The organism is Rhodospirillaceae bacterium (assembly GCA_040219235.1).
Lineage (GTDB): Bacteria > Pseudomonadota > Alphaproteobacteria > Rhodospirillales > Rhodospirillaceae > WLXB01.
The window spans coordinates 57,300-114,970 of the sequence record JAVJSV010000008.1 but is presented as its reverse complement, the minus strand read 5'-3'; the positions used below and the strand labels follow the sequence as shown (position 1 = coordinate 114,970).

Annotated in this window: 43 protein-coding genes (1 of these 43 only partly in view); 26 read left to right on the top strand and 17 right to left on the bottom strand. The window is 54.4% G+C overall.

Annotated features, from left to right (window positions below; genetic code table 11):
- Both RIC29_03680 and RIC29_03675 read left to right on the top strand, forming a co-directional pair.
- Positions 1–1,384, top strand: the 3' portion of a protein-coding gene (locus tag RIC29_03680) for a molybdopterin-dependent oxidoreductase (protein MEQ8733999.1). The gene continues 908 nt to the left of window position 1, outside the view; 1,384 of the gene's 2,292 nt are visible here — the last part of the coding sequence; the start codon falls outside the window, past its left edge; it ends in the stop codon at positions 1,382–1,384.
- Positions 1,384–2,169, top strand: coding sequence for a helix-turn-helix domain-containing protein (locus tag RIC29_03675; protein MEQ8733998.1), 786 nt, complete (start codon positions 1,384–1,386; stop codon positions 2,167–2,169). The genes RIC29_03680 and RIC29_03675 overlap by 1 nt, the downstream gene beginning before the upstream one ends.
- Before the next feature lie 10 nt (positions 2,170–2,179).
- Here the strand turns inward: RIC29_03675 and RIC29_03670 are convergent, their stop codons facing one another.
- Entirely contained in the window at positions 2,180–2,521 is a 342-nt protein-coding gene (locus RIC29_03670; GenBank protein ID MEQ8733997.1) for a hypothetical protein, read from the bottom strand.
- Between the two features lie 9 nt (positions 2,522–2,530).
- Positions 2,531–3,712, bottom strand: coding sequence for a methyltransferase domain-containing protein (locus RIC29_03665; protein ID MEQ8733996.1), 1,182 nt, complete (start codon positions 3,710–3,712; stop codon positions 2,531–2,533).
- Positions 3,713–3,978: 266 nt separating this feature from the next.
- Here RIC29_03665 and RIC29_03660 point away from each other — a divergent pair, with 266 nt between their 5' ends.
- The 4 genes from RIC29_03660 (at position 3,979) to RIC29_03645 (ending at position 12,198) form a co-directional block, all read left to right on the top strand.
- Entirely contained in the window at positions 3,979–7,317 is a 3,339-nt protein-coding gene (locus RIC29_03660) for a transglutaminase family protein (GenBank protein ID MEQ8733995.1), read from the top strand.
- Positions 7,318–7,344: 27 nt separating this feature from the next.
- Positions 7,345–9,957, top strand: a complete 2,613-nt coding sequence (locus RIC29_03655; GenBank protein MEQ8733994.1) for a circularly permuted type 2 ATP-grasp protein — start codon at positions 7,345–7,347, stop codon at positions 9,955–9,957.
- Positions 9,954–10,835 (top strand): transglutaminase family protein, encoded by an 882-nt coding sequence (locus RIC29_03650; GenBank protein ID MEQ8733993.1) that lies wholly within the window; start codon positions 9,954–9,956, stop codon positions 10,833–10,835. The genes RIC29_03655 and RIC29_03650 overlap by 4 nt, the downstream gene beginning before the upstream one ends.
- Positions 10,836–11,010: 175 nt before the next feature.
- Entirely contained in the window at positions 11,011–12,198 is a 1,188-nt protein-coding gene (locus RIC29_03645) for an FAD-dependent monooxygenase (GenBank protein ID MEQ8733992.1), read from the top strand.
- 71 nt (positions 12,199–12,269) lie between these two features.
- Here the strand turns inward: RIC29_03645 and RIC29_03640 are convergent, their stop codons facing one another.
- From RIC29_03640 to RIC29_03620, 5 genes are all read right to left on the bottom strand, one after another.
- Positions 12,270–12,737, bottom strand: coding sequence for a hypothetical protein (locus RIC29_03640; protein ID MEQ8733991.1), 468 nt, complete (start codon positions 12,735–12,737; stop codon positions 12,270–12,272).
- 42 nt (positions 12,738–12,779) lie between these two features.
- Positions 12,780–14,087: a serine hydrolase domain-containing protein gene (locus RIC29_03635; protein ID MEQ8733990.1), complete on the bottom strand. Its 1,308-nt coding sequence runs from the start codon at positions 14,085–14,087 to the stop codon at positions 12,780–12,782.
- Between the two features lie 93 nt (positions 14,088–14,180).
- Entirely contained in the window at positions 14,181–15,044 is an 864-nt protein-coding gene (locus RIC29_03630) for a phytanoyl-CoA dioxygenase family protein (protein ID MEQ8733989.1), read from the bottom strand.
- Between the two features lie 29 nt (positions 15,045–15,073).
- Positions 15,074–15,928 carry a phytanoyl-CoA dioxygenase family protein gene (locus RIC29_03625; GenBank protein MEQ8733988.1) on the bottom strand — a complete coding sequence of 285 codons (855 nt, stop codon included), beginning with the start codon at positions 15,926–15,928 and terminating at the stop codon, positions 15,074–15,076.
- On the bottom strand, positions 15,925–16,764 hold the full coding sequence (locus RIC29_03620) for a hypothetical protein (protein ID MEQ8733987.1): 840 nt from the start codon (positions 16,762–16,764) through the stop codon (positions 15,925–15,927). The genes RIC29_03625 and RIC29_03620 overlap by 4 nt, the downstream gene beginning before the upstream one ends.
- 129 nt (positions 16,765–16,893) lie before the next feature.
- On the opposite strand from RIC29_03620, the gene RIC29_03615 reads away from it, so the two are divergent.
- Positions 16,894–17,844 carry a LysR family transcriptional regulator gene (locus RIC29_03615; GenBank protein ID MEQ8733986.1) on the top strand — a complete coding sequence of 317 codons (951 nt, stop codon included), beginning with the start codon at positions 16,894–16,896 and terminating at the stop codon, positions 17,842–17,844.
- 58 nt (positions 17,845–17,902) lie between these two features.
- On the opposite strand, the gene RIC29_03610 is transcribed toward RIC29_03615, so the two are convergent.
- Together RIC29_03610 and RIC29_03605 are read right to left on the bottom strand one after the other, a co-directional pair.
- Positions 17,903–20,311, bottom strand: coding sequence for a TonB-dependent receptor (locus RIC29_03610; GenBank protein MEQ8733985.1), 2,409 nt, complete (start codon positions 20,309–20,311; stop codon positions 17,903–17,905).
- Between the two features lie 48 nt (positions 20,312–20,359).
- Positions 20,360–21,232, bottom strand: a complete 873-nt coding sequence (locus tag RIC29_03605; protein MEQ8733984.1) for an alpha/beta fold hydrolase — start codon at positions 21,230–21,232, stop codon at positions 20,360–20,362.
- Positions 21,233–21,525: 293 nt separating this feature from the next.
- On the opposite strand from RIC29_03605, the gene RIC29_03600 reads away from it, so the two are divergent.
- The 5 genes from RIC29_03600 (at position 21,526) to RIC29_03580 (ending at position 26,955) form a co-directional block, all read left to right on the top strand.
- On the top strand, positions 21,526–22,122 hold the full coding sequence (locus RIC29_03600; GenBank protein ID MEQ8733983.1) for a hypothetical protein: 597 nt from the start codon (positions 21,526–21,528) through the stop codon (positions 22,120–22,122).
- Positions 22,123–22,286: 164 nt separating this feature from the next.
- On the top strand, positions 22,287–23,585 hold the full coding sequence (locus RIC29_03595) for a M24 family metallopeptidase (GenBank protein ID MEQ8733982.1): 1,299 nt from the start codon (positions 22,287–22,289) through the stop codon (positions 23,583–23,585).
- Positions 23,586–23,634: 49 nt separating this feature from the next.
- Complete coding sequence (locus RIC29_03590) at positions 23,635–24,165, top strand: hypothetical protein (protein ID MEQ8733981.1); 531 nt, start codon at positions 23,635–23,637, stop codon at positions 24,163–24,165.
- Positions 24,166–24,234: 69 nt separating this feature from the next.
- Positions 24,235–25,440 carry an MFS transporter gene (locus RIC29_03585; GenBank protein ID MEQ8733980.1) on the top strand — a complete coding sequence of 402 codons (1,206 nt, stop codon included), beginning with the start codon at positions 24,235–24,237 and terminating at the stop codon, positions 25,438–25,440.
- 81 nt (positions 25,441–25,521) lie between these two features.
- Complete coding sequence (locus RIC29_03580) at positions 25,522–26,955, top strand: NAD(P)/FAD-dependent oxidoreductase (protein ID MEQ8733979.1); 1,434 nt, start codon at positions 25,522–25,524, stop codon at positions 26,953–26,955.
- A gap of 98 nt (positions 26,956–27,053) precedes the next feature.
- On the opposite strand, the gene RIC29_03575 is transcribed toward RIC29_03580, so the two are convergent.
- Positions 27,054–28,499: an FAD-binding oxidoreductase gene (locus RIC29_03575; GenBank protein ID MEQ8733978.1), complete on the bottom strand. Its 1,446-nt coding sequence runs from the start codon at positions 28,497–28,499 to the stop codon at positions 27,054–27,056.
- Between the two features lie 271 nt (positions 28,500–28,770).
- Between RIC29_03575 and RIC29_03570 the strand changes: the two genes are divergently transcribed.
- Positions 28,771–30,108, top strand: coding sequence for an amidohydrolase family protein (locus RIC29_03570; protein MEQ8733977.1), 1,338 nt, complete (start codon positions 28,771–28,773; stop codon positions 30,106–30,108).
- On the opposite strand, the gene RIC29_03565 is transcribed toward RIC29_03570, so the two are convergent.
- Complete coding sequence (locus RIC29_03565) at positions 30,105–30,923, bottom strand: alpha/beta fold hydrolase (protein MEQ8733976.1); 819 nt, start codon at positions 30,921–30,923, stop codon at positions 30,105–30,107. The genes RIC29_03570 and RIC29_03565 overlap by 4 nt on opposite strands.
- Positions 30,924–31,022: 99 nt before the next feature.
- On the opposite strand from RIC29_03565, the gene RIC29_03560 reads away from it, so the two are divergent.
- The 4 genes from RIC29_03560 to RIC29_03545 all read left to right on the top strand — a co-directional run bounded on the left by RIC29_03560 (position 31,023) and on the right by RIC29_03545 (position 36,969).
- The gene (locus tag RIC29_03560; protein MEQ8733975.1) at positions 31,023–32,777 is read left to right on the top strand and encodes a thiamine pyrophosphate-binding protein; all 1,755 of its coding nucleotides are present in this window, start codon (positions 31,023–31,025) and stop codon (positions 32,775–32,777) included.
- Positions 32,778–34,295 carry an ABC transporter substrate-binding protein gene (locus RIC29_03555; GenBank protein MEQ8733974.1) on the top strand — a complete coding sequence of 506 codons (1,518 nt, stop codon included), beginning with the start codon at positions 32,778–32,780 and terminating at the stop codon, positions 34,293–34,295.
- A gap of 2 nt (positions 34,296–34,297) precedes the next feature.
- The gene (locus tag RIC29_03550; protein MEQ8733973.1) at positions 34,298–35,377 is read left to right on the top strand and encodes a hypothetical protein; all 1,080 of its coding nucleotides are present in this window, start codon (positions 34,298–34,300) and stop codon (positions 35,375–35,377) included.
- Between the two features lie 470 nt (positions 35,378–35,847).
- Complete coding sequence (locus RIC29_03545) at positions 35,848–36,969, top strand: class I SAM-dependent methyltransferase (GenBank protein MEQ8733972.1); 1,122 nt, start codon at positions 35,848–35,850, stop codon at positions 36,967–36,969.
- Here RIC29_03545 and RIC29_03540 read toward each other — a convergent pair.
- Complete coding sequence (locus RIC29_03540) at positions 36,966–38,132, bottom strand: alpha-hydroxy acid oxidase (GenBank protein MEQ8733971.1); 1,167 nt, start codon at positions 38,130–38,132, stop codon at positions 36,966–36,968. The genes RIC29_03545 and RIC29_03540 overlap by 4 nt on opposite strands.
- Before the next feature lie 227 nt (positions 38,133–38,359).
- On the opposite strand from RIC29_03540, the gene RIC29_03535 reads away from it, so the two are divergent.
- Together RIC29_03535 and RIC29_03530 are read left to right on the top strand one after the other, a co-directional pair.
- The gene (locus tag RIC29_03535; GenBank protein MEQ8733970.1) at positions 38,360–39,817 is read left to right on the top strand and encodes an NAD(P)/FAD-dependent oxidoreductase; all 1,458 of its coding nucleotides are present in this window, start codon (positions 38,360–38,362) and stop codon (positions 39,815–39,817) included.
- 6 nt (positions 39,818–39,823) lie between these two features.
- Positions 39,824–41,263: an NAD(P)/FAD-dependent oxidoreductase gene (locus tag RIC29_03530; protein MEQ8733969.1), complete on the top strand. Its 1,440-nt coding sequence runs from the start codon at positions 39,824–39,826 to the stop codon at positions 41,261–41,263.
- A gap of 12 nt (positions 41,264–41,275) precedes the next feature.
- On the opposite strand, the gene RIC29_03525 is transcribed toward RIC29_03530, so the two are convergent.
- The gene (locus RIC29_03525) at positions 41,276–41,890 is read right to left on the bottom strand and encodes a hypothetical protein (protein MEQ8733968.1); all 615 of its coding nucleotides are present in this window, start codon (positions 41,888–41,890) and stop codon (positions 41,276–41,278) included.
- A 210-nt stretch (positions 41,891–42,100) separates the two neighbouring features.
- On the opposite strand from RIC29_03525, the gene RIC29_03520 reads away from it, so the two are divergent.
- Both RIC29_03520 and RIC29_03515 read left to right on the top strand, forming a co-directional pair.
- A complete protein-coding gene (locus RIC29_03520) occupies positions 42,101–43,909 on the top strand; it encodes an autotransporter domain-containing protein (protein MEQ8733967.1) in 1,809 nt (602 codons plus the stop codon).
- 81 nt (positions 43,910–43,990) lie between these two features.
- Entirely contained in the window at positions 43,991–44,965 is a 975-nt protein-coding gene (locus RIC29_03515; GenBank protein ID MEQ8733966.1) for an alpha/beta hydrolase, read from the top strand.
- A gap of 17 nt (positions 44,966–44,982) precedes the next feature.
- Here the strand turns inward: RIC29_03515 and RIC29_03510 are convergent, their stop codons facing one another.
- Positions 44,983–45,510, bottom strand: coding sequence for a VOC family protein (locus RIC29_03510; GenBank protein ID MEQ8733965.1), 528 nt, complete (start codon positions 45,508–45,510; stop codon positions 44,983–44,985).
- Positions 45,511–45,752: 242 nt separating this feature from the next.
- On the opposite strand from RIC29_03510, the gene RIC29_03505 reads away from it, so the two are divergent.
- The 5 genes from RIC29_03505 to RIC29_03485 all read left to right on the top strand — a co-directional run bounded on the left by RIC29_03505 (position 45,753) and on the right by RIC29_03485 (position 54,677).
- Positions 45,753–46,958: a class I SAM-dependent methyltransferase gene (locus RIC29_03505; protein ID MEQ8733964.1), complete on the top strand. Its 1,206-nt coding sequence runs from the start codon at positions 45,753–45,755 to the stop codon at positions 46,956–46,958.
- 116 nt (positions 46,959–47,074) lie between these two features.
- The gene (locus tag RIC29_03500; protein ID MEQ8733963.1) at positions 47,075–49,195 is read left to right on the top strand and encodes a TonB-dependent receptor; all 2,121 of its coding nucleotides are present in this window, start codon (positions 47,075–47,077) and stop codon (positions 49,193–49,195) included.
- Between the two features lie 8 nt (positions 49,196–49,203).
- Positions 49,204–49,668: a hypothetical protein gene (locus RIC29_03495; GenBank protein MEQ8733962.1), complete on the top strand. Its 465-nt coding sequence runs from the start codon at positions 49,204–49,206 to the stop codon at positions 49,666–49,668.
- A 110-nt stretch (positions 49,669–49,778) separates the two neighbouring features.
- Positions 49,779–52,316 (top strand): ATP-binding protein, encoded by a 2,538-nt coding sequence (locus RIC29_03490; GenBank protein ID MEQ8733961.1) that lies wholly within the window; start codon positions 49,779–49,781, stop codon positions 52,314–52,316.
- A gap of 132 nt (positions 52,317–52,448) precedes the next feature.
- Positions 52,449–54,677, top strand: a complete 2,229-nt coding sequence (locus tag RIC29_03485; GenBank protein MEQ8733960.1) for an acyl-CoA dehydrogenase — start codon at positions 52,449–52,451, stop codon at positions 54,675–54,677.
- A gap of 404 nt (positions 54,678–55,081) precedes the next feature.
- Here the strand turns inward: RIC29_03485 and RIC29_03480 are convergent, their stop codons facing one another.
- From RIC29_03480 to RIC29_03470, 3 genes are all read right to left on the bottom strand, one after another.
- Positions 55,082–55,732, bottom strand: coding sequence for an FMN-binding negative transcriptional regulator (locus RIC29_03480; protein ID MEQ8733959.1), 651 nt, complete (start codon positions 55,730–55,732; stop codon positions 55,082–55,084).
- 26 nt (positions 55,733–55,758) lie between these two features.
- On the bottom strand, positions 55,759–56,616 hold the full coding sequence (locus RIC29_03475; protein ID MEQ8733958.1) for a DMT family transporter: 858 nt from the start codon (positions 56,614–56,616) through the stop codon (positions 55,759–55,761).
- 78 nt (positions 56,617–56,694) lie between these two features.
- Positions 56,695–57,648 carry a calcium/sodium antiporter gene (locus RIC29_03470; GenBank protein MEQ8733957.1) on the bottom strand — a complete coding sequence of 318 codons (954 nt, stop codon included), beginning with the start codon at positions 57,646–57,648 and terminating at the stop codon, positions 56,695–56,697.
- Between the last annotated feature and the right edge of the window lie 23 nt (positions 57,649–57,671).

The window sequence follows — 57,671 nt, the reverse complement described above, 5'->3', positions numbered from 1 at the left end:
TATCGCCACCTCCACCTGGGCGGGGCTGAAAGCCAAAGGCGCTCTGGAGGTCGAGTGGGATGAAACCAACGCGGCCAAAGACAGCTGGTCGGCCTCATTAAAACAGGCGAAAACCCTCGCTGGCACCAAGGGCGCCAACGAAATCATCACTAAGGGCGATGTCGATGGCGCGATGAAAAATGCCGCCGCCACGGTCGAAGCCTTTTACAGCTATCCGTTTTTGGCGCATGCGCCCATGGAGCCGCAAACCACAACCGCCTGGCATCGTGGCGATGAAGTTGAAGTCTGGGCACCGACCCAGACCCCAGAGCGGGCCTTAAGCACGGTTGCTGAGGTTTTCAATCTGCCCACTGAAAAAGTCACCATCCATCAAATTCGCGCGGGCGGCGGCTTTGGCCGTCGGATTTACAATGATGTTGTCGCCGAGGCCGTGGCCATCTCGCAAAAAGTCGGGGCGCCTGTGAAGTTGCAGTGGACCCGTGAAGACGACACCCGCCACGACTTCTATCGCGCCGGCGGTTTCCATCATATTTCCGGGTCAGTCGATGCCGATGGCAAAATCTCGTCGATCCGCGACCATATGGTGAGTTTCACCACCAATGGCGAGCGTGCGGTCACCGGTGGCGGGCTTCGTGATGATGAGTTTCCAGTGCCGCTGATCGAAAACGCTGAATTGAGCCAGACATTGTTGCCGTGGAAAACGCCGTGCGGGGCGTGGCGCGCGCCTGGCTCCAACGTGTTTGGTTTTGTCTACCAGTCGTTTCTGAATGAACTCGCCGTCGCTGCAAACCGCGATCATGTAGAGTTTTTGCTTGATATGTTGGGTGAACCCCGTTGGCTTGATCCTGGCAATACGCGCACCCTTGATACGGGTCGGACCGCCGATGTGATCAAACTCGCGGCGGAAAAAGCAGGTTGGGGCAAACCACTGCCCGCTGGTCATCATCTGGGGCTGGGCTTCTACTTCAGCCATGCCGGTCACTTTGCTGAGGTGGCAGAGGTCAGCGTTGATGCTTCAAATTCCGTGAAGATTCACAAAGTCACTGTGGCCGGGGATGTTGGTCCGATCGTCAATATGAGTGGGGCGAAGGCCCAGTGTGAAGGCTCCGTTATTGATGGCATCAGCGCCATGATGGGCCAGCAGTTGGCGATTGAGAACGGTCGCATCAGAGAGGGGAACTTCGATGCGTATCCCATTCTCAAAATGGCTGATGCCCCGGATGTTGAGGTTCATTTTATTCAGTCGGAACATGCCCCAAGTGGTCTGGGTGAGCCTGCGTTGCCGCCACTGGCCCCTGCGGTTTGCAACGCCATTTTCGCGGCGACCGGCAAGCGCATCCGGACCTTACCCCTGAGTGATGAAGGGTTCTCCGTCTCAGCTTAATGCCAGACACGCACGACCGGACTGAGGACTCTTCTGGCGGGACCAAGACCCTCCAGACGGTGACCCGGGCCATGGCCATCCTCGAGCTGATCAGCCGGGAGGGTCCGCTCAACGTGACGACGATCGCAAAGGCCATCGGTATTTCCCGCTCGGCGTGCTTGCGCATTTTAAAAACGCTGATGGCCAGTGGTCATATGGCCAAGCCTTCCGGTGGCCGCACCTATTTTCTGACCGAGCGTATTCTAACGTTGTCGTCGGGCTATACGCGCAATAATATCCTCGCCAATGTGGCCGAGCCGATTATCAGGGCGGCGGCCGAGCAAGTGCTCTGGCCCTTGGTTCTGACGGTTCCCGCAGGCTCGGAAATTTTGGTGCTGGTGACCACGGAGCCGGAGAGCCCACTGGCCTTGCAACGCATGACCGCCGGCTATCGCATCGCCCTGACCGATACCGCCTCGGCACGCATCGTCTTGGCAAAATCTCCTGATGAAGTGTGCCGGGAATACCTCAACACGGTCAGATCGTCCGAGATTATGGCCCCTGTCGCGGGCGCATTTGCTGAGGACGTAAAGCGTGCGCAGAAAGACGGCTTTGCCTTTCATCAAGTGCCCGGCTCGCGTGAGAAGTCTTTGGCAGTGGCCATTCGTATTGATGGCGCAGCGGTCGCAGGATTAACAGCGCGGTTTATTGCCTCGGCGCTGTCGGACACCCAGGCCAAAGCTGAGCTCCTGCCGGTGCTGCAAGATACGGCAGGTCTCATCAGCAAAGCTCTTGCAGCGCATTAACTCGGGCCGATTAGATATCGTCGCCTGGCTCGTCTTCCGGAATGGCTTTCTCGGCTCGCTCCGCTTGTTGCAGCAGCAGATAAAACACGCGGTCGCTAATGTCCTGCCGCAAAACTTCCCGCTGGTTTGCGGCTTCTTCATCGGGAGAGTAGGTGTGAACCTCTTCTTGCTTCAGGATACCTTTCGCCTCCAGCAGACGTTCAACCGCATCCAGGCGGTGCCGCGTGACCAGCAGTTCGTTCAAGAGGGAGACATTCATCGATAATAGAATATCGTTGGCCTCGTCCTCGAACATCATCGGACGTGGACCTTTAGCAACGCGCGGCAGCCGCACTTTTTCGTCTGTGCCCATGATTTGGTCCTATTCCTTGATGCCGATGATGTACGCCATCCCCAGCGGCGATCCCGCCGGTGCGCCGTATCCCACGGCCCGCGAGGTTTCAATCGCGGCGTCAATTTTGGCCTGGTCTTTGCCACCCTTCACCTGAGAAAAATCGCGGATCACGTTTTCAGACAGGAACCCCGCATCCGTTGCGACTTTCTTCAAGTCGAGTGTACGGTACTTGGTCCAAAACGGCTCGTTATTGTAATGCGTTTCGTTGGTGTAGATGAACTGCCGATAGGGGTCGATTTCGTTCAGTTGCGGCAGATCCGCATGGATCATCACGCCACCCGGCTTCAACAACCGATGACATTCTTTGATGATCGCGGGCCAGGCTTTGGTCGAGGTTTCATGGGCTAGAATGTTCGACGTGATCAGATCAAAGCTGGCATCCTCAAATTTGGTGTGTTCGGCGGATTGCTGTGAGAAATGAATTTTGAGGCCCAATGCTTCCGCGCGGGCATGGCCGTAGCGCAGCAGGGCGGGTCCAACATCAATCGCATGCACCTCAGCGTCTGGCCAGCGCTTCACATAGGCGGCTGTGCTGTGCCCGATGGTGCAGCCCATATCGAGAACCTTTTGGGGGTTCAAATCGGGGAACACTTCATCCAGGTAGCCACAGACCATGCGGCCGGCCATGTCGGTCATGCCGCTGCTGCCGCTATTATAAATATGTATTGAGCGGTCGTAGATTGCACCTGCCGAGATATCATCGTCACAATTTTCAGCAGCGAACCCGCCCGGCTGGCAATGAATATCCACAGCGGTGATGTAGCGGGGCAATTCCAGCGTGGGGTCCAATTCCAAAGAACCCAGATTCTGGTTCATCTCTTTCGACTTTTCAATCAGATCCGGTAATTGTTTTTCCAAGGACGGGATCAGAGATTCGTACATCAGTTCCTGAACCACCCGATGGAAGCCCATTTGGAACTTCATATAATTGTCTTTAAGCATTTCTTTGCGAATCTGACGGTAATCATTCAACGGTTCGCCGGTCTTCTTCTCATAAGTCGGCTTAATCTCGCGATAGAACATTTCCCGGCTGCCCGCCGCAAACTTACGCAACAAGGATTGCCTTAGGGTCCGGACATTGTTTTGCCGCTCAGCCTCATCGTGGCTGCGGTTGGTCATCATCGCGTGTTCGTGTTGGACTTCGGCCATTTTCGCCTCGTTTCGTTAGAGTGTTAATGTCTTTAACAGATTTAAGCTTTGAACGTCTGTCTTCACCGGATAACTCCATTAAACCAGCAGTTCTGGGCAACTGTTGAGCTGTTCACTACGTTGCCCGTGAAGTGAGCATGTTTCATACCCTTCATACGTGATCTTCAGGAAAACGGTTCTTTATTCTGGCGCGTCAACGCTGCTTACCAAAGCATATTAGTCGAGACCTGTAGCGCTGCACTGCTGGAAGGTGTAGGACTCACCATATGTCCATACATGCCGCTTTAAACCACCAAACCCATTATGTTTATGACCGCCGGGTCGAAATGGGACCGCAAACCATTCGCCTGCGCCCTGCGCCACACAGCCGCACGCCGGTTTTGAGCTATAGCCTCAAAATTGAGCCTGAAGGCTATTTCATTAATTGGCAGCAGGACCCCTTTGGCAACTATCTGGCCCGAATCGTCTATCCCGACCCCGTGACTGCGTTTCATGTGGAAGTTGATCTGGTCGCCGATATGGCGGTTTATGATCCCTTTGATTTTTTCCTTGAGCCAGAGGCGGACACTTATCCGTTCAAATACGAAGACACTCTGCATGACGACCTAGAGCCCTACATGGACCTGGATAAGCCGGGTCCGCTGTTTAAAGAGTGGCTGTCTAATCTGGATATTCCCGACCCGTCTGATGAGAAGAAGACGATCGACTTTATTGTTGGTCTCAATCAGAAACTTCAGTCGAATATTGATTACGTCGTGCGGATGGAGCCAGGTGTTCAAACACCTGATGAAACCCTGGGGACCGGAAAAGGCTCCTGCCGGGATACCGGATGGATGCTGGTACAGGCGTTTCGTCATCTTGGCATTGCCAGCCGGTTTGTCTCTGGTTATCTGATTCAGCTTAAGCCAGACGTCAAATCCATCGACGGTCCGTCGGGGACTGATGTTGATTTTACCGACCTGCACGCGTGGGCTGAGGTGTATTTACCTGGGGCAGGGTGGATTGGTCTTGATCCCACTTCTGGATTGTTGACGGGGGAAGGGCACATTCCGTTGGCCTGTACGCCACGACCCTCCAGCGCTGCGCCGATCAGTGGTGCGGTTGGGGAAGCCAACACCAAGTTTGATTTCGAAATGTCGGTTACGCGTATTCAACAATCCGCACGCGTCACGTTGCCTTATACGGAAGAGCAATGGCAGTCCATCAATGCTCTGGGTCATCAGATTGACGCAGACTTAAAAAAGAACGACGTCCGGCTGACCATTGGCGGTGAACCAACCTTTGTGTCTCTTGAAGATCCGGATGCAGCGGAGTGGAACACGGCGGCTGTCGGACCACGTAAGCGCGAGCTTGGGGCGAAACTGATTAAGCGATTGCGCAAGAAGTTTGCCCCCAACGGTCTGCTGCATTACGGCCAAGGTAAATGGTATCCGGGCGAGCAATTGCCACGCTGGGCCTTTGCGTTGTATTGGCGCGCTGATGGCAAACCCATTTGGTCCAATGAAGCCTTAGTTGCCGATGAAACCGTGGATCATGAGCCGACGGTTGAGGATGCCCAGGCTTTTCTGACAGGCATCTCTAAGCGCCTTGACGTTGAGCCAGAGGCTATCCTTCCGGCGTATGAAGACCCCTGGCATTTCATGGGCCAAGAGCGGAAACTGCCGGAAAACCTGGATCCTAAAACCAATAAGCTCGATGATCCGTTGGCGCGTGATCGCTTGGCCGAAGTTTTTGAACGCGGCTTAGAAACCCCGCGTGGATTCGTGCTGCCCATCCAACGCTGGAACGCCAAGGGCGGCAAGCGCGCCTGGTACAGTGAGAAGTGGTCAACCCGTACAAAGAGTATATTCTTGATCCCTGGGGATTCCCCGGTGGGTTATCGCTTGCCTTTGCCATCGCTGCCGCACATTGAGCCAAGCGAATATCCCTATGTCATTCCGGCGGATCCTTTTGCAGAACGTGATGAATTGGCGGACCCTGATGAGCGCAGCCAGAGATTTCTGCGTAACAAGACTGGGGAAGCCGAGAGACCAGGCGAGCAGCAGGTTCTGACCAGCCAAGTTGGCAAAGCGGGCGGTAATCGTTTCGTGCGCGCCGCCATGACCATCGAGCCGCGCGATGGCCGTCTCACCATCTTTATGCCGCCTGTTGAATCTCTGGATGACTATCTTGATCTGGTTGCGGCGGTGGAAGACTGCTCGGCCGAAATGGATGTGCCGTTTCATTTGGCTGGCTATACGCCGCCAAAAGACCCCCGGTTGAACGAGATCAAGGTAACGCCAGATCCGGGCGTGCTTGAGGTTAACATCCAACCGGCGTCCAGTTGGGATGAGATGGTGGCGATCACCACCACAATTTACGATGAGGCGCGCCAACTGAAGCTCGGCACAGAAAAGTTCATGCTCGATGGCCGCCATACCGGCACGGGCGGCGGCAACCATTTTGTTTTGGGTGGCGCGGAACCGGCGGCCAGTCCGTTCTTGCGGCGGCCTGATCTGCTGCAGAGTTTGGTGACCTATTGGCAACATCATCCGGCGTTGTCGTATCTGTTCTCTGGACTGTTCATCGGGCCAACCAGCCAGGCACCGCGCATTGATGAAGCGCGCAATGACTCTCTGTATGAAATGGAACTGGCGTTTACCCAAGTCCCCCGGCCAGGTACCGATAAACCTATTGCGCCATGGCTCGTGGACCGCATTTTTCGTAATTTGCTGATTGATGTCAGTGGGAATACGCATCGCTCAGAGATTTGCATTGATAAACTGTATTCGCCTGACGGCCCGACGGGTCGCCTTGGCCTGGTTGAATTTCGTGCCTTTGAAATGCCGCCTCATGAACGTATGAGCCTGGCGCAACAACTTCTACTGCTCGGCCTTGTCTCGCGCTTCTGGTCGAAACCCTATGAGGGCAAGCTGGTGCGCTGGGGCACCCAACTCGCCGATAAGTTTATGTTGCCTTATTACGTCTGGCAGGACTTCAAAGACGTAATTGAAGATATGGAATTGGCCGGCTACCCGTTTGATCTGGCCTGGTTTGAAGCGCACTTTGAATTCCGATTCCCGCGTTATGGATCTATCCAACACGAAGGTATTGAATTGGAAGTGCGCCAAGCGCTGGAACCCTGGCATGTGATGGGCGAAGAAGGCGCCGTCGGCGGCACCGTGCGTTATGTGGACTCCTCGGTCGAACGCCTCCAAGTGAAACTGAACGGTGCAACGGACTCTCGTTATGTTGTGGGCTGCAATGGCAAACGTGTCCCGCTCGCACCGACCGGAAAGAACGGCGAGAGCGTCGGCGGGATTCGTTTCCGGGCCTGGCACCCGTCCTCTAGTCTACATCCGACTATTGGCGTCGATGCACCGCTGACCATTGATCTCTATGACACCTGGACGGGGCGCGCCGTTGCCGGTTGTACCTATCATGTGGCGCATCCTGGCGGACGTAACTTTGAGCACTTCCCGGTGAACTCCTACGAGGCTGAAAGCCGGCGTCTCTCGCGCTTTGAACAGCACGGTCATTCGCCTGGCCCCTCGGCACCGCCTGAAGATATTTCTAGGCCAGAATTTCCCTGCACTTTGGACCTAAGATGGTCTAAAGCGGTATAATAGGCTCATAACTTTGCAGATTTTATCATGTCGTCTAGGTCAATGAACGAACTCCAAACCCCTACCAATGGTGACGGACAGTTTCCCGAAAGCCGGGACATTCTCAACGCGTATTCAACGGCATCCACTGTCTATGATGAATTGCGTGCACCCGATGGTAAAGTGCGTCCGCATTGGCAGTCATTGGTCAAGCAAGTTCAGGGGTATGCCGTCCAAGACCGTATTGCGGTTCATGATATTGCTGCGCGCAAGCTGGCTGAGAATGGGGTCACGTTTGTCAGCCAAGACAGCACAGATGGCAGTCATGCACCGTGGCGCTTGGATTTGCTGCCGCTCCTGATTTCGCAAGAGGAATGGAACTTCCTTGAGCGTGGCTTAGAGCAGCGGGCAAATCTTCTGAACAGCATATTGAAAGATGTTTACGGCGAACAAAAGCTGTTGCTAAACGGCCAAGTCCCACCGGCACTGATGTTTGGCAATCCACAGTTTCTCAGACCTTGCCAAGGTCTGCCAGTCCCAGAAGATTCTTATTTAGACCTGATCGCTTTCGATCTGGCGCGTTCGCCCGATGGCAAGTGGTGGGTATTGAATGATCGCACGCAAGCCCCAACCGGTTTAGGGTTTGCGCTCGAAAACAGGTTGATCACATCTCACAGCATGCCGGAAATTTTCGGCTCTCATCATGTCCGGCGTTTGGCCTCATTCTTTGAGAGTTATAACGACAATCTTTTGCGACTAACCCGGAAAGACCAGCCTGTGATTGGTGTGTTGTCATCGGGCCCGACAATGGAAACCTATTTTGAGCACGCCTATTTGGCGCGCTACCTCGGATATTCGGTGGTTGAAGGTGGAGATCTGACCGTTCGCGATGACCGTGTGTATTTGAAAACGGTTGAGGGTCTTAAGCAGGTCGATCTTCTGCTGCGCAGAATTGACTCCGAGTATTGTGATCCTATTGAGTTGCGCACGGACTCTTCGACCGGTGTTCCGAGTCTGGTGAAGGCCGCGCGTTCAGGCAACGTCATCATCAGTAATTCTCTCGGCAGTGGCGTTCTGGAAAATGATGGCCTGAACAGTTTCATGCCGGCCTTGTGCAGACACATTCTAGGAGAAGATGAACTGCTGCCTGATGTGGCGACCTGGTGGTGCGGGCAACCCAAAGAACGGAACTATGTGCTGGATCGTTTAGATCAACTGGTAATCCGCAGTGCGTTTAAACCGACCTCAATTTTGAATCCGTCAGAGAATAGCTATTTTGGTCCTGCGATGTCGTCCAAAGAGAAAGACGACCTGCGTCAGAATATTATGAAGTACGGGCATAATTATGTGGGGCAGGAAGTTGTATCTTTGTCTACAGCTCCAGCTTGGACTGACGCGCACACCATTAAGCCGGCACCTTTGACCTTGCGTGTTTTTGCGGCTCGGACTGAGGATGGGTATAAACTGATGCCCGGGGGATTGGCGCGTGTCTCGGATACGACGCACGACACTGCGCCAGCCATGCACCGCGGGGACTATAGCAAGGACACCTGGATCATTAGCGATAGTCCGGTCGATACGTTCAGTCTTCTTGATAAACAGCGCGCCGAAATCTCAGTCCAACGCAGTGGTAAGGATTTGCCAAGTCGAACAGCCGATAATCTGTTTTGGCTGGGCCGATACAGCGAGCGCGCCGAAGGGGCCGTAAGGCTTTACAGAAGCCTACTCAACCGCATGGCTGGTAATTTCGGAATGGCGGAAGAGCCAGATGTTCACCGCTTGCTGATAAATCTGTTGGTTAGTCAAAAGCATCTTTCTAAGGAGCGCGCGAAAAAAGCGTTGGCTGCCGGTGTCGAAAACATCGAGAAAGAGCTTTGGAAAATTTTATTTGATGCGGCCTCACCGGATGGTCTGTCTTTGATCCTCTCGAACGTCCAACGTACAGCTGAGATGGTTCGTGAGCGACTTTCCCTTGATACGTGGCGCATTATCAAGCGTTTAAGTGCACTGGCTCTGCGTCCCACGTTCCGGCGCGGACAAGAGCTTTCTGATGCGCTTACTATGCTGGATGACATGGTCCAACAGTTGTCTGCGTTTAACGGCATGGTGATGGAAAACATGACCCGCGGGTATGGCTGGCGTTTCTTGGATATGGGACGTCGGGCAGAGCGTGCCTACCGGGGTGTTGGCCTCTTGTCTCACTTAGCGGTTTCCGGTAATCCGGCCCACTCTGATTGGCTAGATATTCTTCTTGATCTCGCTGATAGCACGATGACCTATCGGACCAGATACAAAGACACGCCGATGACGCCACTTGTGCTTGATCTTCTGTTATCAGATGACAGCAACCCGAGGTCTGCGATCTATCAGTTTGCGGCTTTGGCGGATCATATTGATGCGTTGCCGGACCCAAGCGAAACACAGGGCCTCACTTCCACGCAGAAACTCACGGTCGGTTTGCGTACACCTCTGATGCTCGCTGACGTTGATGAACTGAGTATGATTAATGCCAAAACGGGTAAAAGAGACGCTCTAGAGGCGCTTCTGACTCAGTTGCATGATGGACTTGAAGCGCTGTCCGATTCCGTTGGCCGGATGTATTTTATTCATGCAGAAACGCAGCATTTGTCTGGGCCAAGGTGGTCCGAGGCTGGGCTGTGAAGTACAAAATTCATCACCGTACGGTCTACAAGTACACTCAGACGGTCTCCATCTCTCATCATCTCCTGCATATGACGCCGCGCAGTCATGGCCGGCAAGTATGTAGCAGGGCCTTTGTGCAGGTTACACCGCTCCCAGCCGTGCGCTCGGAAACCTTAGATTATTTTCAAAACACGGTGACCTACGCCACCATTCAAGAACCCCACAGCACATTGGAAATTGAGGCGTTGTCAGAGGTCGAGGTTAAAGCCCCTCCACCGCTACAATTGGCGGTCACGCCACCGTGGGAAGATGTGAACGCCCTATTTCAAAGCATCTCTGATCAAGCCACGCTTGATGCCTATCAGTTTGCGTTTGCCTCGCCTTATGTAACTGGTATTGACGGTGCGCGTGAGCTTGCAGAGGCCTCATTCACGCCAGGACGCCCGATTCTTGAGGCAGCAATGGACCTGACCACGCGCATTTACAGCGATTTCAAATACGAGGGCGGGGTCACAGATGTCTCGACGCCTGTTGCAGAAGTTATCGCAGAGCGACGCGGGGTGTGTCAGGATTTTGCCCATGTTCAGTTGGCCTGTTTGCGCAGTCTTGGTCTGCCTGCACGATATGTGAGTGGTTACCTCCTAACACACCCTCCAGCGGGACAGACCAAGATGGTCGGTGCGGATGAGTCTCATGCCTGGATTGCCGTGTGGTGTCCTGGTTTAGGTTGGGTTGATTTTGACGCGACAAACAATCTCATACCGAGGGATGAACACATCACCCTCGGGTGGGGACGGGACTATGGTGATGTCAGCCCGATCAATGGGTTCATGATCGGCGGCGGTCAGCACACAGTTAAAGTCTCGGTTGATGTGCAACCTTTGCCAGCGACTTAGCACGCTGCAAAATTGACCACGCAATGGTCCAAAAACAGCACCGTTGTTTCTAATGATCTCCTCTCCTGAGACACTCCCCAATAATAGAATTGATATGCATTTGGGTGCGCCAGCTATAACAAAAACTGCCGCACAATAAACTGCACGATCAATCACCGTGTGTAGTGAGAGTGTTGTGAAAGATTTGAAAGTTATTTTGGTTGGTGCAGGCATCGGTGGATTAACCGCAGCCATAGCTTTGCAACGGGCTGGTTTCAAAGTGTCTGTGCATGAACAAGCCGAAGAGTTAGGTGAGGTTGGTGCCGGGTTGACCCTCGCGAAAAATGCGAATAAGGCGATGCGGTCTTTGGGCCTTGCGGACAAATTGATTGAGATCGGGTTTCGCCCTGAAAGTGGCGGCGGCAAGGATTTGATGACCGGCGAGATCCACACCAATTCCTCTGCGCCGGGTGACGTGCGTCAGGCAAAAGGGGAAACCGACCCTGATCCAGATGCTCGCTTTCGTATGTTCCACCGGGCAGATATTCACGGCCTTTTGGCTGATACCGTGAGGGCGCATGATCCAGATGCCATTCATCTCGGCCATTGCTTCAAGTCTCTCAAGCAAGATGAGTCCGGTGTAGAGGTTACCTTTACAAACGGCGATACCGTGAAGGGCGATTTGGCCATCGGGTGTGATGGCAACCGCTCGGCCGTGCGTCAGTCTTTGTTTGGTGACGATAAAGTTGAGTTTCTCGGTTACGTCGCCTGGCGTGGTTTGATTCCTATAGAGTCTTTACCCCCGGGGACCATTAACACCGATACATCCGTATTCAACGGCAAACACCGCAGCGTCGTTCGCTATAAAATACGGGGCGGTAAAACCGTCAACTTCGCCGCCTACGCTCAAAAGAAAGATTGGGTTGACGAGGGATGGTCCGTGCCCGCCCGTAAGGATGAATTGCTGGCAGAATTTGCGGATACCTGTGAAGAAGTTCAGCAAATGATTAAGCATATCCCAGCGGAAACCTGCTTCCGATGGGGCATGTTTGGCCGTGAGCCGATGAAGCAATGGACAGTTGGGCGTGTTTCCCTGCTTGGTGATGCGGCCCATCCTATGTTGCCTTTTTTGGGGCAGGGCGCTGGCATGTCCATTGAAGATGGCGTGGTGCTAGCGCGGTGTCTCGAAGCATCCGATAGCATCGAAGAAAGTTTACAGCGTTACGAGGATGCGCGCCGTGAGCGTACCACCCTCGTGACGATTGGCGCTCGATATAACGGGCTTAGAATGCACGGTACCATCGAAAAAGCATTGGAGGAGCGGGCCAAGGAATATGACCCGATCACCATCCACGATTATAATCCAGCGACCGTTCCGATCTAACAGTCCGATCTAACAGTCCGATTTAATTTCTCGGCTAAGATCAGAGGCCGTGCGGGATTTACGGTCGAGCTTTATTGAACCTGGCGGGCCATCGCGCCCATCAGTTTCCAATCATTGTCTGTATCTTTCACCCAGACATGAATGGTGTGATAGCGCTGATCCACTTCTGTGCCATCGGGTAGCATGGTGCGGTGGGTGTTATAGTAAATCACGCCGGTATCCCCATGCATGGCGAAATCATCATAAAACAGCTCAAGCTTTTCTTGGTTTGGAAATTTGAACAAACCGCTTTCTTGATTTTCTTTGAGTTGAGAAATTGGCGACGGTTTTGGCGTTCCTGGGGGCCAGCCCACGTAATTCGGCGAGGAATTGGCGATATAGTAATCAAGGCCCGTTTTTGAGCGCGCTTCATAGATCGCTTTTTCTTTAGCCCACACAATATCACGGGCTTCTTCATATTCTTTGGCTGATTGTGCGTTTGCCATAGCCATTGGTTCCAGTGTCATGAAAGCAAAAGCGAGTACTGCAAGGCGGATCATGCTCGGTCTCCTTTTAATCTTATTACGTATGAATTTGATGATTTAGGACTGTGGTTGGGGTGGTGTTTCACCTGGGGCACGGATAATGCCGCGCATGATGGTATTGGGAACAAAGGTGTTGTCCCAACGATTATCGCGGGGCGGAGCATTGCCAACACGTAGGATCACCAGATCTTCAGACGGGATGATGTACACCACTTGGTTGGCGTTGCCATCATATAGATAAAGATCAGCCGCCAAATAGCGTTCCGCATGGGTGGTCACTTGCATGTTGGCGATGTCGGGGTTTGCGGCCCCACGGGTTTCAACATACTCACCCGCCACGTAAAGGCCCATTCCGGCCCATAGGTTTTGCGGTGTTGCGATACGGGTCTCGGCCACATAGCCTTCGGGCAGAAGTTGTACGCCATCCCAGACCCCGTCAAAATAACTCAGCATGCCGAGACGGAAGAAGGTGCGTGCGGGGAGCATGATGCAGCAGCCTGAATGCGCTGTGCCGCCTGGGCGGTTCAGCCAGACTTCGCCCCCCTTAGCCCCGATGGGTTTGAGGATTTGTTCAGACACCCATTCGCCATACCTTACACCGGTGGCGCGCTCTATGAGCGGGGCGACCATTTCCGATGTGGCGTTGGAATAATCGTAACGCTCGCCCGGTTTGTGAGTCAGCGGGTATTCATTGATGATCACATCATCGTGGTAGGGGTGCAGGTAGGCTCTATTGAGAATACTTTCTGGCCCACGCTCCATGCCCTGGCGCAAGAACCCGGTCCGCATGTCTAACAAGTGCCGGATCAGCATGGACTCCCGGTCCGTACCTTTCCACTCGGTAATGAAATCACTCACGGGTTGGTCCAAGGATTCGATGTAGCCTTCCTTAATGGCGCGACCGACCGCGATCACCGTAACCGGCTTTGCTAGCGACCGTCCGACGATCAAGGTGTCGGCCTCCGCACCATTAAAATAAGCTTCCCGCTCCAGCTTGCCTTTGCGCCACACGATGAAGGCTTGGGAGTTACGCTCAGCGGCGTAGGCTTCTGTTATGTCCAGAGCTTCTTTGGAGATAGTGCTGGGTTTGCTTTGATCTGTTGCGGGCAACGGCGTGTACTCTTCAGCACCAGGAATCACTTCCAGCGGGTCATATTGCAAACCGCCATTGGCACCACCGGAGCCACCAAACATGGCCTCAAGGCGCGACAGGTAAAGGTCGTAGGCTTCGGGCGGATACATGGAGTCTACATCGATCGGAGACTTGCTCGCTTGAGCGGCAACCTCAATAGAACCGAGGCCATATCCGACAAAGGCCACGGCTGAAATACTGGCGGCAAGGGCGAACCGGTAAACCTGTTTCATGAGCGCTCTCCAAGGCAGAAGGTAAAAGAGGTGAGCAACACTATAACCCACATCCATGATCAGATAAGCCCAAGCCTACTGTCTTCAAGGCGGCTATGCGGTGCCAACATGTGTATTTCGCCGCCAGATGACCGGAATAATGCTCTCCGGCAGGGGTTCCCCTTCTTTGATGTCCGGATGCTCCTGGAAAGGGGACCGCTTTGCTGTCGGGTTATATTCATACCGGATATCACTGCCGATCCAGCGCAGGGAAAACCCAACCCGCCGTCCGTCTTGTCCAGCAGTGCGCGGCAGGGATGCGTGTATGGTTTTGGGATGTATGATCAACATATCACCGGCCTTGGCCTCCCAAACACGAATGTCCGCATCCGGTGCCTTTACCCGCTCTAACAGTTCATCCCAGGGATGGAAGTTGGGCGGAGCCTCCGCGCCTTCCAAGGCCCACGAACTCACATAGCGGTGAGGGTCCTTATTAGACCCGGCCAAAGTTTGCAAAGGCGCATTGGTCATGTCCACATCGGTCAGGGCAATCCACATGGACGGGCTGTGATGTCCGCGCAGGGGAAATAGGCACTCGTCATTATGCCAGGGCGTCGCGGTTGCTCCGTCCTTACCTTCTTTGATGAAGGTGCCATCGGTCCAGGGCTGCATGGAGTTTGAGCCAATCACGTCGGCGACGATATGGGCGCAGTCTGACTCTTCAACCAATGTGCGCATCTCTGGCAGCCGGCAGTAGAAATTCACCATACGAACGTAGCCATCATGGTCTTCAAACTGAATGTCCGGCTGTCCTTCTAACGGGCCGAACTCATTGGTACCGTCTCGTTTGCTCGTCAGGGCATCGTCAAGCACTTTGGTCATATCGTTGACCCACTTTTGCGGCATGGCCCCCGGAACCTGGCCAACGCCAATATCGTTGTAGGTGTCAATGATGGCTTGAGTCACTTTCGGGTGCATATTTTTTCTCTCTCAGTACGCTTAATGTATTAGGCCGTGCGGGGCCACAGAACAGGAATAATGTCATCGGGCGGTGGCGCGTTGAAGGTCATGGCAGGGTGGGTGTTTAACCGCTCGGTCATCGGCTCGGTCAGCGGATCTGGCTTCCAAATCACGTCATCGCCTAGCCAACGGGTGCTGTAGGCCAAACGCGGCGATCCGGTTTTTGCCGATCTTGGTTTTGATCCATGAATGGTCGTGGGGTGCATGAATAGGCAGTCGCCTTTCTTCATCGTCCAGGTTTGTATTTCTGCGTCTGGTGCTTCCGCCTGCGCCATCAACTGGTCCCAAGGTTTATACCCAGGCGGCGGTGTTTGATCTGCGGGGAAGAAAGTAGAGTAGTAGCGACCATCTTCTTGATGGCTCCCGCGTACAGTCGTCAGCGGACCATTATCTTCATCCACATCGGTTAATGCGATCCAGAGGATCGTCATTTGCCTGCCCCAGAACGGCCAGGTGCAGGTGTCATTGTGCCAGGGTGTGCCTTCTGAGGCGGCATTCTCTTCCTTAAGAAATGTCGCATCGACCCAAAACCGCACCCGTTCGCTTTGCATAACGGCTGCTGCCATTTCCGCAGCGGGCGAGTTCTTAAGCCAGTCAGAGAAGCCGGTGTGATAGGGCACGATGTTCAGTGCCATTGCACCACCGCCAAAATTCTCAACAATTTTCATCGGATTTTGAAAGACGCACGTCGCGTCGTCCGGCGCAATGCGCCCTGCGCGCTGCCCATCAATCACTGCCATTACAGTTTCACTCAGCGGTTCCACCCAATCCTTAAACGCACCTGGAATGAGAACGGTACCATCACGTTCATAGGTCGCGATGTGATCTTTGGTGACGGTCATTGTGATGCCTCTAGAAAAGTCGCAATTGCATCTGCATATTCCCCGCGTCGCGTCGGGCTATGCAACGGGTGGCTGCCAGAAAGTATGATCGCTTGGGTGGCCGAAGCGACCAAAGCGTCGAGGGTAGGTTGTTGCGCTGATCGCAGTGGATCTGTTTCTGCTGTGAGTACGCAACTTGGTACAGTCACTTTACCAAGTTTTTCAACCATATCGAACGGCGTGAAGGTCCCGAAATCTTTGGGAACGCCAGTGGACGTATAATCCATCACGAACCTGTAAATCAGCGATAAAGTTTCTTCCGTGACTTCAAAATTAGGATCAAAAATGGAATAGGCATTGACCGCTTGGTCCCACAGAAACGTCCGGTGCGATCCATCTTTGTGCAAGCCTGGCCCAGATGTTTGCGCAACCTTGACCCCGATCGCTTTGCCCGCGTCTTCGGGAAGTAAATGCGCGCACCCATCCAACAGAAGCGCTGTGACTGTGGCATTGGAGGCGACCGTCAATTCAACGGCAATCGGTGCTGAGAAGTGTGCTCCCAAAACTGCGAAGGTGGTGATACCCGCGTTGTGGAGACCCTCAGCCACGATCTGTGCATGCTTTTCAAACTGCCAGATTTCACCAGGCTTCGCAGATCGGCCGAACCCCATGAGGTCGATGCCGATGGCCCTAAAGCCACGCTCGGCCAGGCGCGGAAGTTCATGTTCGTACATTCGCGCGGACAATGGTGTCCAATGCATCAATACCACCGCAGGTCCGTGACCTGCCGAGGTCAGATGAAGTTGGCCTTCGGACGTATCAACATACCTGTATGTCGTTGTCGTTGCGGCACCCATGCTTGCGAAATTCCTTAACGGGTCTGCTCAAGACCGTTGCAGTTTGCAATTCTCTCTTCATGCAGGCCAATATAATAAACAATAATATGCATATCTTTTAGGTATGATGGTTACAAAGGTCGTTTAAGTATGGAAATGCAGCAACTGCGCCATTTTGTGGCTGCCGCCCGCCACGGCAATATCGGCCGCGCCGCCCAGGAACTCAATATTACGCAACCTGCGCTCAGCCGGAGCATCAAAAACCTTGAGGCGTTTTTAGGCGTTGAACTGCTCGAGCGCGGTCCGAAAGGCGTTCAGACCACCGTTTTCGGGGCCAGCATGCTGGATCATGCTTTGATTATCCTCAGTGAATCTGAACGGGCTGTATCTGAAGTCCATGCCATTAAGGGCCTGAGTCAGGGGCAGTTTACCATTGGCATTGCGCCCGCATTTTCATCCTTCATCGTCCCCGAGGCCATTGGGCGTCTCAATCGGGAGCGTCCCGGTGTGAATATATCAGTCGCCAGCGCGTTTTATGACGAATTGCTTTCCAATCTTAGGCGTGCAGATTTTGATTTGGTTTTTTCGATGTTTCCCCCTGACAACAGGGACGCTCACCTTGAGTTTGAAGCGCTGTATGTCAGTCGGTCTGGGGTTCATGCTAGAGCTGATCACCCGCTGGCCAAAAAGGCGTCGGTTGCAATGGCGGAGCTTGCCGAATACGGGTGGGTGGTGCCTAATCAACTCGCCGTGAACAGGGTGTTCAGAACGTTTTTCACAGACAACGGCTTGCCGGTGCCGCGCCAGGTTATTCGCACCACCTCGTTGACTTATCTAAAGCAGGCGATGTTGCACAGCCCGCTCCTCTCAATCCTCCCGGAGCACCTGGTGGCGGATGAGGTTGCGGCTGGGGATATTGTTCAAATCAATAATACAGACTGCGCCGTAGAATCTCTTTGCGGCGTTATCACGCGGCAAAATCGCAGCCGCCCGCCTGCGGTGGCGGCGTGCATTGAGTCTTTGCGGGTGGTCTGCAAAGAAAAAATTGCGGCCCAAGGTGGAAAAGGCGACCCGTCTTTGCCTTATGTCACGCTCACGTAAAGAAAAAGCCCGCCACAGATGACCGTGACGGGCTTTAACTCAAGAAATTTTGGCTGGATTACATCGTAAAGCTGGCACGAATACCAACAGTCAGAGGCTGTGGGCGATAGCCGAAGCCAGATGGCGCGAACCCGTTGAAGAAGTCAACGTAGAGGTTGCCATCGATTACAGTGTCATCGTCCAGCAGATTTTCCGCATAGAGCGCGGCCCGGATTTGGTCGTTGTTTGCACCGATCTGTGCGTCGACACGCCAGTAAGATGGTTGTGTCGCCACGTTGGCCGTGGAGAGGAACCGCTTCGAAGTGTGACGTGCGCTGGCATCAATGAACCAGTCCCAAGTGTCCGTCAGCTGTGCCGTATAGTTGGCGTTCAAGTTCAACTGATGTGTGGGCAAATCTGCTGGTTTGTTTCCATCTTTAACCAACAAACAGGCTGGTGGTGTGCTTGGGATTAATTCTGCACAACCGGATTCCCCAATGCGCGATCCGCTGGTGGAGATTACCCTGAAGGTATCGAACTCAGCATTGGTGTACACGTAAGACCCGGTCAAGGTCAGGTTCTCAGTGGCTTTCCAGTTGGCATCAAATTCCAAGCCCCAGATCGTTGACTTGCCAGCGTTCTCAATCACCGGCTGAAGAAGCCCGGACGTTGCGTTCAGGACTTGAGAAGAGACCTGTTGATCCGAATAGTCCTGATAGAAGGCTGCCGTGTTAAAGGCGAGCGAGCCATCCAGAAGGAGTGTTTTTGCACCAACTTCATAAGACCATAGCGTTTCGCGATCGTAAGGAATGTCGAGGGCGAAAATAGCACCCGATTGGAATCCGGACGGTTTCACGCCTTTGCCAACGGAGGCATAGATATTCAACTCATCCGAGGGGCGGTAGCTCAATGCAAAGCGAGGAATTGTGTAGGTTTCTTTGATCCGTTCGAAATCTGTACCGCTGACAAATCCGAAAGAAGACAGAATGGGCGGAGCTGCCCCACCAAGCGATATGACACCGAAGAAGAAATCAAACTGTGGTTCGAAGTCCAAAGAGTAATCGATGGTTTCTTCGGTGTAACGCACTTCAGCCGAGCCAAACAGCGTATCGGTAAAGGCATACTCCGCCCAGGCGAAAGCAGACTTATGATAGGTATCACGGGCGACGCCACGACCTTCACCATCCCGTGCCAAGTAAAACGCTTCGACATCGGAATCCAAGATTGGACCCAAAGCCAGCCCGGTATCATTACTGCCGAACTGGTCAACTTCTTCTTCCCAGTACAGAGCACCGGCCAACCATTGCAAGTCACCTTCACCCTGCGAGAAGACACGAAGTTCCTGGCTAAACTGATGAGTGTCGTTAATCCGTTCCGTTTCTTGGAAGGCCCCTGTTACAACGCCGTTTACGGAACCAGACACGAAGTCATTATCTTGGAAGATGTTATCGTTGGCATCGACCCAACCCGTCAGGGAGGTGATGCCGACGCTGTCCAAATCCCAGTCCGCGATGAGGGTCGCGCGGAAGTTCTCAACGTCGATCCCTTTGTAGTCCTTGCCGGTGCGGGGGTCGATGTCGAAACGGATGGGGCTGTCGATCAAAGGACCGGTAAAAATCCGTGTTGTCGTTGTGCCGAGTACGGTCTGAGAATTTGCGTCAAGGGCAACGTCTGTATTTCCGTTGATCACAAAGGCAGCTTGCGGATCATAGCTTTCGTCGGAGTATTCCATCCGGCCATAGACCGACAGATTTTCCGTCACTTGGGCCTGGAAGGCACCAGAAACACCAACACCGTCGCCACCGCCCACATAGTCGTCTGAGACCGTATTTTTGTACGACCCGCGCTCATCAAAATAGTAGGCGTTAAAGCGCACACCGAACTTATCTTCAACAATAGGGGCCCCGCCAGAGGCTTTGACTTCAAAGCCGGACTCTGAATGGGCGTCAAAGGTTCCTCTGGCGTCAGCCTCGGTTAAACTTGGGCGCTTGGTGATGTAGTTCACTGCCCCACCAAAAGCAGACCGTCCGTAAAGGGCTGCTTGTGGGCCTTTAACGACTTCGATGCGTTCTACGTCAACCAAACGCAAGCGGGCGAGAGAACCGCCACCGGCAACTTGCAGGTTTTCCGATGTGATATCGATATCATCAATCAACAGGCCAACACTGGTACGGCCTTGTTCTGCTTGCAGGCCACGGATCGCAGGGCGGTAATCGTTCTGCGAGACCGAGCGGTCGAACGTTAGGCCGGGCACGATTTTAGCAATGTCTTCCAAGTTCGACAGGCCGTAGTTGTCCAATTGCTCGGCCGATATAGCGACGATGGATACGGGAATGTCGAGAAGGTTTTCTTCACGCTTACGGGTGGTGACGATAATCTCTTCCAGCGCGATGCCTTGAGCATGGGCTGGGGCGGGGTTAAATGACAGCGGAAGTGCTGCGGCCATTGCGGCGGATAACAGCAGGCTCCCTTTTAGTGTTCTACTCATCGTTCTCTCCTACTTTGAGTGTCGTGACGGACCATCCGTCGGGTGAGGTTAAGCGTAGCTCTTCGCTTGTGGTTCTTTGTATGTGTGTGTTGTTTCAAATTGGTCTGTGTTGCCTTCGATAAACTTATGCAGCACGACGATATAATCATCGGCCTTTTCTGGATGGTGGTGGGGGTGTCCCCCTTTAAATGTGTGACCGACAGCGTTCTTCACCAGTGCCAAAACTTTGCCGTGGCAATTGTTCAGAGGATCGGTCTCGGCGGTCAGGGCCAAGGTTGGCACGCTCACCTGTTTCAAAGCGGCTTCCATGTCATAATTTTTGAGGGCGTCGGCAGAATCGTCACTTTGTTGCGCCAGCAGACTGTCAATCACGGCATTGCGCAAAAGCGCGGCTCCCTCATCATCAAGGACGAAGCCAGAATCCCACATGCGCTGCAGCCACAGCGAACGCTGCCACACCCAGGCAATATGAGCACCGTCCTCCGACCAATCCGGTGTCGGTTGACGGGCTGTCGCCAGGACCTCTTCACGAAATTCACGATCCCAGACCGGGCTGCCGTCTAGGACCAAGTGTGTGACGCGGTGCGGATATTGCAATGAAAACTCAACAGCGATTTCTGATGAGAAATGCCCCCCAACGATGATCGCTTTCTCTAAGTTTAAGCCGTCCATGACGACTGAAATGTTCTGGGCATAGTCTGCGACAGCCCACGGTTCAGGGCGCGGATCAGAAAGGCCGTAGCCCATATGATCCGGTGCATAAGCGCCATAACCAAGATTACTCAAGCCGCTCAGAAGAGGGATATACTGTCGGCTTGACGCTGGCGTCCAATGCAACAACAAAACGGCGATGCCGTCCCCTTCAGAACGCACATGCACAAAGCCAGACGGCGTTTCGATCATTGCGCGTTGACTGCCCAAAAGGACCTCTTTTGTTGAGTATTCCTGAGTATGAGAAGGAAACTGGCAGTGTAACTTCATGACTTCCAATTCTATTGTGTCATACATCCATAACGTTTCCTTATGCTAATCCTCATAAGGCGGTCATGCTGTTCGCTGTCGCGACGGAAGTCCCGCAGCAGTCCACATTCTGCGGCTTTAAGGCACTGAAATCCGTTTATGTGTCTAAGGATAAGGTGTTAAATTTTCACGGAACCTAGGCTGCGGGTTTTGTGTTAGTGTGTCCAAATGGCAACGTTTTTTGGAGTTTTTCTGTGAACACAGCACTTAAAACCAGCGCAACGCTTTTCGTCTTAGGTCTCATTCTGTCCGCCTGTGCTTCAAAAGTGCCAGAGCCTGAGTATGCCAAGCCAACATTTGATCACTTGTTTCCAATTCCGGTCGATGCCGAGCGTGTGCAAATCGATGACCGGTTTGATCCGGCAAGAAGATCGCCTTTCGTTGGGCATCTTTCTCCGCTGACCTTTGAAAATGCGATTCAAACCTGGTCCGCACAACGTTTTAGACCCAACGGCACCAGCACTGACCGGCTCGTGATTGTTATCACTGAGAGCTCAATTCAGGAAAAAGACTTAACCCTGGATACCGGCATTTCTGCCGTCTTTAAGAAACAGCAGGCCTTTGAATACACGGCGGTATTGGATCTCACGATTCAATTGATCGGTCCGGATGACCGTGTGAAGTCAGAGGCAAATGTGCGCACCCGGCAGACAAGAACAGCTGGAGAAGATGCAACGGTGTCCGAAAAGAAAGCGATTTGGTCAGAGATGATTGCGCGGCTGGTGAACCAGATGGACGAAGAGCTCCGGCCAAAACTGCGCCAGTATTTTTCAGGATCGATGCGGCTCTGACTTCTAAATTCCGCCTGCAAAACCTTGATCTGAGACACCCCAAGATAAGTTCGCCATCCGGGCAGTCCCAATATGATGCGCCAGACTCCCTGTCCCGCATCAAGGCAATCGCCTATGAATGACACCATCATTAGAAACGTCCTAATTTCATAGAGAGTTTTGTCGTGCCCAAAGACAGTGTGCCCTCCATAGATCATATTCAATCAGCCAAGCGGCTGATGAATGTCGACCGTGCCCGCGCCATTATGGACAAGTACGATCTGGATGGTCTGGTCGCGACGACGCCCATCAACATCTATTACCTGTCCAGTCATGGCGGAATTATGCAGTGGATGGGACGCCCGTTCTCAACCTTTGCCTTTTTCCCGCGCAAGGAAGATGCGCCGCCTGCAATTATTCTGTCGGCAGTAATGCTCTACCATTTGGATTATCGTCCAACATGGATGCCCTCTATCCAGCCTTTCACGATGCCGCTGCGGGGAGAGGATGGTGCAATAAAACTGGATGAACAGGGCCAGCCTTTTGCTAACCCTAAAACCAGCTTTTGGCCTGTGGGCGACGGCGAAAAAAGCGAACGCGACAAACTTCAGTTGGCTTTGTTTGCCGCGTACGAGGGAAAATGCAGCGCGACTCCTTTGGCGGCATTGGTGAAAGCCATTCATGAGGGTGGCGCGGCCAAGGGCAAAATCGGGTTTGACGATCCGCGAATCGCCCCTTGGCTGAGAGAGCAGGGCGCGCCGGACATTACAGAGGTTGATGCCCTGAACATCTTTAAAGAAATTCGCATGGTCAAAACCGAGAATGAAATTGATCTTTTGCGCGAGGCCGCCCAACGCAATGAGATCGCCCTCGACTACGCTATTGATCAAATCGTTCCGGGGTTGCCCTTGGAAGAAATCGAGTTGGCCCACGCCCGCAAATGGGGTGAGTTAGAAGGTCGCGGCAAGTGGATGATTGCCAACATTGATGGCTTGAATTCCGGCGTGGTGTCCAAAGGCGACTTTATGAAGCTCGACAGTGTCGGTGTGTACAAAGGCTATCATGGTGATGTCGGTCGCACGGTTATGGTCGGCGACCCCCCTGACAGTCTGGTGAAGCGTATTGAGGCAGATACCAAGTGCAGTCGTATCGTTTATGACGCCATACGCCCAGGCATGAAGTTCTCTGAAGCGGCAAAGATGTTTTATGATCTTATGCTGCAAGAAGGCGTGCCGAATGGGTATGGCGGCGCACACAATGTTGGCTTGGAGCATACCGATCAGCCCTGGCCGACCGGCGCAGAAGCCCCTGGCACGTTCGATCAGGATTTCACATTTGAAGAGGGCACCGTCTACACCCTGGACATGCCTTACAGTGAAGTCGGCTGGGGGACGACCCACGTCGAAGATATGATTGTTGTGCGTAAAGATGGCTATGAGGCTTTATCGTCCATGGACACCAGTTTGAAAATCAGACCTGCTTAACTTCCTCCGCTTGATACCATTATTTCTCACCCTTTTTAGGAGTGCTGTTATGTCATCCAAGATTTTGTCTTTCGCACTATCCGTTTTTCTCGGCTTGAGCATAGCTGGTACCACTAGCATGGCAGCCGACGCCAATCTTGATATTCCGCCAGAACGTCAAGCGGATGCCGACAAGATTTGGGCGCAGGAGATGAAAATTTATGAAATGCGCCGCAGCGGTGACATGGGCTACTATCTGTCTCTGGCCAATCCCGGCTACATGGCCTGGCCCGCTCCAGCCGAGGTTCCCCTCAGTTTTGAACGTCTCTCCAAGCAGGTTGGCGGTGGTCAGATGATGGAAGCGGGCGAGCGCATTACCGTGACCAAGAAGGGGATGTCCTTCGATGGCGACACGGCGCTTGCCTTTTTTGAAACCCATCGCACCCAGCGCGCAGGCGGCCAAGCGGTGGATGAGCGGTTCGAAAACATTCATGTCTGGGTCAAGCGCGGTGAAGACTGGCGGCTGATTGCCAATATGTCTCGTCCAGTAGATGAGAATCGCCAAAGATTAGGCAACCCAACCATAAACGCGCGCGATTAAATCGCGACAATGCCGGAGCGTTATGTCTTGATGGGGTGATAATCTCTCCCCCCTAGGCATCGCGACCGCATGTTTGTTCTTTATCTCGTTGTTTTTATCGGCCTGACCGGGGTGGGTATTATCGTCCCGCTGTTTCCGTTTTTTGGCGAGCAGGTTGGCGCGTCACCCGCTGAGATCACATTGCTTATGGCGGTGTTCGCTTTGGGCCAGTTTGTCGCGGCGCCCATTTGGGGGTGGTGGAGCGACCGCGTTGGGCGCAAACCGATCCTAGTCATTACACTACTTGGTTCTGCAGTGTCCTATGTGCTTCTAGGGCTCGCAGAAACTGTTCCGGCCCTGTTGTTTGCGCGCCTGATTGGTGGGTTGATGGCGGGGAATATTCCGGTTGCATTCGCGGCTGCGGCAGACGTGACATCTGGAGAAGACAGATCACGGGTTATGGGTCGGGTCGGTGCGTCTTTTTCGCTGGGATTTATTCTCGGTCCTGCGTTGGGCGGCTTTATTGCGGGGCCGACTCCTCAAGCCAGTAATTTTCTGACCATCGCTGTGGTCTCGGCCGGAATGTGTATCTTTGCGGTTGTGGTCACGACCTTGTTTTTTAAAGAGACGCGCGTCCGTTCACGGCGATCATCGAGTCCTCTATCTCTGAAGTTGATTTCCGTGAAAGGGCTGACTCGTTTCTTCTTCTTGCCGGTTCTTGGGGCGTTGATCGGCGTGAACTTCATCTTCGCGTCGGGTGCCTCGATAATGGACTCTGTCTTTTCACTCTATGCGTTCAAACAACACGGCTTTGGTCCAAGCCAAATCGGCCTGTTGTTTACTTATATGGGTGTCATCATGGCCACTGTTCAGGGCGGTGCCATTGGTCCTTTGTCCAAGCGCTTTGGCGATGCGCGCGTTTTGCGCGCCGGGATCGTGCTGTATCTTATTGGTCTGTGCGTCATGATCTACGCAACGGGGCTCTATACGGTGCTTTTAGGGTTGACGTTTCTGACCATGGGCAATGCATTGTTCTTTCCCTCATCCTCGAGCTTAGCGTCCAAGCACGCACCGGAAAACGAGCAAGGCGCGGCGCTTGGGGCTTTTCAGGCTGCCGGAAATCTCGGGCGCGTCATCACGCCAACATTTTCGGGCGTTGTGTTTGCCGTTTACGGCACAACGGCACCGTTTGTTGTGGCGCTCGCCCTTATTTTACCGACGTTTATCCTGATCAGAATCTTTATCAGGCAGGCGCACGCTGAAGCTGCTGAGTCTCTGGCCAAAACAGAGGCATAGCCTGCCAGTAACTGTGGCCTAACCGTTTTTGCTCACGTATTGTCGGGACAGATTTTGTCGGAGCACATTGGGGAGCCTTCAATGAAAATACCATCTTCTGTTTCACGTCGAACCGCATTGGCGGGCGCGGCAGCAACATCTGCTTTAGCATCTCAGCCTTTGCATGCGGCGACAGAGCGTGACGTCATTATCATCGGGGCGGGCCTTTCAGGTCTCTATTCCGCCATGCTGCTCGAAGAGGCAGGGTATTCCGTAACCGTGATTGAAGGGCGGGACCGGATTGGTGGGCGTCTCTACACGCTTAAAGATCTGCCCGGAAACCCAGAAGCGGGGGGCAATTCCATCTTGGGCGGCTATGGCCGTGTGCGCGACATGTGCGACCGCCTGAGCGTCAAACTGATGGACTATAAACCGCGTGGTGCTCTGTCTAAGCCTGAGATCGCACTCAGAGGGTCTGTGATTCCGAAGGACCAATGGCCAAGTCATCCCCTAAATAAAATGCCGAAAGGGGCGGAAGACCGCGACCCAAGCGGATACATTTGGGGCGTGATTGCGCGCAACAATCCGTTGGACTCCTTTGAAGATTGGTATGATCCAAAATCGTGGAAATACGATGGTCCTGTGTATGGCCTGTTGCGCACTCTTGGCTGGTCCGAAGAAACCATTGCGCAGGTTTACGATACCAACGCGCAATACGGAACGTCCGCCCACGATACCTCGTTGTTGATGTGGTATTTCATCCAGAAGTGGTTTGCAGCCCAGGATGAAATTGATCCGGTGTCTCTATCAGCTATCGGCGGCAACCAACTTATTCCCGAAGCTATGGCCAACACCTTGAAGTCTGAGATTCATCTCAACAAGACCGTGGTCGGCATCACCAGCGAGTCAGCTATGGCCGAAGTGCATTGTGCCGATGGCAGCGTTTACAAGGGGAAGCGCGTCATCTGTTCCATGCCATTGCCAACGTTGCGCTGGGTCAAGTTTGATCCCATTTTGCCGCCCACCAAACGCTCTGCCATTCTGAACATTGGTCAGATGCTGATCACGCAGGTCCACGTCATTCCGAAAGAGCCTTTTTGGGAAGAAGATGGTCTCGACCCTTCCATGTGGACGGATACCCCAGCCGGTGTTGTGACCGCGCAGCGCTTCGGTGAAACCGATGATGAAGTCACCAACTTCCTCTGCTGGGGACGGGGGCATACCGCACAGTATCTTGATACGTTGGGGGAAGAAGAAGCCAAAGCGCGCGTTGTTAAAGAAATCGAGACTCTTCGACCTGCGGCTAAAGGCAAGATTGAAGCCGGTGGCTTCAAGTCGTGGCAGCTTGACCCGTTCTCAGGCGGAGATTGGGTGGTCTGGCATCCTGGGCAAATCGCCACTCACCTGCTGGATGTGGGCAAGCCAGAGCTTAAGGTTCACTTTTGTGGCGAGCATACGGCTTTGTCGAACCGCGGCATGGAAGGTGCGATGGAGTCCGGCGAGCGCGCTGCCTTTGAGGTTATGGATGCGATTTAAACAGTCTTCGCTCACGAAAAAGGGCGGTCCTTTGGGCCGCCCTTTGGTTTGGGTGTTTTGTCAGTAAAGCGTAGATCTCTGCAGATCAACGATCCACTTCAAAGCCCCAGCACACCAGGGTTCATGAGACCTTTTGGATCAAGTACACTTTTGAGACTTCGTAGGAAGTTCACCGTGTTTTCATCCGTCACAGATGCATAATCATAGAAGCGTCCATATTGCATATGAGCGGCGCCCAATGAGTCCATTGTTGTTTTAAAGTCTTCTCTGATGAGGCGCACGTGTGCCTCTCTGTTTTTCGTTTCTGAGGTGCTTTCAGTACGCTCTTCTACTTTACCCATGCCCGTGCGATGCAAATGGCTGGCGGATCCCTGCCACCGTAGCACCGGTTCGACCATCATGGCGGTGCCAGCGCAGGCAAAAGAGAGCGTGGCTTCAATTTCAAGACTCTGCATTTCAGCCGCATGCGCCTTCATCACATCCATAAAACCGGCATAGGCATTTAAGGTATCGCCAATCGGAAAAATGCCGTGGGTCCAAATTTGCAAGCGTCCAGCAGCATCCAGAGAAGATTGTACGAATGAATATGCATTCTCGCGGATGTACGTCGGCAGAACTGGATTAAGGGGGGTGCCAGAATCGCCAACAATACGTTCGATGACCTTAATTTTTTCATCCGCGATTCCCTGGGTCCACCCTTCGCACACGATATGTATTGCTGGTGCGCTATTCTCTTGATGATCCAATGCGGCCGGGCCAAGGCCCAAACATTCCGAGGCAAGGCCAGATCGACCGATCTCTTGAACGATAGGGATTAATGTTTCGAAGGACGCAAAAGAGAAAGACGCATAAGAACGCCCTTCTGGAATTTTCTCCAGGCGCAATGTTGCTGCCGCCTTGATGCCCAAAGCGCCGCCATCAGCGAGAAAAAGTCCCGTCAAATCTGGGCCGTTATTACGGTAAAACGGCGTGCCATTTTTGATTGCGCCAGATCCGGTTCGGATGACGTATCCATCTGCAGTCACGATGTCCAAGCCAACGATGGCATCGGCTGCGGTTCCGTTGTTGGCCGAGCCGAAAAACATGCAGTTGTTGGATAAACTTCCGCCGAGGGTCGAGAACCGCCCGGTTGAAGGGCCAAACATTGTGGGTCTTAAACCGTGAGCTGATGTGGCTTCCATGACCTGTTCCCAGGTGCAGCCAGCTTCTGCTGTCACTGTCATATTCTCTGGGCTAAGATCAACCACACGATTAAGACGCCGTGTGTCAATTAGAATAGCTGCCGGTGGGTTATCTTGTGTCTGCACATAACCGGCAGTGTAAGACAGTCCACCTCCGCGCGGCAGCAGGGCAATGCCTTCGTCTGTGCAGAGTTTAACAACCTTGCAGGTCTCACTAACCAATCCAGGCGCGACCACGGCAAGTGGTGTTTGTCCTTCAAAAAACAGGTCTTCTGAAAAGTGACTTAGCAAGACATCATCCGTCAGAACATGGTCAGGACCAACAAGAAACCCTAAACGTGAAACAACTTTTTCAGTATCCATGATTCTTAATCCATTAACCGGCTGATGAAAATTCGACGATTTAAACCTTGTCCCAAGCACGAACCAAGACACGACTGGTTTAATCAATGCAGCACGAGATAGCAAAAGCGACGGTTCAACTCGCATAACTGAGGATGAGGAGGCAATAACCTGCACAGGCCGTTGCGGTGCGAAACGCGATCACGTGGTGCCCGTTGTTACAAATGTCCGCGCACAATCTGAAGCGGATAGGATTAGACTGGCATCTTAGTCGAGACGGCTTGGGGGCTCTATGACATATAAAATTTCGCGTCTTAGTATTGCATTCGCACTGAGCCTTATTGCTGTTGCAGAGAGTGCTGTAGCGCAGTCGGTTCTCATTCAAAACGTCACCTTGATTGATGGTACGGGAGCCCCGCCTTTAAGCGGGGCCTCCGTCTTGGTGCAAGATGGCCGCTTCGCAGAAATCTCAACGCTGTCGATTATACCCCCAGCGGATACAAACGTCGTTGATGGCACGGGTAAGTTCTTGATGCCGGGGATCATCGACAGTCACATCCATCTGCCGGGTGGTCGCACGGGTCCCGGCAACCGCACCATGAAGATTGATATGCCCACGGCTCTTAAATCTATGGACGCATACCTCTATTCCGGTGTGACGGCCATATATGACTCTGGCAACAATGCTGAGTTCATATTTAAGATGCGCGATGACGAACGGGCCGGGCGTATTCGCGGACCGCGCATCTACGCCACCATCAGCCTGATTGCCCCGCCCGAAGGTCATGGCTGTTGTGCAGGTGGGACTGTCGTCACCAGCTACGAAGACGGTGTTGAGAAACTCGATGCCTTGTTTGCACTGAAGCCAGACTTGCTCAAGTTCACCCGCGAACGTCGCGGTATGGGGCCAGTCGGACGCAATATTCCGCTTTTTGAGACTGACCTGATGAACAAACTCGTGGCCTATGCGCATGAAAAAGGCATGCGCACCACGGTGCATGTGTCTGAAGTGGCGATGGCCCGCGAAGCTGTTGACGCGGGCACGGATGCGTTCGCGCATATTGTTTACTTGGATGACGCCAACAAAGACTTTGCCAAGCTGGTCGCCGACAAAGGCATCATACTCTCAACCACAATGACGCGGATCGAACCGGATACATCGTTCTTTGATGAGCCGTTGTATGTGGCCACATTGTCTCAAGAGATGCGCGACGAAATACGCACCAGCGATCGCTTTAACGGCTCGCCTTACACCGGCTGGTTAAGCTCTTTGCGTCCCGCCATTATGAAAAATGTCAAAGCACTGCATGATGCGGGAGCGATTCTGGCCATGGGCACCGACCGCTCCATGGGACCGATGCCGCATCAGGAACTCAAAAGTATTGTGGCGGCGGGGATTTCACCGCTAGAGGCCATTCGCATGGGCACGTTAAACGCCGCCATATACATCGGCGTTGAAGATGAAATTGGCTCTATTGAGCCAGGCAAGCTGGCGGACATGTTGCTGCTTGACTCTGATCCGACCGCGGACATCAACAACACCACGATGATTGACTCGGTTTACAAAGGCGGCGTGTGGATAGATCGTTCCACGTTAGATGTTCCCGCCAATGCGGCAACACTGCGCTAAGTCGCGTCTGCAATCCGCTCAAACATCTGTGCTGTTTCTATCGGCAGGATCACCATGGAGTCATGTCCACAGGGCAGTTCTTCATAATTCCACGTCGGGTCACTGACAAAGTTGTCTAGAAATACTTGTCGCTCTGGCGATATGGGAGGCTTGTCAGAACAATAGATAAAGGTGCGAGGCAGGCCCTCTGAGCCCCCATTTTTGAAATCAAATTTCTGCGTCCAGGTGCCAACCAAATGTGGTGTGACGCGCCGCCGCACCCAGGCCAGTTCTTCGGTCATGGTTTCAGGAATACCGAATGTCACCGGCTGTTGCGGTGGGGCCAGGTAACCATCAATGAAAGGTCCCAATCTTTTTTCCGTCGCTTCAAGCGATGCGTCGCCAACCATTGTGTCGCCGCTTTTCGGCACCAGCGCATCAAGATAAATGGCGTGGGCGATCCGGTCTTTGTGTGCATCACACACCCCGGTAATGATGCCGCCGCCGTAGCTGTGACCTACCAGAATTACGTTTTCCAGTTCTTCCCAAATCAGCAGATTAGAGATGTCTGTCATATGGGTATCCAGGTTCACCTCAGCTGAGGCGAGGTGACGTTTCTCACCAAGCCCCGTCATGGTGGGTGTGAACACGGTGTGACCTTGGGCCTGCAAATATTCCCGCACCATTTTCCAGCACCAGCCGCCATGCCACGCGCCATGCACCAGAACAAAGGTCTGGCGTTTCCGAGGGGCATCTTCGGCCTTTGGTGAGTTTGTCAGGGCGGCAGTTAATCCTAAAACCGCTGCTCCCTGTGCGGCTGCTCTACGAGAAATCATGACCGTACCTCCTTGAAGAATTCAGCTTCACAGTAAATCATGCAAAAATGACTTAAAACCGAAAGCAACCACTACTTTAGACACGTTTCAGGATTTTCAATGCCAGACCCAACATTACAGCACACAAACCAACTGACAGGAGGGCAGGTTATCAGCCGTATTCTCAAAGGATACGGAATCGAGACCACCTTTGTGCTGGCGGGGGCGGCCTTCGCGCACACCCTTTATGCTTTTGAAGATGATGGTATGGCCATTGTGTCCGGTCGCCACGAAACCGGTACCGTTGGGGCTGCAGACGGTTACGCGCGCGTCACTGGTAAACCGGGTATCGCGATGATCGCCGGTAAACAGGGCATGCCCAATGCTATGGGTGGAGTGCAAACGGCGCGCATGGCCTGCTCACCGGTTGTTCTGTTTGCCAATGTTTATGCAGACCCCTCACGGGAATCCATTGGGGAAGAGGGCGAAGACCCGTTGGATATGGTCCGGCCGTATGCCAAGTGGTGCCGCACCGTGCCAACCGTCGAGCGCCTGGCCGAGTTTGTCCATGCGGCCATTCGCGCAGCGACGTCTGGACGGCCTGGTGTCGCGGTCATTGGTGTGCCCCTCAGTATTCAGGCCGCAACTGTTGATGGAGACATTGCGCTTGATCCACACCCGTTGAAGACAAACGTCGCGGAAGCTTCGGCAGACTCTGTTGAAGCCGCCGCAGAGATGCTGGCGCAGGCCGAGCGGCCTTTGGTTCTGGCGGGCAGTGGTGCGGCGTTATCTGGCGCAGGTCCGGCGCTTAGGGCACTTGCCAAAACCCACAACCTGCCTGTGCTCGGTCATGCGCTAGGGCGTGGCCTTGTGCCGGAAGATCATGTGCATGGGTTCAGTTGGCCCTTGGCGCAGGTCGCGGCCAAAGAGGCAGATGCGGTGTTGGTTGTTGGCATGCGCTTGTCGCAGCGCATTGGTTATGGGCTGGCGCCGCGGTTTCATCCCAAAGCCAAGTTCGCTCAAATTGATGTAGTCGCGGATGAGTTTGGCCGCAATCGTGTCACAGATGTACCGATGCTCGGCGACGCGGCGCTAACCGTTTCAAAGGTGACGTCCACACTTGCAACCAAAGGCTATCGCAGTACAGGTGCGCCTACCTGGGTCAATGATGCGATGGCTGCGCGTTTGGCCCGGATTGATGAGTTGGGTCACAATGTCGACGGTAAAATCCACCCCTATCGCATCGGCCGAGATTTGATGGAGGTCATGCCCAGCGATGCGATTTTTGTCGGCGATGGGGCGGATGCCTTGAACTGGATGCTTGGTGTGGTCCGTGTGTCCGGCGAGCGCAGTTACCTGGATCATTATCCGCTTGGCTCCATGGGGATCGGCACAGCCTTGTCTATCGGAGCAGCTGCGGGCGAGCGAGACTTGGCCCGCCAGCAAAACCGCGCCGCACGAGAAGTTGTGTTGGTCACCGGTGATGGCTCATTTGGATTTTACGCCAGCGAGTGGAACGCTGCCGCCATGGCTGGCCTTAAAGTGGTCTGCGTCATCGCCAATGATGGCGCGTGGGGCACAGAAAAGAATGGTCAGCTCAATTCTGCCGGGCGTAACGTCAACTGTGAATTGGGGCAGGCGGGCTATGAATTGATGGCCCAGGTTTTCGGGTGTCTCGGTGAGCGTGTTGATCAGCCAAAGCATATCAAACCGGCATTGCAGCGGGCCTTTGCCGCAGATCGCACCACCATCATTAATGTGCTCACAGATCCTGAGGCTGGACTGGACCGCAAGAAAGATCCACGGTTGCAAATGATCACCTTTGAAGACCTCCCCAAAAGTCACAAAGCGCACTATGCGCCCGAGGTGGCCTAGATGAAATTTGTTATGCGCTTTCTTGTTATTGCGATGGCACTTATTTCCGCACATGCTGCATCGGCTCAAACCTTGCGGGTCGCCGTAGCCGCCTTTCCGCCGACCTTGGGGAATCCGTTTACCGGGGCCAGCCAGCCGTCTGCCGAACTGTGGTGGTCTATTTACGATGGTCTCACACGCCTGAATTGGAGCGGCGGGCCAGAACCAGCCCTGGCTTTGTCATGGCAGAACACATCACCGACGACGTGGGTATTTAACCTTCGTCCCGGCGTGACATATCACAATGGCAAAGCCTTCACCGCGCAGGATGTGGTCGACATTCTTACGCTGATGAAACGCTCAGACATGCAGGGCTTTCTGATCCCCAATGAGTTGGCGTTGGTCTCCGGCAGCCGTGTTATCGACGATCTGACCGTTGAAATCTCCACCTCAGAGCCTGATGCCATTCTGCCGAAGCGTTTGGCAACCCTGATGATCATCGACCCTGATCTTTGGGATGAAATTGGCGTTAGTGGCTATACGCTTGCGCCTGTTGGCACCGGTCCCTTCCGCCTCACTTCTTTTGGCCGGGGCAATGCCATGGCGATGCTAGAGGCAAACCCTAAGTCCTGGCGCGCGCCTAAAGGATTATCAGCAGTTGAGTATCGCCTTGTTGCGGATAAAACGTCCCGCATCCAAGGATTGCTGTCGGATCAGATTGACCTTGTAACAGGTTTGCATGTGGATGATGTCGCCGTCGTCGAAGGTGAGGGGCTCAACGTATTGGTCAAAGCCAATCCGCAAGTTAAGTCCATCGCCCTGCCCAATCTGCTCCATGGGGACGGTCATCCGTTACATGATGTCCGTGTCCGCCGCGCGCTCAATCATGCCGTTGATAAGGACGCTATCGCCAAGTTCATCATGTTCGGTTTTGCCGAGGTTGCCAGCCAGGGCGTCACTGCTGCAACCACAGGCTTTAACAAAAACCTTGCGCCCTTTGCCTATGATCCAGACAAGGCGCGCGCGCTTCTGGCAGACGCCGGATATCCCAATGGCTTTCCGCTGACGGTTGAAGTGGTCACGGACAGCACCACGCCCGATGGGCTGATGTATCAAAAAGTGGCGCAGGACATCGAAGCTGTTGGTGTTAGCGTTACGCTCCGGTCCATTCCGTTTTCGGATTACAATCGTAAGTACACGATGTCTGAATGGGGCGATGCCGATGCCTTTCACCTCATCTGGAACAACGCGGCTTTCCAAGACCCGATTCGCCCGATTGAATACTTTTCTTGCTTGCGTGCACGGCCCTTCTTTTGCGAACCGGATTTGCTGCCGCTGATCAAACAGTCCAGCGCGGAAATGGACCCGGACAAGCGGGATCTGTTGTTGCAAGACATCATGGCCCGCTTGCACGATCTTGCTCCGGCTCTATGGCTCACTAACGCAGTCTACACCACGGCCTATAATGATCGCATTGCTCAGTTTGACTCGCGCCCCACTGGTATTGTGTTTGAATCGCTGACCCTGAAGGACGATTAGGTATGTCTCATGCATTTTTAGGTATGTCTCATGCATTTAAGACCGTTTCTGCGTCCTTGGTTGTGTTCACTGGCTTGGCGTTATCAGCCTGTGGTGAACCGATGCTGATTGAGGGCTGTGAGTCCACCGCAGATATCAAAGTATACTGCGGCCTGGACAAGCCCGAAGATCTAGAGCCCTTGGGTGAACATCCTTGGCTTCTCATCGCCGAACTTGGTGATTTTGATGGGGAAGGCCGACTCTCGGCCCTGAACCTGGAGACTGATGAGCCGATACATCTGACGTCCATTTCAAAACCGGATATGTCCTTCCCGCAATGCGGAGATATGCCGACTAAGTTCAGACCGCGCGGCTTCCATGTGTCTGATCTCGCTGATGGCGGGTTTCGGCTCTTGGTTGTGAACGCCGGACAAGGCGAGCGCATTGAGCGCTATCGTGTCGATGTCGAACCGACTGGCCCTGAGTTGACGTGGCAAGGCTGTGTCGCGGTTCCCGGTACTGTGTTTCCCAATGACGTGGCATCCACCGGCGGTGACGGATTTGTTGTCAGTCATATGTATGACGGCCCGCGCGGTATCTGGCTCACGACAAAGTTTCTGTTGGGCATTCATACCGGCCATGCGGCGGCATGGGATGCCCAAACTGGTTGGCATAAGGTCGAGGGCAGTGAAGCCTCTTTTCCTAACGGCGTTGAGGCAGATGCCAAAACAGGTCGCGTGTTTATCGGTTCTACTTATGGCCAGACTCTGGTGGCCGCTGATCTGGCCGGCGGCAACGCCAAGGTCGCACGCATCCCTGTTCAGTCTGACAATATAACGCTGGCACCGGATGGCCGCATCATCTCGGTCGGTCATACGGGGGTGCCGTTGTTTGGCACTGCCGCTTGCCGGGAGCGCCTTGGCCAGACGTGCAGCTTCCCGTTTGCTGTGGTGGCGCTTGATCCCGTGACCTTGGACCAGGAGATCATCTACGAACACAGCGAGGGCCTCATCCCTGGCGCGTCGGTGGCGCTCAGTCACAACGGTTTTCTTTACATGGGAACGGTTTTTGGGGATCGCGTCTCGCGCGTGAAACTACCTTAAGTCATTGAAGAATGAACGCTGTTGGCCAGTTCATCTCATAAAAAAGGTCAGTCAATACGACCCAAAGAATTTTGCTCAAGTGCTTGACGAGCGCGTTTTAGAGGATCAGCATATTTAATGTAGACAGACGCGAACAGGAGCTCGGAATGGGCCTTCGAAGAATCTACGATAGGGTCACAATCCTTGATGGCAAGTGGCCTTCAACCAAGGAGGGTGTGTAAAAACCATGACTCCACCTAACCAGAGTGCCTGACAGTCCGTAGGCCAATTTGGTACTGCGATTTCACAAATCACACGATTGGTTCGCGCCTTGCCGCGAACGCGGAGTTCCATGATCCTCCGCTATGAGACACCTCGTCCGGGGTAAAGCCTGCGGCGGGGTTCTCTATTTTTTACGCACAACGCCCCCTATATCGACGCCGCGTTCAATGTTAGATTTCTCTGATCTGCTGAGAGAATAGGTATATACGATGGCCCGCAATCCAATCCACGCCATGTTGGCATCCCCGACCCATGATGAACTGGCCCGCCAGCAATACACGCTGTCACTGAAAGATTATGTGCGCGATGAAGTGCGGGCGCGCAATGAGGACCTATATGAGCGTCGCGCCAAACCTCGTTTCGTGAAACAGCATGGTCGCGAACCGGAGTCGGTTCAAGAAATCGGCACAGTCATGTGGGATGACCCCGCGTATCAAATGTTCAGCCGGTTGCATCGTGATGGCCAAGAAATGATGTGGGAGGCGGTGGCAGAAACCCTCTATCGCTCAAGGGATCAGCTTTCCGAAAAGTTTGCGGGTTACACCCAATCTAATCAACGCAAGGGCACGTTAGAGCTAGACCCTGATTTTGAAGCGCCCCTCGGTATGGCCAAGGTGGATATCCACCTGCAGCCCGGCGGCTATGTGGTTGATTACGGCGATGACGACGTGCTCGCCGGGGCCTTCTATGAATACGGTGGCAACCTCTACACCATTGGCCGTGGCGTTGGTCAGGCCGAGAGCAAAGGCGAGGTGGGGGTCAGATTTATCAAAGACCGCTACCCGGATTTCACGCCAACCCGCGTGCTCGATATTGGCTGCTCAGCGGGCTCCTCCACCGTGCCTTATAAAACTGCGTTCCCCGACGCCGAGGTTCACGGTATTGATGTCGGGGCGGCCATTCTCAGATACGCTCATGCCCGCGCCGAGGCCATGGACAAGGCCGTGCATTTTCATCAGCGCGATGCAGCCCATACCGGTTTTGAAGACGAGAGTTTTGATCTCGTCACTTCGCATAATTCCATGCACGAATTTCCGCAAGCCACCACCGAAGCGATGATGCGTGAGAGCTTCCGGCTGCTCAAGCCCGGCGGTATCGCCATGCATATGGATGTGAACTTACGCTTCGATGAATATAGCCCGTGGATGCAGTTTCATCGCGGTTGGGATCAACGCAACAATAACGAACCGTACTGGCGCATTTACGCCACCAACAATCCCAGCGAAATGCTTCGCGAAGCTGGCTTTCCCGAAGACAGTATCTGGCAGGGCAAATTCCAGCAGCTCGACAACAGCATTAAGTGGTTCATCTCGACCGCACGGAAGCCCTAACGCCGCCGCTGCAAAACGTCCGCAGTAATCTCGCTGATCTTTGTCACGCCCAGTAGCGCCATGCCGCGTTCCACTTCAGACCGCAACAGGCTCAGTGCTTTTTCCACACCGGCCTGACCACCCGCGCCGAGCCCATATAAATAACCACGCCCGATGGAGCACGCTGTTGCACCCAGGGCCAGAGCCTTAATCACATGGGTGCCGCGCCGGATGCCGCCGTCCAGAATGATCTCTAGTTTATCCCCTACGGCGTCAACAATTGGGGGCAGCGCATCAATGCAGGCCGACACGCCATCCAACTGCCGTCCGCCATGGTTGGACACCATCACCCCATGCGCGCCAATGTCCGCAGCTTTCAGGGCGTCGTGGGCCGAGTGCACGCCTTTAATAAGAAAACGCCCGCCCCATTCCTGCGCCATCCATGCGGCATCTTTCCAGGTCACGCTGCTATCGATTTGGCTGGTCAGATATTGAATGGGAGAGACTTGGTCCCCGGCAATGCTCAAGTCAGACCGTTGCGACACATTGGCGAGATCAAAACTTGGATCACGCAGCGCGTTCAAACTCCACTCCGGGTGCAGCGCAAAACTCAGCAGGCTCGACAGCGAGAACTTTGGCGGCATGGTCATGCCCGTCACTTTGTCGCGCTCGCGGTTGCCGGGCACGGGCACGTCGATGGTCAAACACAAGGCGTCGTATTTCGCCGCCTTGCAGCGGGCGATGAATTCCTTGGTCAACCCCCGGTCTTTGAAGACATAAATTTGGAACATCTTGGGGCCGTCGGTGGCGGCGGCCACATTTTCAATGCTGGTGGTGGCGAGTGTCGATAAACTGTACAGCGTTCCGGCGTTGCGGGCCGCACGCGCCACCGCGATCTCGCCGGTATGATGAAACAGTTTCGACATCCCCGTGGGCGCAAGAAACACCGGCCAGTCCAACTCAACACCCAAAGCCTGGGTTTTGGTGTCGAGGCCGGTAATGTCCGTCAGCAGGTTCGGCAGCAGTTCATAATCGTCAAAGGCCTCCGTGTTGCGCCGCAGCGTCACTTCATCATCGGCGCCGCCATCCATGTAGTGAAAGACGGGCGCGGGCAAGCGGCGCTTCGCTCTGGTGCGCAGGCTGTCGATGTTGTGGCAGCGATCAAGAGGTGAGTAAGGAAACATTGGTGTTTAGTGTCCTCAAAGCATATTTCAGGTTTTGAAGGGCAATCTCCGCACCATAAGCGGGGAGCAGCCGCTTTCCCATACACTTTGTCCGGTTCATTTAGAGGCTTAGGCCGATTAACAACCTCCGTCGAGGCGTAATCACCCAGTGATTATGGCTTCGGTGGGCATGGCGTGGCACTGTTAAGCACGGCACGATGATGAGAGCTGAATGAGGAGCCATAGCTATGACCACGACGCGCAGAACAGCTTTGAAAGCAGGGGCGGCTTCGGCGGCAACCCTGGCATTGGCCAGCACCAGCGTCCGGGCTCAAAAAGACCCCGATGTCATTGTCATCGGCGCGGGCTTATCCGGCCTGTATGCGGCCATGCTGATCGCCGAAACCGGCGCCTCAGTTCAGGTCATTGAGGGGCGGGATCGCGTTGGTGGCCGCTTGTTCAGTGCACGCAATGTGGAAGGCAACCCGGAGTGGGGGGGTGATTCCATCCTCGGTGGCTATGGCCGGATGCAGGATGTGTCGGCCAATGTGGGCATTGAACTGGTCGATCACCAATCCCGCCGTGATCTCTCGCCCGAGGCGCACAAAGACCCCACCAACACCGAGTTGGCCTTGCGCGGCAAACTCATTCCCCAGGCAGACTGGCCGACCCATCCGTTGAACGTCATGCCCGAGGGCGCGAAATCACGCTTTCCAGGTCGTGGTTTTTTTCAATCAGAAATCGGCAAAGTAAATCCTCTGGACGCCTTTGAAGATTGGCTGGATGCCGACAGCGCCAAGTTTGACCGCTCCATTTACGAGGTGTTCAAGGACATGGGCTGGAGCGACGAAGCCATTGAACTGAATTACAACACCAATGTGCAATATGGCACCTCGGCCCACGACATTTCATCGCTGATGTGGTTCTTCACTCAAGCCTGGTTCAAGTTGCAGGGCGATCTCGATCGTGTGGCGTTTAAGGCGCCGAGCGGTAATCAAAGCATTCCCGAAGCCATGGCCGCCACGCTGCCCGGTGAAGTTCATCTAAATAAAGAAGTCATTGGTATTCGCAGTGAGTCCAGCCACGCTGAAGTTCTTTGTCAGGATGGCACCGTCTACCGCGCCAAGCGGGTGATTTGCTCCATGCCCATCCCGACCATGCGCTGGCTAAAATTTGATCCCCTATTGCCCGCCTTAAAAGCGCAAGCCATTGCCACCACACCGGTGCAAAAAATCACCAAGGTTATTCTGGTGCCGAAAAAACCCTTCTGGGAAGAAGATGGGTTTAGCCCCGCCATGTGGACCGACACCGATTGCGGTGAAGTCCGCGCCTTGCGGGAAGGCGAAGACGCCAACAAAATCACCTGCCTTATGGCGTGGGGCCGGGGCCATTTGGCCGACCGCCTCGACAGCTTCAGCGACGAAGAGGCCATGGCCCGTGTCGTTGCCGATTACGAAACCATTCGTCCGGCCTCCAAGGGCCTGTTGGAACCCGCGGGCATTAAATCCTGGCAGAGCGATCCTTTTGCGGCTGGCGATTGGGCGGTGTGGAGCCCCGGCACGGTGTCCACCTTTGTCAAAGCCATTATAGACCCGGCAGATCGTATTCACTTCTGTGGCGAGCACACCGCGACCTCCAACCGGGGCATGGAAGGTGCCATGGAATCCGGCGAACGGGCCGCCTTCGAAGTGCTGGATACGATCTAGGGCGTGATGACACATTCACGACGCACCTTTCTGAAAACGTCCGTTGCAGCCGCAACCGTAGCAACGTCTTCTTTATCGTCGCGCGCGCTGCGGGCTAAAACCACAGCCGACGTGATCATCGTCGGCGCGGGACTCTCCGGCCTGTATGCCGCCCAGCTGCTGGCGGCGGAAGGCGTCAAGGTTGTTGTGTTGGAAGGGCGCGACCGCGTTGGCGGCCGTCTCGAAAGTTTCCGCCATGTTGAGGGACAGCCCGAAGCCGGCGGGGATTCTATCCTCGGCGGCTATGGTAGGGTGCGCAATCTGGTGGCCGAGCATGATCTTGCGCTGATCGACCACGCGCCGCGCCGGGGCCTGTCACGCACCGAGATCGCTCTTGGTGGCAACGTCATACCGCGCGCGGATTGGGCGGCGCATCCGTTGAATCATATGCCCGAAGAGGCCAAGTCGGCGTTTCCAGGCCGTCGCTTTTTTGAATCTATCGTTGAGAAAGCGTCCCCTCTGAAGAGTTTCGAGGCCTGGGCCGAGCCGCACACCAAACCGTACGACCGCTCGGTCTATGCGTTCCTCAAAGACCAAGGGTGGAGCGATGCCACCATCGAGCTCAATTACAACACCAACATTGGGCGCGGCACCTCGGCGCATGATTGCTCTATCCTCACCTGGTTCTTCCGTGTCGGCTGGGACAATTTGCAAGCCGACCTGGACGACGTTGCGCTTAAAGTCAAAGGCGGCAATCAGGCCCTGCCCGAAGCCATGGCCGCCAAGCTGTCCGGCGACGTTCACCTCAACAAAGCCATTGCCGCTATTCAGCAAGATGCCACCGGGGTGGATGTCACCTGCGAAGATGGCAGTGTGTTCCGCGCCAAACGGGTGATCAATTCCACACCGCTGCCACCGCTCCGCTGGATTCATTTTGACCCGCTGTTGCCGTCGCAGCAGGCGGCTGCGATCAAGATGCTGCCGTCCATGTACATCAACAAAATCGTGATGCGGGCCAAAGACCCTTTTTGGGAGGACGATGGCTTCGGCCCCGGCATGTGGACCGATACCGTCGCGGGACAGGTCGCGGCGTTGCGTCAGCTTGAGGACGATATGTCCGTCACCGGTCTCGTCGCCCGCGCCCGCGGCAACATGGCACTGAAGCTCGACACCCTAGGGGCCGAAGCGGCTCAAGCTTTGGTCATATCCGAATATGAAAAAATGCGGCCTGCCGCCAAAGGCAAGCTAGAAGCTGTGGCCTATAAATCTTGGGCGCAAGATCGCTTCGCCGGTGGCACCTGGATGGAATGGCAGCCAGGTCAGGTGCATCAGTACCAACCCTATCTGGCGCAAGCCGCCGGGCGGGTGCATTTTTGTGGCGAGCACACCGCGCAAACAAACCGGGGCATGGAAGCCGCAGCCGAGTCCGCCGAACGCTGCGCCTTTGAAGTGCTGGATGTGCTTTAAAGGACTATCCAACTACCCCAACACATACGGAATTTGATCCGGGCCGTAGTACTGCTCGACCGTGTTGTCTTTTTTATAAAAAATATTCTGCACGTAGGTGCCGCAGCGTTGGCTGCGCACAATTACCGCCACGGTCGGGCCATCGCCGTTGTACTCGGCGTGAATTTCCCAGGGTTTAATGTAATCCACATAGCCGGGCGTGACGTCCACAACCTCTGTTTCTTCCACCACCGCCGTTGCAGGCAGGTCACCGGGTGCGCCGCCATCGGTGCGGTCAAAGCGCAGCACCTGCTCGCCGCCGTCGACGACGCCGTAAAGTGTGTACGACTTCCCGTGATCGTGAATGGTGGTTTTGGCGCTGGCCTTTTTGATCAGGCCGTTAATGACAAAGCCGTAGTCCGGATCTTCATAAAACAACAGGTTGGCGTGCTTGCCGTCCAGACCCAGTTTGGCCGGGCTGGTGGGCCAGGTTTTGGCGTGCTCATGCAGAGCTGGATCGCGCATCATCTCTTGCAGCAGGCCGCTGGCTTTTTCCCAAATCTCATCGTGATCCAAGCCCTGCGCGAACAAGGCGCGGACATCAGCGACAAATTTTTCTGCAGCGGGCAGCATGGGTTGACGGGTCATACAGAAGCGCTCCAAGTCACATCACAGAGAAGATTATAGTACGTTTTATAAACCACTGTCCCAATGTCGCACTGCAGCATATCCGCTGGGCGATTATGCAACAGTTCGGGGAAATCGAAGCCAAAATGACACGCTAATGTGCATCTCTGTTTTTATGCGACGACGCCTGTGCTTTACTCAACGCATAACGGACTTATGACGGGGAGGATTATGATGCTCAAACGCAATCTCATGGCGCTGGTGTGTGGTTTTGCTCTGATGAACGCAACGCCCACCTTGGCGCAGCAATACAGCGGCCTTTATGTGTTCGGCGACAGTTTGTCTGATTCCGGCAACGCCTTTGCGCTCTCTGGCGGCACCAATCCGCCGAGCCCGCCTTACTTCAATGGCCGCGTGTCCAACGGACCCGTCTGGGTCGAGAGCTTTGCACCCGCCCTGGGATTGACCTACAGCCAAGCCACCAACTTCGCCATAGCCGGGGCTGAGGCGGGGAGCCTCAACGCCATCGACGTTGGCAACCAGGTGCTTGGCTTTGTGGGCGCGGGCGGCACGGTCCCCTCAGATGCGCTGACGGTTGTGTGGGCGGGCAACAATGACTTCCTGCGCAACGCCGCAACAACCCCCTCCAGTGTGCTGACGGCCAATGTGGTGACCAGCATCGGCACGGCCATCGGCACGCTGAATGCTTTTGGCGCGCAGAACTTCCTCATTCCCAATTTGCCGAAGTTCGGCAGCACGCCGGGTGGCGCGTCCACCGGTCTCGGACCGCAGCTCAACCAGCTGGCCTCTTTTTACAACACCAACCTGCACGAAACTTTAATCGGGCTTGAGTCGTCCCTGGGCGTCAATATTTTCATTATGGATATTGAAGGTCTGTTCGATGATGTGATCGCCAATCCTTCAGTGTACGGCTTGGTCAACGTCACAATTCCGTGTCTTGACGGCAGCGCACAACCCACCGGTGCGTGCCCGACCACAGCGGCGGCGGATGCAACACTGTTTTGGGACGCCATTCATCCCACCACCGCCGCACATTCCGTGGTCTCGCAATTTGCCAGCGCCACCTTGGCGATGTTTGACCAACCCCGCGTGGTCGCCAGCAACTCCTACATGGGGCCGATTATTTTGGATGCCCAACGTCAGGGCACCGAGCAACGCCTGATGACCGTCCGCTCCACCAGCAACGGGCAAAACGCGCCGGCCAATGTATATGTCTCCTATCGCATGGGCACCGGTGATCGCGATGACCGTCCTGCCGCCGCTGGATTTGATTATGACTATGATGTCATCACCCTCGGTATTGATAAATCAGTCGGCTCTGGCTGGGTGGTCGGGGCCGCTGTTGGTCTCGGCAACGGTGAAGTTGAAATGCTCACCGGCGAAGAAAACGAAGTCGAAAGTCTCATGGCCTCTGCCTATGTCAGCTTCAACGGTGAGAGCGGCATGTTCATTGATTTTGCGGCTGGCATAACGGCGGACGATTACGACACCGTGCGCGATACCTCTTTCACCTTCCGTCCGACGGCGATGGGGGAAACCAGCGGCACCAACGTTTCAATTAACGCAGACGTGGGCTACACCATGGAAGCGGGCGGGGTTCGTATTGGTCCGTTCGCCGGCGTCCGCTTTGTCTCGAGTGACATCAGTGCCTACCAAGAAACCGGGGCCGAGATGCTCAATCTGACGGTGCTTGATCAACGCTCCAGTGGCATTGTTGGAGCTGTTGGCTTTGAGCTTGGCGGGGCCTATTCCTCCCGTGATATTCAGATTATCCCGACCATCCGCGTGGCTTATGAAACAGAGCTGGACAGCATCGGCTACGGGGCCAGCGTTCAAACGTCGACAGGGCAAATTGCGACCATCGGGCGCGGCGATTATTCCGACAACCGCATTGTCGCCAATGCGGGTCTGGCGTTGGTGGGCAACCGCTTCTCTGTCTCCGTCAGCTATCAGGGCACGATGGATTATTCCGATGGCAAAGACGAAGCGATTTTGGGACGCCTTTCTTACGTGTTTTAAATCAGCCAAGTCTCAACGATTTCCAGAACGCCCGAGGTGTGATGTGGGAGTAGTATATCCTTCTTGAAGTAGGAAATGGCTATGATAACGCGTCGGCAATTCGCGGGTATTGGACTTGGTTTAACGACCCTATCCGCAGCGAGCGGACTTGCGGCGTTGTCTTACCGCAGGACTCTTAAGCAGGCCCGCGCAAATATTGAGCGTGGCAACAGCACAATAGTACAAAGCCGCTTTGGTTCACTCGAATATGCTGAGATGGGTGAAGGGCCACCCTTTTTGATGATCCATGGAACAGGTGGTGGCTTTGATCAAGGGTTGCTCTTTGCGAAGCGGCTCGCTGCATCTGGATACCGGATCATTGCTCCGTCGCGTTTTGGGTATCTCCGTTCTTCAATGCCAGTTGATCCGTCACCTCAAAACCAAGCCGACGCGTTGGTTGATCTTCTTGATCTGCTTGGTATCCAAAAAGCAGCTATCGCTGGTGGGTCCGCCGGTGCGCTCTCGGCTCTGGAGTTCGCCATCCGGCATCCTGGGCGCTGTGCCGCTTTAATCCCGATTGTACCAGCGACATATGCCCCCAATCGTCCGCCCGCGCGGCCTTGGAGCCCGCTGCAAAACCTTATTGCTCAGAATGTCTTGCAGTCAGATTTTCTGTTTTGGACGGCAATTACAACCATGCCAGACGTGATTATAAAAACGCTGCTGGCAACGGATCCTGGCTTGGTCTCAGCCGCAACCCCATCTGAACAAGAACGTGTTTCAAACATACTGCACGGCATTCTACCGGTCAGTGACCGGGCGGAAGGATTACTCAATGACGCCCGTCAGGCCGGAAACCCGCCCCCGGCCATGCTCACCAAAATTACAGCGCCGACTTTGGCAATTTCGCTGGAAGATGATCGTTTCTTAACCGTTGATGCGGCGCGCCATATCGCTGCCCAAGTGACAGGCGCACGGCTGATCGTTTACCGGCAAGGCGGTCATGTCTGGGTGGGACATGATAAAGAGATTTTTGACTCCGTCTCAGGATTTCTAGCAGATATAGGGTTTGCTTGATGCGAATTTAAGCCAGCCTATTCCGGCTCGCCTTGCCATTCCCCGGCCCATTTCTCTGGCTTGTCGCCCTCAACCGCTTTGGCGGGGTCCCATTCGATCAGGTTGATCTTTTCGCCATCGGGGCCGCGCAGGGCCATTTCCCGCTGTTTCACATAGCCCCGGACCCGCAGCCGGGCCGGTTCACAGACAAGGGTGTGCGGGTGGTCTTTGGCGCGGAGGACGACTTCATCCAGATCGCTGCAGTAAAACACCATGCACAGTTCGCCGAGGTTACAGCCCTCGCTGTCCCGTTTGATCTTGGGCGGCTCCGGGTTTTTCACTTCAAACAGCCCGACCATGCCGTAGGCTGAGTAGTCTGGATGCTTCAGCACGCAGACCCGGGTGGTCACGCCATCTGGCATACCGATGAATTCGTGCATGTTGCCGCCAACCGCTGTGCCTTCTGAGTAGACCTCGGTCAGGCCCAGCACCTGAGTGTAAAATGCTTTGGATTGCTCTAAATTTGACACCTGTAAGGCCGCGCGGACCATCTGACTGAGTTTCATAGTTTTTCCTAATAGGGGCCGATTCCCTAGCATCCGGAAGGGCTTTCGCCTCAAATGAGTTATTGTGTTCAGAGTATAGGGTTTCCGGGCCTTTGCGTGAACCTGCTTTGCGACAAAAGCGCATACCAGGACCGTTTTACGAAACTTTGCAAAACGTAAGGCTTATAGATGCCGAATAGGTTTTCTCATCTCCTCCGTTTTTGCTAGATTTTAGCGGATTATTTTTCAGGAGGAGAGACCAGATGTTAGACCGCCGTTCACTGTTTGCCGCCACGGCTGCCGTGGGGTCCTTTGTTGGCGCCGCCTTTGGCAGTCGCAAAGCGACCGCCGCCACAACCTATGCCACCAACCGCACGCTTCCGGGTGAGGTTGAGCCTCGCGGCACCGATGGTCGGCACGAGCGTCTCCCGACCCTGCACATGGAAAGCCAACATGATTTCCATTCCGGGTTCCGTGGCTGGCATGCGACCCATGCCAACAAGGCCGCCCAGCAGCGCGTTGAGAAGATCATGGAAGATAAGGGTCTCGACAAACGCGCGCCCATGAGCGTCGAAGAGGCTCTGCCAATGATTGAGAATGATCACGTGGTCGGCACCAGCGGTCGCACCTGGATCAGCAACCAGCAGATCATGTGGAAGGGTATGCAGGACTACTATCACGAACATGCCGATGCCTACCTGGCCGAAATGGAAGCCACCGATAACATTGGTCCCGGCACGCTGGAACTGAACCCGGACATGGAAATCCCCACCTACACCAAGCATGAAATTCACATGCAGCCCGGTGGCTATGTCGGCGATGCCTTCGCAGGTCATCTGTATCACTACGGCACCAACAATTTTTATACCGGTGGTCGCGGTGACAATGAACAGGATCAAATTCACATCGGCACCGCCGAGCGCATGCCGTTGCCCGAAGATGGCAAGGTCAAACGCATCCTGGTGCAGGGCTGTGGACCCGGTCAGTTCACCGTGGCGCTTAAAGAGCGTTTCCCGGATGCCGAAGTTTGGGGCATTGATGTCGGTGGGCCGCTGGTCCGGTATGGTCATATGCGCGCTGTTGAACTGGGTGTGGATGTCAACTTCGCCCAGCGTCTGGCGGAAGACACCAAGTTCCCGGATGATCACTTCGATATCGTGACCTCCTTCATCATTCACCACGAACTGCCGGCCGATAAAACCCGCGAAGTGTTCCGTGAAGCCTATCGCGTTACCCGTAAGGGCGGCTATTTCTATCCGGTTGATTTCCAAACCCGGCCCGACAAGAATCCAGCCTATGCCCAATACCGCACCTGGTGGGATCACCGCTGGAACACGGAAGTGTGGAGCAAAGAGTTCCGCAGCATCAATATGGAGGATGAACTGGTAAATGCCGGCTTCAAACTCAAGGAAGATGCCGTTGCGGTGTTGCGTGGTTTTGGTGTCCGTCACGCCATAAAACAAGCGTAAGCCAAACAAACTAATGATCGCTTGGGAAACCCCGCTGATACGCGGGGTTTTTCATTTGGGAACACCCGTGCATAAAACATCTCACTGCGGGGATATGGATCAAGATAGGGTAGGGTATGATTCGGTTCTTTGGCTCAGGTTTTGCGACGGTTATCATTGGTTTCATGGGTTTCATGGGTTTCACAGCCCTGGCGCAAGACCCTGAAGTGCGCGATCGCACGGCGGATGAAACGTCGTCGGTCGTCGTATACGAAGCGGATTACTTTGCACCCTATAACCCTATCACCGTTGAGGATATGCTCAACCGCATCCCCGGCACCGAAGGTGTGGTGGGGAATTTTAACCAGGAGCAGGAAGAACGCCGCGGCTTAAGGTCGAACACCGATCAGATCATGATTGATGGCAAGCGTTTAACCGGGAAAGAAAACGAGGGCGGCAGCTTTCTCGAGCGCTTCCCGGCAAAATCTGTCGCACGCATTGAGTTGATCACCGGCAATGTCCGTGAACTGGATACGGATGTGGGCGTGCGCGTGATCAACGTTGTTCTCAAAGAAGGTGCAGGCTCAGGCAGCGGTTATGCCCAAGTCGGTGTCTTTGCGTTTTCCGATGGTCCTGCGCAACCCATGGGCAGCATTGCCTACAATGGTTCCGCCGGAAATTTATCTTATACATTTTCTGCACAAACCAGGCCCGGGCAATCGCCGACCGATGTAATTGACATCATCACCACGCCCAATGGTGAACGGACGGGTGTCATTGAAGAAGAGCGCCGCCAGAAACAAAGACAATACGAGGCGCGCAGCGCGCTGACCTACAATTGGGAGGGCGGTCAAACGCTCCAGGTGAACGGTCTTTTTAACACGTTTCCCCTCGACAACGACGACACCACGGTCATCTTTGTTGACCCGGGCTCGGGCCCGCTGATCCAGCAGGGCACTGTGGTGGATAACATCACGGGCAAAGACAACACCTGGGAAATTAGCGGCGACTATAGCCAGGCGCTCAGCAAATCGATGAATTTCACGGGCTTATTCATTTACTCCCGGTCCACTGAAGACCGCGAGAATGAAAACTTCGCGCGGATTGGCGATGACCTTGTTATTCAGGGCGGTGACGGTCGCGACGAGACAAGCACAGAAAAAATTCTGCGTGGGACCGTCAATTGGAACATTGCCAAAAAGCACGATCTAGAAATTGGCGTCGAAGGAGCCATTAACACCCTCGACAAAGACCTGAATTTCTTTTCAGTCGTGGGCGGCGAACAGATCGATATTCCCATCATCAACAGTGATCAACGCATCACCGAAGACCGTGTCGAGGGCTTCAGCACCTACAGTTGGAAACCGGTTGATGGTCTGGAAATTGAAACCGGCCTGGCCGCTGAATATTCTGACCTGACCCAGATCGGAAGTGACGTGGGCACCGAGCGGTCGTTCACCTTCGTCAAACCCAGCCTGGATATCTGGTACAACGCCATTCCCGATACGCAACTGTGGTTTTCGGCCCGGCGCGATGTTGGCCAACTGGACTTCGATGACTTTGTCGCCACTGTCAATCGCGAAGACAACGAGGTTCTCTCCGGGAACCCCAATCTGGCGCCTGAAAAATCCTGGGACTTTGAAGTGGGGGCCGAGCGCCGCCTCAGCAATGGCATTGGGGTGGTCAATGGCCGCGTGTTCTACCGCCGCGTCAATGACGTGAAAGACCTCATTCCCTTTGGCCTCACGGATTCCCAACCTGGTAATCTCGGCAGTGGCGATCATTACGGGGTCGAGGTGGAAACCAGTATCCGTTTTGGCCGCTTTACCAATGTGGATGCGGTGGTGAGTGGATCGGTTCTGCTGCAGGACTCAAAAGTCGAAGACCCCTTTACCGGTGTTAAACGCCGCTTCGGCAATCAGCACGAATATGAATACAAAATGGAAGCCCGCCATGACCTAAAGGCATTTGGGACATCCTATGGCTTTGATTTGTCCAAGAAAGGCCCGCAGTTGGAAAGCGATGTGCTTGAGTTTGACCGTAAGTCCGTCACGCTGGATGCTCGTATTTTTCTGGAACAAACAATTATGGAGGGTACGATCCTCCGTTTGTTCTGGGCCAATATGCTCGAGGTCACCAACAAACGGGTCCGCACTATTTTTACTCCGAATCAGGCCAGTGGTAACATCGACCGTATCGAGTTTCGGGAGGCCGAGCGCGGTTGGATTGCGGGGTTCCGCCTCAGATCGTCCTTTTAGGAGGTAACATGAAATTATTAAAAATCGCGGTTGTTGCGTTGATGAGCCTCAGTGGCTTCACCCCAGTCCAGGCCAACACTTCAGCCGAATATGAAGCGGCCAAAGCAGCGATTTGGGCGAAAGAACTCGCGATCTATGACGCCTGGGGCAAAACGGGTCTGGATTATTACATCGAACATGCGTCCCAGCATTACGTCGGCTGGCCGCCCGGCTCGCCGCAGCCATCATCGCTTGACGATCTTAAACGTATGCAGGCCAACTTGGTTGTGCCCAATCAGGAAAAGCGGGAAATTACTTTTGATGACCTAGCGCTGCACGACGACACGGCAGTCCTGTATTACACCACCCACAGAACCATGCTTCCCGATGGCACCGCCGTTGATGAATTGCTGCACATCTGCCATGTGTGGGTGCGGGATGAAACCGGCGACTGGAAGATGCTTGGTGCATTGGGCCGGGTTGAGCGGGACTAAGCGGACTCTCGAAAACCGATAAGTTGAACATCAGCCTAACAATAATCAAGCGGACGCAAGGACGTTTTTACGTGTTACTCTAAAATCTAATCCACATTTAGATTTGGTCTATGGCACAGTTCCGGCTCATCCTTTTTGTTTTCTCCATTGTTGCTTTGGCAGCCTATCCGCTGCAGTGGTTGTGGTTCTATAAACCGTCGTCCGATTTGCCGGGGACGCATTTTTTCACGACGCTGGTCTTCGCGTTGTTATTTTTCGCGTTGACCCGCAAGGACGAGGGGCAGCATCAGAGGCTTTATCTGGGGGCGTTGAGTGCCGTCGCTCTCATCGTTATATGGCGTTTCATTGAAATCCTTGCAGGTCTATCCGTTTTAGATGATGTCCAGGCAGTACTGATTGGTGCCACCAGTGCGGCCCCGTCAATGGGGGTGCTGACTGATCTGGCCCTTCTCAGCTTGCTTCTGTCACTGCTGTTTGCCCGCGCGAAATTAGGCATTCCAGCTCAAGCTGCGTTTGTGGTTTCTGCCGGGATCACCGTTGTTTCCTTAATCGGTCATGCGGTTGGAGCCGAGAACTACTATGGCGAGATGGCTGTGGTGACCACTGTGCTCATGGCGCTCGCCTGTGCCGCCAGTTTTGAAAAACTAAAATCCTTCGAGCCCATCCAGTTCTTTTTTGAAGGTCAGACTTATAGCCGTAACATGGGGCTGCGGGCGGTATTGTATAACGCCAATATTCTTATTTTGGCCCTGTTATTCACCCGCCTTGATTCTCGGTTTGAGAATTTTTTGCCGCTGATTGTGATGGCCATTATCGCGTTTCAATTCACGCTGTTCGTGCAAGGCACGTATACCTATGTGCGCTCGGTCAAACGCGAGAATAAACAGAAGGACGACCTCAAACGTCTGTCCGAAAAAGCCAATCGGGCGAGCGAAGCAAAATCGAAATTTCTGGCTGTCATCAGTCATGAATTACGCACCCCGCTCACCGGTATCATCGGTTTGGCTGACCTCCTGCGTTTGACCAAATTAAACCAGGAGCAAAACCAGCATTTAGATGAACTTACGGGTTCAGCTGAGAACCTAACGTTTTTACTCAATGAGGTTCTCGATTTTTCAAAAATTGAATCCGGTCACCTCAAGTTGGAAAACCGCGCGTTCAGTTTGACAGAACTCCTGCGCGGCATTCAGAGTTTGTTTTCGTCCGTCGCATCAGCTAAGGGATATCTGCTCGGCCTGGAACTTTCAGACCTTAAACAGGATGCCGTTGTGGGCGATCCCACGCGTCTCCGTCAGGTCATCAGCAACATCGTCAACAACGCCATTAAGTTTACTGAAAAAGGAAGCGTTACGATCGAGGTCACCCAGTCTGTCGGTGACTCAGGTCTGGCGAACACTGCGATCTCGGTCAAAGATACCGGACAGGGTATACCGGCAGACCGTTTGGACTCTATCTTCGATGCTTTTTCTCAAGTGGATGACACCATCACCCGGCAGTTCGGGGGCACCGGCCTCGGTCTCTCTATTGCAACTTCGCTTATGGACTTTATGGGGGGGCACATTACGGTCGAGTCCGTGGTTGGATTGGGTTCAAAGTTCACGGTTGAGGTTCCCCTCATCGTTGCCAATGCTGCGCAAATTGAAGAAATCCTGCAGCGGCAAAACTATCGCGCATCTAAAAATGACCTCATTGCCCAACATCTTAACAGCGCACAAAACGCGAGAAAACTCAGCGCGCTGGTGACCGATGATAACGAAACCATCCGTCAGCTTGTTACGGCCATGCTCACCAAAGCAGGACACACAGTGGTATCTGCCACCAATGGCAGAGAGGCCATCGACGCCTATAAGGCCCAGACTTTCGATGTCATTTTTATGGATATGCATATGCCGGTGATGAATGGCATCCAGGCCAGTGCTGCAATCCGTGCCTACGAAGCCGCGCACGCTAAGAAAAAACGCACACCAATCATCGCACTCACCGCCGATGTGTTGGAAGAGAACACGCAGCGCTGTTTAGAGGCCGGGGTTGATCGTGTTATCGGCAAACCCATCAACTGGGTGTTGTTATTTGAAACGGTTGATGAACTCGTTGATACGTCATCCGAAGATCAATCGCCGTCCACCGCAGATGATGCGAACCGGGCAAGCGGGTCTCTGGCCCAGGAAGTGTCGCTGGCCGAGGAAACCATTGACGAAGAGTCTGGCGAGAACGATGCGGTCGTCGTCCAGGGGACACTTGACACGAAGTCGGCGCAGAGCAATCAGGCGTTTATGGATATCGATATGATGAACTTTGAAATGGTGCGCGATCTGGAAGACGCGCTCAGCCATGAAGTGACCAGCCCAATGATGTTGAACTTTGCGAAAAATCTTGCAGAGCATGTCGACTCTTTTGTGGCGGCTGTAGAGACAGAGTCGATTGAGGACCTGAAGAAAAAAGGGCATGCCATTAAGGGGCTCTGCCAGCAGTTTGGCGCGCAACGCCTTGGCGAGGTCGCGGCCTTTATCGAGTATGACGCGGCGTCCGTAGAGGAGATGAAAGCGCTTCTTCCTATTCTTGAGGCAGACTCCAATCAAATCACGGTCTTGGTGAATGAAACCCAAGGCCGCGCGCCGAATGAAACCCAAGGCCGCGCGCCGAATTAAACGCGAACCCTGGCAGAAGCTTTTTAATAACCCCATCTCTAAAAGCGAAACAAAATGCTTTGATGCGCGTTAGTATAGGGAGGCACCTTTAACTTACCCGATAAGGCGTGCTGTCACTCTGGAGTACCCGACATGAGCCTCAAGACCTTTCGTCGCGATTTCATTACTAAACCGTTGTTCGGCTGGGCGCGTAAAGCGCTACCCGCCATGTCCGGCACCGAGCGCGATGCGCTGGAAGCTGGCGATGTATGGTGGGATGCGGACCTGTTCAGTGGCAACCCGGATTTTACCAAGCTGTTCACAACACCGCCCGCAAAACTGACATCAGAGGAACAAGTGTTCCTGGATGGTCCGGTCAGTCACCTCTGCGCCTTACTCGATGATTGGAAAATTAATTGGCAAGATGGTGACCTGTCGCCCGAAGCTTGGGCCTATATTAAAGAACAGGGTTTCTTTGGGATGATTATTCCAAAGGAGCATGGCGGTCTTGGCTTCTCGGCGTTCGCCCATTCTGAAGTGGTGCGCAAAATTTCGTCACGGTCGTTGGTCGGGGCGGTCACGGTGATGGTGCCCAATTCCCTCGGCCCCGGCGAATTGCTCATGCACTACGGCACCGAGGCACAACGCAAGCATTGGCTGCCCCGCTTGGCCAAGGGTGAAGAAATTCCGTGTTTCGGTCTCACCAGCCCAGAAGCCGGGTCTGATGCCGCCGCGATGGTCGACGAAGGCATCGTCTGCCGCGATACCTTTGAGGGTAAAGAAGTTCTTGGGATCCGCCTGAACTGGCACAAGCGCTACATTACCCTGGGGCCGGTTGCGACTGTGCTCGGTTTGGCCTTTAAACTGCGTGATCCTGATCGCTTTCTGGGAGAAGATGAAGAGATCGGCATCACCGTCGCCCTGGTGCCAACCGACTTACCGGGCATCGACATTGGCCGCCGTCATTTACCCTCCATGCAGATGTTTCAGAACGGTCCCAACTGGGGCAAAGATGTATTCATCCCGCTCGACTATGTCATTGGCGGGCAAGCGCAAGTTGGCAACGGCTGGAAGATGCTGATGGGCGCGTTGGCCGCCGGGCGCGGCATTTCCTTGCCGTCCCTCTCTGCCGCGGGGGCGGCCTTCTCGGCCAGAACCACCGGTGCCTATGCGCGGGTGCGCCGTCAGTTCAATATTCCCATCGGCAAGTTTGAAGGGGTGCAAAAATTGCTGGGCCGTATGGCCGCTACGGCCTATCAACTGGATGCCGCCCGGGCGCTGACCTGTGCCGGGTTGGATGAAGGCCATAGCCCTGCCGTGATTTCCGCGATTATGAAAGCTCATGCCACCGACCGGATGCGCGAGTCCGTGGTCGATGCCATGGACATCCACGCCGGGAAGGCCGTCATCGACGGGCCGTCCAATTACCTCGGCAGCCTGTACCGCGCCATCCCCGTCGGTATCACGGTCGAGGGTGCTAATATTCTCACCCGCAATCTGATTATTTTCGGTCAGGGCTCGATCCGCTGTCACCCCTGGTTGCTGCAAGAGATGCTCGCGCTGCAAGACACCGATGACGCCAAAGCGCTGGACGAGTTCGATACCGCGTTTTGGGGCCATGTCGGCCACAGCCTGGCAACGCTGGGCCGCGCCTGGCTGCGCAGTTGGACCGGCGGACACCTCGCGCCAGATGCACCCCAGACCGGTGCTTTGGCCGGTCACGCCAAACAACTCAGCCGCTATGCCGCCGCCTTTGCTTTTGTCTCCGATATGGCCTTTCTCACTTTGGGCGGAGACCTCAAGCGCAAGGAAATGCTCTCGGCCCGCTTTGGCGATATTCTTTCTGAGCTCTATCTCTTATCTGCCGTGCTCAAGCGCTGGCAGGATGAGGGCAAGCACGAAGCAGATCTACCCTTGGTCGAATACTGCATGGCCGCTGGTTTGCACACCATCGAGCAGCGGTTTGAAGCGATCTTCGCCAATCTGCCGAACCGGGTCGTTGCTTATGCCTCCAAGTTTATTGTTGCGCCGCTGGGCAGTTATCGCCGGGGGCCGTCCGATGATCTCAGTATTGCGTGTGCCGAATTGATTCTCGCGCCATCGTCCACACGCGACCGCCTGACCGCGAATCTTTATCTCGGAAAAGACGATGATGGCGTCGCGGTCGTGGAACGCGCGTTTGCGCTCGCCATAGAAGCCGATCCGCTGATGCGTAAACTCAAAGACGCCGATGTTGACGGTGTCGATGCTGCCGAGGCCGCCGAGGCCAAGGGCATCTTCACGCCCGATGATGCCGCGCTCTACCGCCGCATGGAACAGGCCGTCGCAGCGGCCATCGCCGTGGATGACTTTGAGGCCGAGGCTTTTACGCGAGGTGTTTAATCCTAACTCAATCCGTCACCCTCAAATTTAGTCCGAGGGTCCAGGGTTATATGCGCTGCTCTGTGATCCGTGGACTCATCACTTATACCTAAACACTTACGTTTCCCTACTCCTGGGTCCTAGGAATAAATCCTAGGACGACCGACTGAAGTGTTCAGCGAAACGTGAGAATCATAATCTTAGTGCGTCACCCTCGGGCTTGTCCTTAGACCTAAACTCAATCCGTCGTTCTCGGATTTATCCTGAGCCCTAAACTCAATCCGTCACCCTCGGATTTAGTCCGAGGGTCCAGGGTGTTTAATCTCATAAGAGTTTTTTTGCTCTGTATTCTCGGACTAAATCAGAGAATGACGTCGGTGTTTTTTTAAAGCTTAATGACGCCTACGAGTCCAGCACCGCGAATGCTAATCTGCTTTCATCATCTCATGGACCGCTTGGCTGTCAGCGTCATCGTGTGTGCCTAAGCCTGTGGTTACACCGTTGCGATCCGCTTCATCCCGGTTCTGACTCAGCTTCCATTTGCCTTCCATATGGGTGACGGTCATTTCCAGGCCGACAATTGCGCCCATCATTTTATCCACAAAGTCTTCTGGCGCGTCCGTCACTTTCCACTGATGCGCAAATTGGCTTTCATGTTCATCTGTCAGTTGGGTCAAATGGGCATGCAGCCACGCGGGCTCGCTGATGGTTCTCACGCTGCCCTTCACATGCACCACAGCGTAATTCCAGGTGGGGACCACTTTGGCATGGACCAGTTTGCTCGAGTACCATTGCGGCGTGACGTAGGCTTGAGGCCCATGAAAGAGCGCCAGCGTTTCAACACCATCGCCACCGTTCTCTATTTCTTTCCAATGATCATTGGCCCGCGCCACATGACCAGTCAACTTTTGGCCTGACCCATGATCATTTTGGTTCAGATATAAGGGCAAATGACTGATCGTTACGCCCCGCTTTGCGGTCGAGATCAATGTCGCAAACGGATAGGCGCGTACGAAATCACACAACTGCGTTTCATCCGACATTTTAAAACGGGCAGGATTATAAATTTTGAACACACTGGTCCTCCTGTAACGATATTTCTCTAACTCATCTTCAACGCAATGGCCCCGATGGCAATGACCGCCGCGGCTGCGATGCGGCGTTTGCCAAAGGCCTCGCCCATAAACATCGCGCCCAGCATCGCCGCAAACACCACGCTGGTCTCGCGCAAGGCGGCCACTTCAGCGGTTTGCCCCAAGCGCAGGGCATACAAAGCCAAGGTGTAGCTGATGACGCCGAGACCCCCTGAGTAAAACCCGGCGCGCGTGTTTTCCTGAATCACGGCGACCAGAGTCCGCCGCCGCCACAGCGCGGCGCCAATTGGAAACAGCGTCCCATCCAGCAGAAATATCCAGGCAATATAGGTCAGCGCCACGTCCACCGTGCGCACCCCCGTGGCATCAATCAGGGTATACAGCGCAATGCAAATGCCACTGACCATCGCAAAGGCCAGCGCTGGTCCTTTGGATGACAGCAACGTCACAGCACTTCGGCGCTCCAGGGCAAAGGCAAAAATACCAAGTGAGAGAACCACTAAGCCTGCAAACTGAAACAGCGATAAGTCTTCCGCCAGAACCAGATACGCGCCAAGACCCGTCAGCACCGGTGCAATGCCCCGCATCACCGGATAGACCAGCGATAGATCGCCATAACGATACGCATTCACCACGCACACATGGTAAATCATGTTGACCGTAACCGAAGCCATCAGCAGGCCCCACACTGGCGCGGTGGGTAGGGGCACAAAAAACACAACCGGTAATGCCACAATCGCGAACATCGCCATGCTGATGGCCCGAATGGCCAGCTTATCGCCGCCGGCTTTCACCAGGGCGTTGCTCACGGCATGAAACACCGCCGATGTGAGAATTAAAATTGTCGCCAGAACGTCGGGAGACATGAGGGCTCCTTCAATGACTTAGGGCTACAAACTCTGGCCCCATTAAGATTTCTCACTCTCAATCATGAAATCACAGCACTAAGCGTTTGCCAGCAGATAGCCGACATAGGTGCAGTATCCGAGCAGTAAAACCAGACCCTCGCGGCGGCTAATGCGCCAGCCGGTGCGGGCGAAAATCACAAACACCAAGGTCACGCCAACCATAACCCAGATATCCAGCGCAACGATGGCGGCGGGAACTTCCATCGGCTGCAGCAGGGCCGTGACGCCAAGAATACCCAGAATGTTGAAGATGTTGCTGCCAATCACATTGCCAAGTGCGACATCACTTTGGCCTTTACGGGCGGCAATAATCGATGTGATTAACTCCGGCAAAGAGGTGCCGATGGCGATGATCGTCAGCCCGATGACGGTCTCCGAGATGCCCATTGTGGTGGCAAGAGACACCGCCCCCTGAACGACAAACCGCGCGCTGACGATCGTAATCACCATGCCGGAAATCAGCATCAGTACGTTTTGCCACAGGGGCTTTTCCGTCGGCGACAGCGTTTCCGCTTCCGATATATAAACCTCGGCGGCTGCCGATTGGCCACGGCGCTCGGCATACAGTGTGCCGCAAAGATAAACGGTCAAACACAGCAGTAGGATGCCTCCTGCAATGCGCCCCACCTCGCCAAACAAAACAACACCAAGGCAGAGCAGCGAAGCCAGCAGCACAACCGTTCCGTCACGCTTCAGAGCCGCCGCATTGACGATGATGGGATGCATCAGCGCAGCGAGCCCAAGGATCAGAAGAATGTTTGCGATATTGCTGCCAACCACGTTGCCCATGGCAATCCCCGGAGAACCCGCAAAAGCCGCCTGAACGCTGGTTACCAGTTCAGGCATGGAGGTGCCGAACCCCACCAGCGTCAGGCCGATGATCATCGGAGAGATTTTGAGCCGTGTCGCAATTGAGACCGCCCCCTGCACCAGCATGTTGCCGCCTAAAATCAAACCCCCAAAACCAGCGGCGATAATCAGAAAATCCATGGTCGTCTCATCTTCTCTTTAAA

What these genes read in the sequence shown, in the direction of transcription:
- RIC29_03675 (MEQ8733998.1), top strand. Translation starts at nt 1,384, where the DNA reads ATGCCAGACACGCACGACCGGACTGAGGACTCTTCTGGCGGGACCAAG.
- RIC29_03670 (MEQ8733997.1), bottom strand. Translation starts at nt 2,521, where the DNA reads ATGGGCACAGACGAAAAAGTGCGGCTGCCGCGCGTTGCTAAAGGTCCA.
- RIC29_03665 (MEQ8733996.1), bottom strand. Translation starts at nt 3,712, where the DNA reads ATGGCCGAAGTCCAACACGAACACGCGATGATGACCAACCGCAGCCAC.
- RIC29_03660 (MEQ8733995.1), top strand. Translation starts at nt 3,979, where the DNA reads ATGTCCATACATGCCGCTTTAAACCACCAAACCCATTATGTTTATGAC.
- RIC29_03655 (MEQ8733994.1), top strand. Translation starts at nt 7,345, where the DNA reads ATGTCGTCTAGGTCAATGAACGAACTCCAAACCCCTACCAATGGTGAC.
- RIC29_03640 (MEQ8733991.1), bottom strand. Translation starts at nt 12,737, where the DNA reads ATGATCCGCCTTGCAGTACTCGCTTTTGCTTTCATGACACTGGAACCA.
- RIC29_03635 (MEQ8733990.1), bottom strand. Translation starts at nt 14,087, where the DNA reads ATGAAACAGGTTTACCGGTTCGCCCTTGCCGCCAGTATTTCAGCCGTG.
- RIC29_03630 (MEQ8733989.1), bottom strand. Translation starts at nt 15,044, where the DNA reads ATGCACCCGAAAGTGACTCAAGCCATCATTGACACCTACAACGATATT.
- RIC29_03625 (MEQ8733988.1), bottom strand. Translation starts at nt 15,928, where the DNA reads ATGACCGTCACCAAAGATCACATCGCGACCTATGAACGTGATGGTACC.
- RIC29_03620 (MEQ8733987.1), bottom strand. Translation starts at nt 16,764, where the DNA reads ATGGGTGCCGCAACGACAACGACATACAGGTATGTTGATACGTCCGAA.
- RIC29_03615 (MEQ8733986.1), top strand. Translation starts at nt 16,894, where the DNA reads ATGGAAATGCAGCAACTGCGCCATTTTGTGGCTGCCGCCCGCCACGGC.
- RIC29_03610 (MEQ8733985.1), bottom strand. Translation starts at nt 20,311, where the DNA reads ATGAGTAGAACACTAAAAGGGAGCCTGCTGTTATCCGCCGCAATGGCC.
- RIC29_03590 (MEQ8733981.1), top strand. Translation starts at nt 23,635, where the DNA reads ATGTCATCCAAGATTTTGTCTTTCGCACTATCCGTTTTTCTCGGCTTG.
- RIC29_03585 (MEQ8733980.1), top strand. Translation starts at nt 24,235, where the DNA reads ATGTTTGTTCTTTATCTCGTTGTTTTTATCGGCCTGACCGGGGTGGGT.
- RIC29_03580 (MEQ8733979.1), top strand. Translation starts at nt 25,522, where the DNA reads ATGAAAATACCATCTTCTGTTTCACGTCGAACCGCATTGGCGGGCGCG.
- RIC29_03575 (MEQ8733978.1), bottom strand. Translation starts at nt 28,499, where the DNA reads ATGGATACTGAAAAAGTTGTTTCACGTTTAGGGTTTCTTGTTGGTCCT.
- RIC29_03570 (MEQ8733977.1), top strand. Translation starts at nt 28,771, where the DNA reads ATGACATATAAAATTTCGCGTCTTAGTATTGCATTCGCACTGAGCCTT.
- RIC29_03565 (MEQ8733976.1), bottom strand. Translation starts at nt 30,923, where the DNA reads ATGATTTCTCGTAGAGCAGCCGCACAGGGAGCAGCGGTTTTAGGATTA.
- RIC29_03560 (MEQ8733975.1), top strand. Translation starts at nt 31,023, where the DNA reads ATGCCAGACCCAACATTACAGCACACAAACCAACTGACAGGAGGGCAG.
- RIC29_03555 (MEQ8733974.1), top strand. Translation starts at nt 32,778, where the DNA reads ATGAAATTTGTTATGCGCTTTCTTGTTATTGCGATGGCACTTATTTCC.
- RIC29_03550 (MEQ8733973.1), top strand. Translation starts at nt 34,298, where the DNA reads ATGTCTCATGCATTTTTAGGTATGTCTCATGCATTTAAGACCGTTTCT.
- RIC29_03545 (MEQ8733972.1), top strand. Translation starts at nt 35,848, where the DNA reads ATGGCCCGCAATCCAATCCACGCCATGTTGGCATCCCCGACCCATGAT.
- RIC29_03540 (MEQ8733971.1), bottom strand. Translation starts at nt 38,132, where the DNA reads ATGTTTCCTTACTCACCTCTTGATCGCTGCCACAACATCGACAGCCTG.
- RIC29_03535 (MEQ8733970.1), top strand. Translation starts at nt 38,360, where the DNA reads ATGACCACGACGCGCAGAACAGCTTTGAAAGCAGGGGCGGCTTCGGCG.
- RIC29_03530 (MEQ8733969.1), top strand. Translation starts at nt 39,824, where the DNA reads ATGACACATTCACGACGCACCTTTCTGAAAACGTCCGTTGCAGCCGCA.
- RIC29_03525 (MEQ8733968.1), bottom strand. Translation starts at nt 41,890, where the DNA reads ATGACCCGTCAACCCATGCTGCCCGCTGCAGAAAAATTTGTCGCTGAT.
- RIC29_03520 (MEQ8733967.1), top strand. Translation starts at nt 42,101, where the DNA reads ATGATGCTCAAACGCAATCTCATGGCGCTGGTGTGTGGTTTTGCTCTG.
- RIC29_03515 (MEQ8733966.1), top strand. Translation starts at nt 43,991, where the DNA reads ATGATAACGCGTCGGCAATTCGCGGGTATTGGACTTGGTTTAACGACC.
- RIC29_03510 (MEQ8733965.1), bottom strand. Translation starts at nt 45,510, where the DNA reads ATGAAACTCAGTCAGATGGTCCGCGCGGCCTTACAGGTGTCAAATTTA.
- RIC29_03505 (MEQ8733964.1), top strand. Translation starts at nt 45,753, where the DNA reads ATGTTAGACCGCCGTTCACTGTTTGCCGCCACGGCTGCCGTGGGGTCC.
- RIC29_03500 (MEQ8733963.1), top strand. Translation starts at nt 47,075, where the DNA reads ATGATTCGGTTCTTTGGCTCAGGTTTTGCGACGGTTATCATTGGTTTC.
- RIC29_03495 (MEQ8733962.1), top strand. Translation starts at nt 49,204, where the DNA reads ATGAAATTATTAAAAATCGCGGTTGTTGCGTTGATGAGCCTCAGTGGC.
- RIC29_03490 (MEQ8733961.1), top strand. Translation starts at nt 49,779, where the DNA reads ATGGCACAGTTCCGGCTCATCCTTTTTGTTTTCTCCATTGTTGCTTTG.
- RIC29_03485 (MEQ8733960.1), top strand. Translation starts at nt 52,449, where the DNA reads ATGAGCCTCAAGACCTTTCGTCGCGATTTCATTACTAAACCGTTGTTC.
- RIC29_03475 (MEQ8733958.1), bottom strand. Translation starts at nt 56,616, where the DNA reads ATGTCTCCCGACGTTCTGGCGACAATTTTAATTCTCACATCGGCGGTG.
- RIC29_03470 (MEQ8733957.1), bottom strand. Translation starts at nt 57,648, where the DNA reads ATGGATTTTCTGATTATCGCCGCTGGTTTTGGGGGTTTGATTTTAGGC.